We start from the raw sequence: 57,671 nt of genomic DNA on the forward strand, positions 1-57,671 counted from the left end.
TCCGCGCTGTCGATGCCCACGCCGGTCACGTTCGCCCCGCACTGCTACTGATGACGGCGTGCCTTTGAGACCGGTCTTCACTGGGCTCTGAGACGGCGCCCGGCGTCCGACCGATCGGCGAGAGCCTCCCTGCAGAAAGCCCATAGTATCGGCCCCGGGCAGGTCGGGGAGGCGCTCGTCGATCGCGTCGTGCGGATTGAGGAGGGGGCGCCGGCGGAACGCCGGCGGCCCCTTTCTCTTCTCCGCCTCTGCCGAGCTCCCGGCTCGAGGGCTCTAGCCAGGTCAACTTGTCTGGAGGAACAATGATGCAACCGAGTTCGTCGCAACGGAACCCCTCGCGCCGGCCCCTGTGGATCGCCGCCGGATTGCTCCTGGCCGCCCTCGCCGGCGTCGCCCTCTTCCTCGCCTTCCGCTCCGGGGACGAGCAGACCGCCGGGGCGATGGGCCCGGCCGCCGGGGCCGAGAAGCACGTCCGCTACCGCAACAGGGCGCTCGTGCGCGGCGCGGCGCCGGCGGCGAAGGAGGAGGCGAAGCCCACCATCAGCGGCCTCGTCTATGGCACGGACGGGAACACCCTCTCCGGCGCGACCGTCGTCGCCATGACCTTCGAGGTGGCCGGCAACGTGCTCTCGACCGCGGGCTCCGTGAAGAGCGACGATGGAGGGCGGTTCGAGCTCACACTCCCGGACGGCACCTATCAGCTGAGCGCGAGCGTCGATGGATACGGGACCACGTCGACAACGGCGCGCCCCGGCGAGGCGGTGAGCCTCGTGCTGCCGAAGAGCGGCGTCATCGAGGGGCGCGTGCTGGACGAGCGGGGCGAGCCCGTGCGCCGCTTCTCGATCGACATCCTCTCGGCCGTGACGGCGGAGACGCCCGCGACGCCGCCCCTGTTCTCTCGGACGTTCGAGAGCCCGGACGGCTCGTTCCGCGTCGATCAGCTGCCCTCGTGGGACGTCGTCGTCAGGGCGACGGCGGCGGAGTTCGCGCCCGCGTTCTCCACGAACGTCAACGTGCGCGCCGGAGACGTCGAGAAGATGGATCTGACCCTCTCGAAGGGATGTACCTTGACCGGACAGGCGGTGGACTCGTCCGGCGCTCCGCTGCCCGGGGTGTACGTGGACGCCGAGTCGCTCTTCGCCGTCGGCGAGCTGAGCAGCCTGTCCATGGAGGCCGCCGCGCAGGCGCAGACCGAGGACGACGGCTCCTTCAGCCTGCCGCACGTGCCGAAGGGCACGGTCGTCGTCCGCGGCTACGACGGCAGCAACGCCGTGAGCTCGACCGAGATCGAGGTCGCGGGCTGCGAGGGCCTGAAGCCGGTGAAGCTCGTGATGTCGCCCGGCGGCAGCCTCTCCGGCGTGGCGCGAGACGCCGAGGGCAAGCCCATCGCCGGCGCCCGGCTCACGCTCATGCACCGCCCGATCGGCTTCGTGAACACGGTGAGCGACGAGGACGGCACCTTCCACTTCGACCAGGTCCCGCCCGGCGAGCTGCGCGTCATGATGCGGCGAGGCGAGGAGGTGATGCTCGCGGCGGTCGGCATCGAGGACGGGAAGACAACGCAGCACGACATCGCCTTTGCGCCCCGGGGCACCGGGGAGATCCGCGGCCGCGTCACGGTGGCCGGCAAGCCGCTCCCGGGGGCTCGCCTCATGATGGCCACCCAGATCGGGGACGACGGCGCGATCGGCATGTTCTACCCCGTCACCGCGGAGGACGGCTCGTTCCGCGCGTCCGGGCTCCCGGCCGGCGGCTACATCATCAACGTCGAGTCGACGAGCATCGGGACCGGCGTGCAAGTGAAGGCGGGCGAGGTCAAGACGGCGGATCTCCAGGTGATCGACCTGCCCAGCATGAAGGGCCAGGAGGCCGAGCTCCCGCAGCGGTAGCGAGCTCCGCGCCAGCGCGATCTCCCGGCTGTCCGGAGGCGGAGCCTCCTGGACGGCCGGTCCGCGTTTTCACGTCACTCCGCCGGGGCGATGGTCAGCGTGAACGGCCCCGAGGTGGCGGCGTTGTAGCTGTCGACGAAGATGTCGAACGACTGGCCTGCCGTCGCCGTCACCGTGATCGACTCGGCCCACCCGGACTCGAAGGGATCATCCGCGCAGGCGAGCTCGCTGCCCTGGTCTGCGCAGTCGCTGCGCGCGTAGAGGACGACATCGGCGTAACCCTCCGGCGTCGCCGTGATCGTCAGTTTGCCGCTCTCCTCCGGGGTATACCTGTACACGAGCTCCCCGCCTTCGCCGCCGCACGACGCCGTGACGCCCTGCGTGCCCTGGGAGGTGTCGCCCACCGTCGTTGCCTCCGCGAGCGTGGCCGCGGCCGCGCACAGGGGCTCCAGGTTCACCTTGCACTCGTCGCTGCACACGTTGTCGTCCACGGCGTCTCCGTCGTCGCACTCCTCCGTGCCGACGCGCGCTTCGTCCCCGCAGATCTCCTCCGCGAAGGACACGTCGAGCGTGTACGACGCGTCCATCCCGTTCTTGCCCTCGATGAAGATGAAATAGGTCTGACCGGGCTCGGTGAGCAGCTCCAGCGGGGCGTCTTCCGGTGTGAACGCAGTGACGCAGCCGAGCAGCGTCGTCTCGTCGTCGCAGCTCGCCCGGATGTACCAGTCGAAGTCGGCTTCCGGCGCCGTCGCCGTCGCGGCGATCTGGACCGCGCCCTTCGCCGGCGCGACGAACCGGAAGACCCGCTCTCGCATGCCCGTGCCCGTGACGGACGTGATGATACCGGGGCAGAGCGCCGCGAACAGGTTGGTGCCGGCCTCCGTCGTGCCGGTGAACCTGCCGCCCTCGGAGACGTCGGTGGCCTCCGCGCACGCCGCGGCGACGCTCTCGACGCACGCTGCCTTCGTCGAGCAGTCGCGCTCCTCGCAGTCCTGCAGGCCGTCCTTGTCCTCGTCCTCGCCGCTGTCGCAGATCTCACCCGACGAGACGCAGAACGCCGAGTCCTCGTCGCAGGCGCCCTTGCACTGCGCGTCGTCGTCGCAGCCGCCAAAGCACATCGTCCACCCGTCGTCGGTCACGTCGACGCACGCCTGTCCCGCCCTCCCGCAGTCGGACGCCTCTTCACAGGACTTGAGGCAGAGCGAGAAGCTGCCCTGCGGCAGGCACTCGGAGCCCTCACCGCAGGGCAAGAGGTCCGTGTCGCAGAGCCTTGTGCAGTAGCCGCCCGCCCAGCCGAAGTCCTCCTCGGTCAAGCAGAGCCCGCCGAGGCAGTCCTCGTTGACCGCGCAGGCCTCGCCGTCCGCCTTCCCGTCCGGCGCGATGCCCTCGCCGTCGTCACCGCCCTGGCCGCCCTGGCCGCCTGCGCTGGACGCCGCTCCCAACGGTGAGATCTGGTCGTCGTCGCCGCAGGCGGCGAGCGCGAGAGACATCGCTGTGACCGCTGACAGGGGAAGAGCAAGTCGCATGGTGTTCTCCTGAAAGAGAGGTACAGCGCTCGACAACGGAACGCAGCAAAACTTGCGACAACAGCGAAAAGAGCCCGGATTCACTGGAATTGTTACGTCCGGGGCGAAATGTGGTGGTAAGAAAAGAACCCTTACAATCTTTCAATGCTGAGACCGTGAAGTTTCAAAAACGAAACCTGTAGGGGATGTCCCTGACGCATGGCCGCAATTCGGGGTACTTCCTAGGGGTCGTCCGGATGGCACGCTCAGTGCTTCATGGGAGGCAGCGCCGCCGGCGTGGCCTTCGCCCCCCTGAGGCCCCGGCGGCGCTGTCTTTTTGTCGGTCGTCGTCTCGTCGATAGCCGTCGCCACGCCTGAGCCCACTGGCTCGCTCCGCCACGCCGGGCGCGATGGACACGCGGCACGCGGGGGATCGACGCCGGATCGAGCGCCGATCTCCGTGGCGTTGTATGGTCCCGCCGCCCCATGGCGACGAAGCTCATCGCTCCCTCGAGTCACCCCGCGAATCAGAAGTTCGAGTGCCGCGACTGCCCAGCTCGGTGCTGCCGGATGCCGTGGAACATCCGCTTCAGCGGCGACGAAGCCAGGCGGTACCTCGCCGAGCCCTGGGTGCGGGAGCGCGTCGGGGAAGAGGGGGCCCTCGTCCTCGGGCGCGGCGTGCTGCCCGTGCGGGAGCGGGATCGCCAGCTCCAGTGCGTCTTCCTCGACGACGACATGCTCTGCAGCATGCAGAAGCGGTTCGGCCACGAGTACATCCCGAAGTCGTGCCAGGCGTTCCCGTTCGGGTTCGTCCGCGACGAGAAGGATGCCGTCGTCGCGCAGCTCTCCCAGCTGTGCCCGTCGATCCGCGACAACTACGGCAAGCCCGTGGATCGCCAGCTCAAGGCGAAGCTCCAGCAGCGAGGCGACACGGAGCGGATGTCGACGGCGCTGGCGACGCTGAGCGGCGTGATCCTCCCCCAGCCGCTTTATCTGCGCGCCGCGAGGCACTGGGAAGAGCAGCTCGCGACCGGCGCGTCGCCGGCGTCGACGCTGGCCCGGCTCTACGACTGGACGGCGGCCTTCGAGCGCGCTCTCCCCCAGGGCCAGGGGCGCGCGACGGACGCCTCGGTCGACGCCGCCCTCGGGCAGGCCGGCAAGGAGGAGCCCGAGCCGCTCGCGCCCCGCAAGAAGCCCTCTTTCTATGCGCGGGTGCTGTTCGCCTATCTCCTCGGCAACCTCTGCTATCCGTCGCGGGTCCGCGAGCCCCACCGGGTCGAGAAGGCCTCGTGGACGGAGCTCCAGGCGCTGCGCAGCTTCGGGAACAAGGCCGCCTGGATGCTCGGGAGAGGCACCGTCGATATGATGTTCGTCCCGAGGCCGTTCAAGCTCCAGCGGGTGAGCACGGTCGATCGCTTCCTCGCCGGCGACGAGGGGGCCGCCGTGAAGGACTACCTGCGCCTCGTGCTCCAGCGCCGGCACATCTTCTCGGCGCCGAGGCACCTCCTGGCGGCCGTGCTCGACCTCTCGCTGGCCACCGTCGTGATCTCCCGCTTCGCCCGCTGCCGCGCCGCGGCGGATGGCAGGGTCAAGGTCTCCCTGGAGGACGTGCGGGAAGGGATCAGCGTCGCCGAGCTCGTCCTCCTGAGCCACGCGGCCCTCTCGGAGCAAGGCACGCTCATGAAGAACCTGCGCTGGCTCCTGCTCACGAAGCGCGAGAGCTTCCGGGCCCTCCTTGCGACCGAGGCATAGGCCCCTCGCCCGCCTGGTTGGGTCGGCCACCGCGACTGGCTCTTAGCACCTCGCGTCAACGTCAGGCCGGGCTCGCCTAACCGCCGACCGCGACTATTCTCGCGCCCACCGGGCCCAGCTGGCCCATGGAGGCACGCGCATGATCGTCATGAAGTTCGGCGGCAGCTCGGTCGAGAGCCGCGCGCAGATCGAGAAGGTTCTTCACATCGTCAGAGCTCGCCTGGCCCGCCGCCCCGTCGTGGTGAGCTCCGCTCACAAGGGCATGACCGACGCGCTGATCAACGCCGCCAAGGCCGCCGCCACGGGGCGGTTCGATCCCTCCGTCCCGGTGAACAAGCAGCGCGCGGTCGCCGAGTCGCTCGGCTGCGCGCCCGACCTCCTCGCGCCCTTCTACGAGGAGATCGCCGATCTCCTGCGCGGCATCAGCCTCGTCAAGGAGCTCAGCCCGAGGAGCCTCGACTACATCGCGAGCTTCGGAGAGCGCATGGCCGTGCGCTGCATCGCGGACTTCTTCGCGAGGAGCGGCGTGCCGGCCCGCGCCTACGACGTCTGGGACCTCGGCTTCATCACCGACGCGAACTTCGGCCGCGCGCGCCCGCTGCCCGGCTTCGACGCCCGGATCAAGGCCATGTTCGCCGAGCGCGTCCCCGAGGGGGTCGTGCCGATCGTCACCGGCTTCGTCGGCCGCAACGAGGCGGGCGAGATCACGACCGTCGGCCGCAACGGGAGCGACCTCACGGCCACGCTGGTCGCGGCGGGGCTCGGCGCCGAGGAGGCGCAGATCTGGAGCGACACCGACGGCGTGATGACCGCCGACCCGAGCGTCGTGAAGACGGCCCGGAACATCCCCACGATGCGCTTCGAAGAGGCGGCGGAGCTCGCGTTCTTCGGCTCCCGCGTCCTGCACCCCTCCACGCTCCTGCCCGCCATGGAGAAGGGCATCCCGGTGCGGGTGCTCAACACGAACCGGCCGGATCACCCCGGCACGGTCATCGACTTCGACACCGACGCCGCGTCCCCGGCCGTGACCTGCATCGCGTACCGCGAGCGGCAGGTCGTGCTCAAGATCAGCTCGACCCGGATGTTCGGCGAGGTCGGCTTCCTCGCGCAGGTGCTGGCCGTGCTGGCCCGGCACGAGGTCGTGATCGACGTGATCACCACGTCCGAGGTCTCGATCTCGATGACCACCGACGACCTCGGGAAGCTCAGCCGCGCGCTCCCCGAGCTCGAGCAGTTCGGCGCCTGCGAGGTCCTGCCCAACCGGACGACCCTCGTGATCGTCGGCCAGGGCATGCCCAGGCAGAAGGGCGTCGCCGCGCAGGTGCTCGACGCGATGGCCCAGGCCGGCGTCAACGTCGAGATGCTGAGCTACGCCACGGGCAGCGTGAACCTGTCGATGGTCATCGAGGACGCGCACGTCGCCTCCGCGGTCGGCGTCCTGCACCACTCCCTCTTCGAGAAGGCGCGGTGACGCCTCGTGGCGCGCCGAACAGACTGAAACTCAAGAAACAGCAGAGATTTCACAGGGAGGCGAGGAGACGGGGAGATTTTTCTTTCTCTTCCTCCTCGCCTCCCCGTCTCCCTGTTGTTTCCTCTCGGATCCTTGACGTGATCGGCGTTCCTGCCGGGTGACGCGACGTTGACAAGCGTGACGCGACGCGGGCGCCGCAGTAGGCGTAGGCCTCGGTCGGACCAGGCGTCCGGCCCCGGGGAGACCATGACGGCGGCACACCTCGACGGCAGCGCGACGATCCCGCGCGAGAGCACGACGGACATCCTGCGGCGGATCGAGGCCGCGCACGGCACGTACGCCACGCGCCCCGCGCTCGCCTTCGACGCGGACGGCACCCTCTGGGAAGGGGACGTGGGCGTCGACCTCTTCGAGGCGTTCCTCGCGGGGCGCTTCGCGCGCCCCGAGGCGGAGGCGGCGCTGCGCCGCGAGGCCGAGGCGTTCGGCGTCGCCGCGGAGGGCGGCGCGCACGAGCTGGCGGGCGCGCTCTACGCGGCGTTCAACGCCGAGCGCTACCCGGAGGACAGGGCCTTCGCGATGATGGCCTGGGCCTTCGCGGGGTGGCGCGAGGACGAGCTCGCGGCGCTCGTCGACCGCGTGCTCGAGGAGAAGGGCCACGCCGGGCGGATCCGGCCCGCGCTGCTGCCGATCCTCGACTGGGCGCGCTCGCGCGGCGTCCCGGTGTACGTCGTCTCGGCGTCGCCGCGCGCCGTGATCGAGCGCGCCGTCGCGCGCCTCGGCGTCCCAGCCGAGCGCATCGCCGCGATGACCCCGGCCGTCCGCGAGGGCCGGCTCGCCCCCGAGCTCGGCGCGCCCGCGACCTACGGCGAGGGGAAGACCCGCGCCCTCGAGCGCATCTTCCCCGATCTCGCGGTGCTCGCGGCCTTCGGCGACAGCGCCTACGACGCCGCCCTGCTCCGGATCGCCCGGGTGCCCGTCGCGGTCTCCCCGAGCCCCAAGCTGCTCGCGGTCGCCGAGACGATCCCCGGGCTCGTCCTGCTCGCCACCTGAGCGTTTGCCATGGCCACCCTCTCGCTCCGAGGCCTGACCCGAAGGTTCCCGAGCGCCGAGCGCGCTGCGCTTGCCGGCCTGGATCTCGACGTCGACGACGGTGAGCTGCTCGTCCTCGTCGGCCCCTCGGGCTGCGGCAAATCAACGGCGCTCCGGCTGATCGCGGGCCTCGACAGCCCCGACGGCGGCACGGTGTCGATCGGCGGGCGCGACGTGAGCCGCGTCGCGCCGGAGGACCGCGACGTGGCCATGGTCTTCCAGGGCTACGCGCTCTACCCGCACATGACCGCGCGCGACATCATGGGCTTCCCGCTCAGGATGCGCGGGGTCGCGCGGGAGGAGCGGGCGCGCCGCGTCGAGGAGGCGGCGGCGCTGCTCGCCATCGGCCACTTGCTGGAGCGGCGCCCCGGCGAGCTCTCGGGAGGCGAGCGCCAGCGCGTCGCCATGGGGCGCGCTATCGTGCGCGCCCCCGCGGCGTTCCTCTTCGACGAGCCGCTCTCGAACCTCGACGCCGCGCTGCGCGCCGAGCTCCGGGTCGAGCTCGCGGCGCTCGTGCGCCGCCTGGGCACGACGTCGGTCTACGTGACCCACGACCAGGTCGAGGCCATGACCATGGGCGACCGCATCGCCGTGCTCCGCGCCGGCGAGCTCCAGCAGGTCGGCCCGCCGCGCGCCATCTACGAGGCGCCGGCGAACACCTTCGTGGCCGGGTTCCTGGGCACGCCGGCGATCAACCTCCTCCCGCTCGAGCGCTCCGGCGAGCGCTACGAGGGCGCGGCGCTCTCGCTGCCCGCCCCGCCGGGGGTGGCGCTCCCCGACCGGGCCATCGCCGGCGTGCGGCCCGAGCACCTGCGCGTCGCGCCGGGGCGCGGATCGGACGGCGACGCGGGGGCGCAGGGCGAGGTGGAGGTCGAGGCGCGCGTCGTCGTGGCCGAGCCGCTCGGCGCCGAGACGTTCCTGTACCTCGACGCGGGCGGGACACGGCTGCGGGCGCGGGCGCACGGCTTCGCGACGCCCGCGCCGGGCGAGGCGGTGCGCGCGCGGCTCGATCCGCGCGACGTGCTCTGGTTCGACGCGGCCTCCGGCGCGCGGATCGCCCCGCCGCGGGCGGCGTCATGAACGGGGAAGGCCGCGCCGTGCGCTCGCGGCGCGACGCGCTCCGGGCGCTCGCCGCGTCGCTCGCCGCGGCCGCGGCGGGATCGATCGGCTGCGCGCGGCGCGGGCCCGACGGACGTATCGAGGGCTCGCTGTGGTTCGCCTACGGCGGCAAGAACCGCGAGGTGCTCCTGTCGCTCGTCGATCAGTTCCACCGCGAGCAGGGCCGCTACCGCATCGACGCCGTGTACCAGGGCGACTACTTCGAGGCGCTCGCCAAGCTGCGGACCGCGCTCGCGGCGGGCGCGGCGCCCGCGCTGACGCACGTGGTCGGCGAGGTGGTGCCCTACCTGGCCGAGGCGGGCGTGCTCGAGCCGCTCGATCGGTTCCTCGCCGGCGCCCCGGGCGGCGACCTCGACGTGGTCGATGCGCTCGGCCAGTCGGGGACGTTCGTGGGCGGCGGCGAGCGCCCGCTCGTGTGCCTGCCGTTCAACCGATCGACGCCGATCGCCTACTACAACCGGGATGTGTTTCGCGAGCTCGGGCTGTCGCCGCCGACGACCTGGGACGAGCTCCGCGCGACGGCCGCGCGGCTCGTCGTGCGCGACGGCGAGAGCACGCGGCGGTGGGGCTTCGAGTGCCCTGTCGACTGGTGGTTCTGGGCGGCGCTCGTCGGGCAAGCGGGCGGCGACGTCGTGGCCCCGGACGGCACGGCCACGCTCGGCGGGGAGGCGGGCGTGCGCGCCCTCCGGTTCTGGCAGACCCTCGTGCACGAGGACCGCACGATGAAGCCGCCGCCCGGGCGCGATTACAACGCGTGGCAGGTGACGAACACCGACTTCCTGGCGGGCCGGGTCGCGATGATCTGGACCTCGACAGCGTTCCTTCGATACCTGGAGGACAACGCGAGCCAGGCGGGCGCGGGGAAGTTCGAGGTCGGCGCCGCCCCGCTGCCGCGCGACGTGCGCGCCTCGGTGCCCACGGGCGGGACGATGTTCGTGATGCCGCGGGGCGCCGCGCCGGCGGCGCAGGAGGCGGCGTTCGCGTTCCTGCGCTGGATGATGCAGCCGGAGCAGGCGAACTCGTTCGCGACGCGGACGGGCTACATCCCCGTCTCGCGCCGCGGCCTCGAGGTGCTCCGGCAGGGCGGCTACTACGCCGCGCACCCGAACGACCGCGTCGCGGTGGACCAGCTCGCGCACGCCGCGCCCTGGCCCTGGTCTCCGGACCTGTTCCGCGTCCAGCGCGAGGCGGTGCAGCCCCGGCTCGAAGAGGCGGTGCTCGCCCCGCGCGACGCCGCCGAGACCCTCTCCGAGGCCGTCCGCGCGGCGCGCGAGCGATGAAGCCCAAACACCCCCTCTCGCCCTACCTGCTCCTGCTGCCCACCGCCGCTTTCCTGGCGGTGTTCTTCCTGGTCCCGCTCCTGCTCGCGGCCAAGAACAGCTTTTTTGCGTGGGACCTGCTCACGCCCCCGCGGTACGTCGGGCTCCGGAACTACGAGGTCCTCGTCGAGAGCGGCGAGCTCGCCGGCACGCTGCTCCGCACGCTCGGCTACAGCGCCGTCGTGGTGGCGCTCTCCGGCGCCCTGGGGCTCGCGCTCGCGGTGGCGCTCGATCGCCCTGGGCCGGTCTATGCGTTCGTGCGTGGCGCTGTGTTCAGCGCCTATGTCGTGTCGTGGGTCGCTGTGGCGCTCCTCTGGATGTGGATCCTCGACGCCGAGGGGCTCTTCACCGTCGCGCTCCGCTGGCTCGGCCTGCCGACCATGAGCTGGCTCGGCGATCCCCGCTCGGCGCTGCTCGCGCTGGCCGCGGTGAGCGTCTGGAAGATCACCGGTTATGCCATGGTCATCTTCCTGGCCGGCCTCCAGGACATCCCCCGCGCGCTCCACGAGGCGGCCGCGCTCGACGGCGCCGGCCCGTGGCGGCGGTTCCGCCACGTGACATGGCCGCTGCTCCGCCCGAGCGCCGCCTTCGTGGCGACGACGAGCCTCATCCTCTCCTTTCAGGCGTTCGACGTGATCCGCGTGATGACGCAGGGAGGGCCGGTCAAGGCGACGACCCTCTTCGTCTACGCGATCTACGAGCACGTCTTCGTGAACCTGCGGGTCGGCCGGGCCAGCGCTATGATCGTGATCTTCTTCGTCTTTTTGCTCCTGTTGACGGTCCTGCAGCTCTGGGCGCTCCGCGCGGGCGCGCCGCGCCAGGGGAGGCGGCCGTCGTGACGGCGGGGAAGAGCGGCGGTGCCGGCGCGGGGCTCTTCAACGCGCACTCGACCTCGCGCTCGCGCCGCCTCGTCTCGGACGCCGTGCTCGTCGTGGTGGCCATCGTGTGGCTCGGGCCGTATGCGTGGATGACGATCACCTCGCTGAAGACGCTGCCCGAGATCACCCGCGCTCCGGCTTACCCCTTGCCGCAGGCCTTCCAGCTCGGCGCGTACCGCGAGGTGCTCCAGGCGGTGCCGGTGATGCGGTATTTCGTCAACACCGTGTTCATGGCGACGGCCATCGCGCTGTTGCAGATCGCCCTCGCGCTCCCGGCCGGTTATGCGCTCGCGAAGCTCAGGTTCGTGGGGCGGAGCGCCGCGTTCGTCATCGTGCTCTCGTGCCTTCTCATCCCGGCGCAGGTCACGTTCGTGCCGGTCTTCACGATGCTCGGCTCGGTCGGCCTCGTGAACACGTTCGGGGCGCTGATCCTGCCCTTCGGGGTGAGCGCGCTCGGCACGTTCCTCGTGCGCCAGGCGCTGCTCTCGGTCCCTGACGAGATCATCGAGGCGGCGAGGATGGATGGGGCCGGCGAGCTCAGGATCGTCTACCTGATCCTCGGCCCGATGCTGCGGCCGACGCTCTCGGCGCTGTTCCTGTTCAGCTTCGTCTTTCACTACAACGATTACTTCTGGCCGCTCGTCATGACGACCGACGACCAGGTACGCACGCTGCCGCTCGCGATCGCCCTCCTCCGGGAGCAGGGGACAGGGGTCCGCTGGCACCTCGTGATGGCCGGCAACGTGATCCTGAGCCTGCCTGTGCTCCTCGTGTTCGCGGCGGCGCAGCGGCAGATCCTGCGGGCGGTGACGGCGCGGATCTGAGCGGCGCGGGCGCCCGGGCAGGCCCGGCGCCGGAGGACAGCGATCGAGCGGTTTACCGGGCCGGCGTGTGCATCGACGTGGCAGTGAGCGTCGGGCGCGATCGAGCCCTGCCATCGTCGCTGTCGCCGCCCCCTGCGCTTCGCTCCGGCGGCGGTCGACTGGAGGGCACAGCGCGCCGCCGCGCCTTCGGCAGAAGAGAGCGCTGCGCGGTTTGTTCTCGTCCGGACGCCCTCTTTTCTGGCCCGGTCGTCGCACTGGCTCGCGCCGGCCACGGCAGCGCCGGCCACGGCAGCGCCGGCCAGGCGCTGCGGAAGGAGAGCCACGATGACCACCACCGAGCCAATGATGCAGAAGCAGATGGTCCAGAAGGAAGAGGGCAAGATCACGACGAAGATCGAGGAGAGGACCGGCAGGATTCCGTCCGGCACTTATCTCGGGCTGGCGATCGGCTCGATGGTTGTCTCGGCCGGCTGCATGCTGGCCGGCAAGAAGCAGGTCGCGAACTTCATCGGCCAGTGGGCGCCATCTCTGCTCGTGATTGGCCTGTACAACAAGCTGGTCAAGATCGAGCACGAGCTGGGATACGGCAATTACCGCTGACTGCCTTCCTCCCGAGCTCGGGCCTCCCGAGCTCGGGCCTCCATCCAGCCGGCTGCTCGGCGCCCTCCGTGGCGCCGTCGCGACCTCAGGGTCGAGCGCCCCCCCGGCGTGCGCGGCGCGTGACGCCCTTCGTGCCTCGCACGAGAACACCCGTTCCCGCTCCCATCTCCGGACGGCGCGCCGCCCGCGGGGATCGCCGCCGTCCAAATCTCGACATCTGCCTGGAATCCTTCTTGCTGAGCTCGCGCGCGCGGCGAACGGAGGAACCCATGCGTCTGCGCCTTTCTCGTTCTCTTGTCGTGGCAGTGCTCTTGTCCACGGGCGTTTTCACGTCAGCTCTCACGGCGTGCGGCCCGGGAGATCCCGACCCGGTGGCCGGGGCCCATGTCGGTGACCCTGATCAGGAGATCACGGTGACGGAGGTACCACCGCCGGCCATCAGCGGCGGAACGCTGATCGTCGCCAGCGACGGTCGCACGGCGGTGGCGGCGGACGCCGACCGCGATCGCGTCTGGATCGTCGATCTCGAGGGCGGCGAGCCGGCGGCGGTCCTGCTGGAGCGCGGCGACGAGCCCGGGCGCCTCGTCGAGGACGCGAGCGGCCGGGTTCACGTGGCGCTCCGGCGCGCCGGCGCGGTGGTGACCCTCGATGTCGAGGCGCGGTCGGTCATCGCGCGCAGAGAGGTCTGCCGCGCGCCGCGCGGGGTCGCCTACGACGCCGCGAGCGACGCCATCCACGTCGCCTGCGCCGGCGGCGAGCTCGTGACGCTCCCGGCCTCCGGCGGCCCCGCCGTCCGGAAGCTCCGCCTCGCCCCCGACCTGCGCGACGTCGTGGTCGAGGGCGACCGGCTCCTTGTCAGCCGCTTCAGGTCCGCGGAGACGCTGGTCGTGGGCCCCGACGGCGCGGTGCTCTCGCGCCGCACGCTCCCCGTCTTCTACTCGAACGGGTTCGCCAACTCGGAGTATGCGCCGTCCGTGGCCTGGCGCATGGCGCCGCTCGCGGGCGGAGGTGCGCTGATGGTGCACCAGCGCGCGATGTCGTCGAAGGTCACCCTCAGCCCGGGCGGCTATTACCAGTCTGCCGACTGCGACGGGAACATCGTGCACGCCGCGGTCAGCAGGATCGACCCGGCGGACGTTCCTGACACATCGATCCCCTCGCTGCCCGCGGCCGCGATCCCGAATGTCTCGCTGCCTGTCGACATCGCGGTCACGCCCGACGGCGCGCGGATGGCCATCGTCGCGGCCGGCAGACGCAGCGTCGTGAGCGCGACCGTCGACAACCTGGAGCGCGACGCCGAGATGAACGGCTGCAGCCCGGAGGTCACCGCGAACGCGCTGAGCGGGCAGCCTGTCGCCGTGGCCTTCGACGGCCAGGACAAGATCGTCGTGCAGCTGCGGGAGCCGGCGGCCCTGGAGGTGCTCGGCGGGCGCATCATCGCGCTTCCGGGCGAAAGCGTGAAAGACACCGGACACGAGATGTTCCACCGCCCGCCGAACGCCGTGAGCGCCGTGGCGTGCGCGTCGTGCCACCCCGAAGGGCACGAGGACGGGCGGACGTGGGACTTCGATCCCGTGGGCCTGCGGCGGACGCAGGCGCTGGGCGGTGGCATCCTGAAGACAGCGCCCCTCCACTGGAGCGGCGATCTGCAGGATCTCGCGGGCCTGATGGGAGAGGTGTTCGTCTCCCGCATGGGCGGCCAGCAGCCCGGCGCCCGGCGGCTCGACCTGATGGCCCGTTACCTCGACAGCCTGCCCGCCTTCCCGGCGTCGCCGCCCGAGGACGACGCCGCCGTGGCGCGGGGCGAGGTGCTCTTCCATGACAAGAAGGTGGCCTGCGCGGACTGCCACGGTGGCCCGATGCTCACCAACAACCGGAACGAGGACGTGGGCAAGGGCGAGCGGTTGCAGGTGCCCTCGCTCCTCGGCATCTCCGGGCGCGCGCCGTTCATGCACGACGGCTGCGCGGCGACGCTCCGCGATCGCTTCGATCCGCTGTGCGGAGGCGACAAGCACGGTGACGTCTCCGGCCTGACCTCAGCGCAGCTCGACGATCTGGTCGCGTACCTCGAGTCCCTCTGAGCCTCCGGCACGCCGCGCTCCTCGCGCGGTACGACCGAGGCGTTCCTCGACATCCGGGGCCGATTGCCACGATACGAGCCCCCATCACCCGGCAACCGGCGGAGCGGGGAAACCGCGTGTGACGGGGCGCCCGGCCCGGACGCGCCGCCGTCGACCGGCGCCGCGCTCTCCGACGGCACAGCCGTTGCTCGTCCATCACCACCGACGCAACCGACGCAACCGACGCAACCGACGCAACCGACATCGCGGCTCGATGGACCCGGGCCACACGCACGGTCTGTCTTTCCCGCACGTCCGCACGTTCACACGATCTCGCGATTCTCACGCTCTCACGACGGGGCGAGCCGGCGTTTCCGACGAAGCTGCCGACCCGCGAGGTGGAGCAGGCGCAAGGAGGGCACCATGCCTAGGGGCGACAAATCCAGCTACACGACCAAGCAGAAGAGGCAGGCCGAGCATATCGAAGAGGGGTACGAGAAGCGCGGGGTCTCCGAGGAAGAGGCCGAGCGGCGGGCCTGGGCGACCGTCAACAAGATGACCGGCGGGGGGAAGAAGTCGGGATCGGGGGTTGGCAAGCCCGTGAACAAGGAGCCGGCGAAAAAGGGGGGCCGCAAGGGAGGCGCCGCGTCCAAGGCGCGACCGGCCGCCGCGAGGAGCGCGGCGGCGAAGAAGGCGGCGGCGACCCGCAAGCGGAACGCCGCGGCGAGCGCCGGACGGACCACGGCCGCGAAGAAGGCGCCGGCGAGGGCGAAGAAGAGCGCCGCGTCCAGCGCTCGCTCGCGGAGCTCCTCGGCCACGTCGACGAGCGGCCGCTCCCGCGCGGCGCAGGGCACGGCCCGCCGCGGCGGGGCGGGGGCCTCACGCAAGACGACCTCCGGGGCGAAGACCGGAGCGCGGCGCGCCGCGAGCGGGGCCTCACGCAAGACGACCTCGGGGGCGAAGGCCGGAGCGCGGCGCACCGCGAGCGGGTCCTGACGCCCCGGCGAGAAGAGGAGAGGGGGCGACCATGCAGGAACTTCAGAGCAACGGAGCGACGAATGGGGAAGACGGCCTGCTGGGCGACGAGTCCGGGCCGCAGGTAGAGAGCCGGAGAGGGCGCGAGTTCCTCACGACCCTTGTCCGGGAGCTGTTTCAGACGGAGCGCTCGGCGATGATCCATCCGCGGATCGAGGCGGAGCGCCTCGGCGATGTGCCGCCGGCGCACGCCATGCGGGCGGTCTCGACCCACGCGGAGGCCGCGCTGTCGGAGATCCGCCCGCTCCTCCGCGAGCGCGGGCTGCCCATCGGCGCGGGCGGCCGCATGGTGGGCGAGGCCTTCTCGGCCTTGCGCGATCACCTCGCCGATCACCTGCTCAGCACCGAGAGGTCCTACCGCGGCACGCTCCTCGGGATGCGGCACGGCGTCGACCTCGTCGAGCTGCTCCAGTACGTCGCGACCGTGGAGGGGGAGGCGCCCCTCGCCGCGTGGTGCGCGCGCTGGCTCTCGATGCGCAGGCCTCTTGTCGAGGCGGTCGCCGACGAGCTCGCGTGGTTCGCGGCGCGCCCGATGCGCGCGACGCGGGCGGCGAAGGACGACCTCGCCGCCCACCTCCTCCGGGGCCTCGTGAACGGCGTGGAGCTCGCGGCGCAGCGGCTCCGCCGCCTCGTCACGTTCGCGGGTTGACGCCCGCCGGCCGCGCGCGGAGACAGCCCGGCGCAGGGCTGCGCGCGGCGCCGCGCGCGGCGTCGAAGCCGAGGAGGATGCGCAGTGGAGCAGGGGATTCCGACGTGGGGCACGCCGATCGAGCTCCTGAAGAGCCACGGGCCCGGCGTCGCGAGCGCGCTGTTCATCGCGATCGTCGGGTGGACGGCCGCGGCCTGGGCCGCGCGGAGCGTGCGGTCGATCGGCAAGCAGTGGACGCAGATCGACGCGACCCTCGTCCCCTTGCTGGCTAGCGTAAGTCGGCTCACTGTCTTGACGGTCACCGCCATGGCCGTGCTCGAGCGCTTCGGCGTCGACACGAAGAGCCTGTTCGCCGTGCTCGGCGCCGCGGGTCTGACCATCGGCCTCGCCCTCAAGGACACGCTGTCGGACGTGGCCGCCGGGCTGGTCTTGCTCGTGCTCCGTCCGTTCGACGTCGGCGATGCGATCGAGGTCGACGGGACCTCCGGCGTCGTCGACGCCATCGACGTGTTCCAGACCAAGCTGACGAGCTTCGACGGCGTCCCGATCACGCTGCCGAACTCCAAGGTCCGGTCCGCGAAGATCCAGAACTTCACCCGGGCGCAGCGCCGGCGCATGGACCTCACGATCGGCGTCAGCGCCACCGCCGACATCGCTCACGCCGTCGCCACGCTGCGGGACGTCCTCTCGAACGAGCCGCGCGTGCTGCCGGCGCCGGCGCCGTCGGTCGACGTTATCGAGCTCGCGGACGAGAAGGTCAACCTGCTCGTCCGCGCCTGGACCCTCCCCGCCGACTTCTTCCCGGTGCGGCTCGAGCTCACGCGCCACTTCAAGGAGCGGCTCGACACGGAGGGGATCGTCGTCCCGATGTCCCAGCGCGAGCCGCATATCCCCCTTCGCGAGCCAGAGCGGCGCTCTACCCCGCTCCTCTGAGGCGGCGCGCGCGCTCGAGAGGCCCCGGAGGCGACCCCGCCGCGCCGCCCCTCGCCCCTGCCCGAGGTCAGGGCGTGCCCATCAGGAGATAGTACCAGGTGCCCACCTCGATGGCGTTCGGGTGCGTGCCGCTCACCCGGGTCAGCGTGCTCGTGAAGATCTTCTTGTTGAACGCAAGGCCGTTGCTCGGCGCCTGCGTCTTCACGTACCAGGCGGCCGCCATCAGGGCCGATGTCTGGTTGTCCTTCTCGAACAGGACTCCCATCTTCACCTGGCTGTCGTCGGGGCTCGGCAACCGGTAGAGGTACCCGGTGCGGGTCCCCGGGACGGTGCGCGTCCCCTGCGTCCAGTCGCCCTGGGTCGGGTTCCGGGGGGCCGTGAACTGGTTGCTCGCGCTCACGACGTCCAGGAACGCATCGAGCGCCGGCGCCGTGAAGCTCGGGATCACCTCGGACGTGAAGGTCAATGTGTTCGCGAAGGTGATGTTGCTCGCCCACCGCCAGTACTCGGTCTGCGCCTGGAAGGTGAGCTGGCCATTGGAAACACCGTTGCTCCCGAGGGTCACGATCCGGACGAGATCCGCGTTCGAGAAGATCCTGAGCCTCACGTCCGGCGGGATCTGGGCGATCACACCGGAGCCCGGTTTGGCCTTCGCCGGGCTGCGCGTCGAGATGGAAGCGCCAGCGGCGGGCGCACCGAACGTTGAGTCTGCATCGTTGCTCATGGTTGCGCTCTCTCCTGGGATGACGATCACGACAGCGTCGATCGCAGCGCGCGGGCCCTGCCCAGCCCGCGCTCCGGCGGCGGCGCTGTCGCGCGTGCGTGTTCACGACGCGCGACCCGCGCGGCCTCGCCCGGCGTCGACGAAAGGAAACCTGGATCCTCCCGGCCGCGGCGTCGATGACAGGCGGTCACGCGCGACGGCCGGTGGGCTCCGGCCGCGACCCGATGTTCAGTACCGGACCACCTCGACCGCCTCGGTGCCGAGCCGGATCTGCCGCGACGTCGTCCGGCGCTCGACGAGCGAGCCGGCGTCGAGCACGCCCGCGCGCGCGAGCTGCTGGCGGGCGCGGAAGACGTTGACGTTGAGGTGATGGAGGTCGAGCCGCAGCTTGCCGAGCAGGTCATCGACGTAGCGCCACCCGCGCTCGGCGGGGGGCAGCCCGGTCTCCCGGTCGCGCAGCCGGGAGCGCGCCAGCATGAGGAGCAGCTCGTGGTGGGCGCGCGCGGCGAGCTGGATGACCTTTTCCCCCTGCACCAGGGCGACGGCGATGTGCTCCTCGTCGTGGCTCACCTCGAAGCGCAGGACGGTGAGGCCGAGGAGCTTGGGGCTCGCCGCGCTCGACGCGGTCGTGGGCACGACGGCGTCGAGCGCCTGCGGCGGGACGCGCAGGACCCAGGCGCCGCCGGCCTCGATGCGCTCCTGATCCACGGCCGGGCGCGTGCTCCCGTCGATCTCGATCTGCCAGACGCCGTGCTGGTCCTCGAAGAGCGTCACCCGGGGGTCGGCGGCGTCCGGCAGCGCGAGCAGGCCCTCCTCCGCCGGGCGCACCTCGCCGGTGAGCTCGGCCCGCGCGCTCGTGACGGGCGCGCCGGCCTCCTCCACGGTCCAGCGCTCGGCGTCGCCGCCGAACACGAGCTCCGTCCCCGCGTCGAGCGCGACGGCGAGGCGGGGCCCTCGCCCGAGGCGCTGCGCCGCGGGCTCGACGTCTTCGTCCGCGTCTGCGAGGCGGTCGCGTACGCGCACGGCCAGGGCGTCCTCCACCGCGATCTCAAGCCTGACAACGTCATGATCGGCGAGTTCGGCGAGGTCCTCGTGATGGACTGGGGCATCGCCCGCGCGACCGCGCGCGGGGCGCTGGCGGGCGCGCTCCCGGACAGCGGCCACCACACGCACGTGGGCCTGGTCCTGGGGACGCCGGTCTACATGCCCCCGGAGCAGGCGCGCGGCGAGGCCGAGCAGCTCGGGCCCCCCAGCGACGTGTACGCCCTCGGGGCCGTCCTGTACGAGCTCCTCTGCGGCGAGCCCCCGTTCCGCGGGACGGCGCTGGCCGTCCTTGCGCAGGTGGCCCAGCGGCCGCCGGAGCGCCTCGCCGTCCGGTGCCCTGACCAGATCCCTCGGGATCTCATCGCGATCTGCGAGCGGGCGATGGCGCGCGAGCCGCCTTCGCGTTACGCGAGCGCCGAGGTGCTCGCCGCGGAGATCCGCGGCTTCCTCGACGGCGCCCGCCGTCGCGAGCGGGCGCGCGCCCTGGTCGAGGAGTCGCGCGCGCTGGCGCCGCAGATCGAGGGCCTGCGGGCGCGCGCCCGGGCCCTCCGGGCCGAGGCGAAGGCGGTGCTCGGGCGCCTCGACTCGTTCGCGCCCGCCGCCGAGAAGGCGCAGGGCTGGGCGCTCGAGGACGAGGCGCGCGCGCTCGACCGGGCCGCCGCCCTGGACGAGGCGACCTGGCACCAGAAGCTCCGCGCCGCGCTCAACGAGGCCCCGGACTTCGACGAAGCGCACGCGGCGCTCGCCGACGCCCACCTGGCCGATCTGCGGGCCGCAGAGGAGGCCCGCGACCCCGAGGCCGCGGCGCGCGCCGAGGCGTTCCTCAGGGCGCACGCGCGCGAGCGGCACGCGGTCTTGCTCCGCGGCACCGGGGCCCTCTCGCTGCGGACCGATCCCGAGGGGGCGCAGGTCTGGCTGCTCCGCTATGTCGAGCAGGGGCGCCGGCTTCGCGCCGAGCCCCAGGGCTTCCTCGGTCACACGCCGCTCTGCGAGGTCCCGCTGGCGCGCGGCAGCTACCTGCTCTCGATCCGCGCGCCCGGGTACCGCGAGGCGTCGTACCCCGTGAAGATCGGCCGCGGCGAGCACTGGGACGGCGTGCGTCCGGGCGGCGCGGAGCCGTTCGTCGTGCCCCTCCTGCCCTCGGAGACGCTCGGCGAAGAGGACGTCTATGTGCCGGCGGGCTTCTTCTCGGCCGGCGGAGACCCGCAGGCCGGCGACGGCCTGCCGGCGTGCCGGATCTGGGTCGACGGCTTCGTGGTGCGGCGGCACCCGGTGACGCAGGCCGAGTACCTCGCCTTCCTGAACGATCTGCTCGCGCGCGGGCGCGAGGCGGAGGCCGCGGCGGCGTGCCCGCGCGCGGCCCGCGCGATCGCCGGCGACGTGGACATCCCGCTGTTCGCGCGCGACGGGGACGGGCGCTTCGTGCTCGGCCCGCAGGCGCGCGCGGAGCAGGCGCGGCACCCGGTCGCCTCGGTGGACTGGCGCAGCGCCGTCGCCTACGCGTCCTGGCTGGAGGCGCGCACCGGCGCGTCGTGGCGCCTCGTCGGCGAGCTCGAGCGCGAGAAGGCCGCGCGCGGCGTCGACGGGCGCTTCTTCCCCTGGGGAGACGAGCCCGAGCCGACGTGGGCCTGCATGGTGGGGGGCCGCCCTGGCCCCGCGAGCCCGGCGCCGGTGGACGACCATCCGACGGACGAGGGCCCCCACGGCGCCCGGGGCCTCGCGGGCAACATCCGCGACTGGTGCGCCGAGCTGTGGATGCCCGACGGCCCCACGGTGGTCGACCGCATCGCGCGCCTCCAGCCAGCGGACGCGGCGGCTCCGGGGCTCCGCTCGATCCGCGGGGGCGCGTGGAGCTCCGGGCCCCCCGCGGTGTGCCGCGCGGCAGGCCGCTTCGCCGCGCGCCCGGAGGATCGCTTCAGCGCCGTGGGCTTCCGTCTTGCCCGGCCAGCCGTCGCCGGCGGGTAGCCGGCGGTCGCCGGCGCGCAGGGGGATGCGGTCGGACCCGGCGATCGGCCGTGTTGGACTGCTGAGCCCGCATCGCAGCGCTGGCGCCGGGGAACGGCCTGGTATCAGACGGGGACAGACGGCGACAAACGGCGACAGACGGCGGATGTCGCGTTTGCACTCGAGCGCTAAGGTCGTGGGGACAGCCTGTGTCCACGAGGTCCATGGAGAACACGGATTCGCGTCAAGAAACGGCGGAGCTCTCCGAGGCGGCCTCGCCCGCGGCGGCAGAGCCGGCGGCGGCGCCCCCGCAGCGCGGCGAGGCGGGGGGTGCGCGGCTCGATGAGGAGCGCCCTGCGCCGCACGAGTCCCCCGCGGACCGCGCGCTGGTCGACGCCTTCTTCCAGGCCACGACCGCGGGGCTGGCGGTGATCGACCGCGATCTCCGCGTGGTGCGGCTCAACCAGGCGCTGGCCGACATCAACGGGATCCCCCTCGAGGCGCACCTCGGCAGGACGATCCCCGAGCTGCTCCCGGAGATGAGCGACGCGATCGTCCCCAATCTCCGGCGCGTCCTGGAGACGGGCGAGGCGTTCACCGCCGAGGTGACGGGGACGACGCGGGCGTCGGAGCGACCGCGCTCCTGGCTGGTCAATTACGCGCCTGTGCGGGCGAAGGACGGGCCCGTCATGGGTGTGGGGGCGATCGTCCTCGACATCACCGAGCGCAAGCAGACGGAGGACAGGCTCCAGGAAGAAGGGGAGACGCTCGAGCTGCTCAATCGCGCCGGCAAGCAGCTCGCCGCCGAGCTGGATCTGGAGAAGCTCGTGCAGGCGGTGACCGACGCGGCCACCCGCCTGAGCGGCGCCCAGTTCGGCGCGTTCTTTTACAATGTCACGAACGCCGAGGGGAAGAGCTACATGCTCTACACCATCTCCGGCGTGCCCCGAGACCACTTCTCCGGGTTCCCGATGCCGCGCAACACGGCCGTGTTCGCGCCGACCTTCAACGGCGAGGGCGTGGTGCGGCTCGACGATGTCACGAAGGACCCGCGCTACGGGAACAACCCCCCTTACCATGGGATGCCGAAGGGCCACTTGCCTGTCGTCAGCTACCTTGCCGTGCCGGTGGCCTCCCGTTCGGGGCATGTCATCGGCGGGCTTTTCTTCGGGCACTCCGAGCGGGGTGTCTTCACCGAGCGGGCCGAGAAGCTGGTGGTCGGCCTCGCGGCTCAGGCTGCCATCGCGATGGATAACGCGCACCTGTTCCGGAAGGCGCAGCAGCTCATCCAGGCGCTCGAGCGGAGCAACAACGAGCTCGACCGCTTCGCCTACGTGGCGAGCCACGACCTGAAGGCGCCGCTCCGCGCCATCGCGAACCTCTCGCAGTGGATCGAGGACGATCTCGTGGACAAGGCGACGCCCGAGACGCGCCAGTACATGGAGCTCCTCCGCTCGCGCGTGGTCCGGCTGGAGGCGCTCATCGACGGGATCCTGCGCTACTCGCGCGCTGGGCGCCTCCGCGACAAGCCCGAGATCGTGGACGTCCAGAAGCTCCTCGAGGACGTCGTCGCTCTGCTCACGGTCCCTGCGGGCGCGTCGATCGAGGTCGCGACGGGCATGCCGACGCTGCTCGCCGAGCGGATCCCGCTGGAGCAGGTGTTCCTGAACCTGATCGGCAATGCGCTGAAGTATGCCGAACGCCCCGACGCGCGCGTCGATGTACGGGGGCGGGTGCTGGGCGATGTCTGGGAGTTCTCGGTGAAGGACAACGGGCCTGGGATCGACCCGCGATACCACGGGAAGGTATGGGAGATCTTCCAGACCCTGAACGCGCGCGACAACATCGAGGGGACGGGCATCGGCCTCGCGATCGTCCAGAAGATCGTGCTGAGCAAGGGGGGGCGTGTGTGGGTCGAGTCCGAGCAGGGCGCCGGCGCCACGTTCTTCTTCACCTGGCCTCGGATGGAGACGGACGGCGGGCTCGGCATGCGCTGAGGCGCGCCGGCTGTGGCGCAGCGCCGGCTGTGGCGCGGCGCGAGGCGAGCGTGGCAATCCGCCACGCTCCGCGCCGCCTGACGGAGCCGGAGCGTCGGGGCTGCTCGCCACGGGGCGGTGGCGCGCGATCTGCTTTCTCGCCGTCGGGTGGGCATGGGCCCTTGCCCCATGCCGGGAGCGCGACGGTGAAGCATCGATCCATGGCGGTCCTCCTGAACTGCTCTTCCCGGTCGAACCGCGCGGCGGCGCAGCGCGCGCGGCTCGGGGAGCTCCTGAAAGAGAGCGGCCTCGCCGCGGAGGTGCTGTGCGCCGAGAAGGGGCAGCAGCTCGGGGAGCTCGCCCGCCGTGTGGCGCGGGGGCCTTGCGACCTCGTCGTGGCCGGCGGCGGCGACGGGACGGTGAACACCGTCGCTGCCGCGCTCGCCGGCACGGACAAGACGATGGGTGTCCTTCCGCTCGGCACGGTGAACCATTTTGCCAAGCACCTCGGCGTTCCGCTGGCTCTAGAGGGCGCCGTGCGCACGCTGGTCGAGGGGCGGCGCGTCCGGGTCGATGTCGGCGAGGTCAACGGCCGAGTCTTCGTGAACAACTCGACGCTGGGCATTTACCCGGGCATCGTGCGCGCCCGCGAGGCGCTCCGGAAGCGGCGTGGGCTCAACAAGTGGATAGCCCTGGCGCTGTCGACCGTCTCGGGGATCCGGCGGCACGAGCGCGTCCGTCTCCGGCTCGTCCTGGATGGGCAGGAGGTCGAGCTGGAGACGCCGTTCGTGTTCGTCGCGAACAACGACTTCAAGCTTGGCGACGTCGACATCGGCCGCCAGCGCCCGCCGTGTTCGGGTGAGCTCGGCGTCTGCGTGGCGCACGCGGAGAGCCGCCTCTCCACGCTCAAGCTCATCGCCAGCGCGGCCGTCGGGCGCATCCATCAATCGAGCGATTTCAGCATCCTACGAACGACGGAGCTCCGGGTGGAGGCGCCCCACCGCAGCCTCCATGTGGCCGCGGACGGCGAGGTCCTCAGGATGACGGCGCCGCTCTGCTATCGCGTGCGGCCTGCAGCGCTGCGCGTCATCGTGCCGCTGTCGTCCGAGCTCCGCGTGGGCTCGCGGCGGCAGGAGGATCGAGCGGGCCGTGTCGCGGCGCTGGGGGGGTGAGGCGCCGTGCGCACGCTCGTGCACCTGTCGGATCTGCACTTCGGCCGTGTCGACAAGGCCATCCTCCGTCCGCTGATCGACGGGATAGGGGGGCTCGAGCCGCACGTGGTCGTGATCTCCGGCGATCTGACCCAGCGGGCGCGCGAGGCCGAGTTCGCCGAGGCGCGCGCCTTCCTCGACGCGCTGCCCTCGCCGCAGATCGTGGTGCCTGGCAACCACGATGTCCCGCTCTACAACCTGTTCGACCGGTTCTTTCGCCCGCTCGACAGGTACCGGAGCCACATCACGGACGACCTCTCGCCGTTCCACCTCGACGCGGAGATCGCCGTCCTGGGCATCAACACCGCGCGCTCGCTGACCATCAAGGATGGGCGCATCAACGCGCGGCAGGTCGAGGGGATCAAGGCGAGGATGTGCGATCTCGGGCCCGAGGTCACGAAGATCGTGGTGACGCATCACCCGTTCGATCTGCCCGAGAGCTCGCCCCACGCGATCGTCGGGCGTGCGAGGCAGGCGATGGCGGCGATCGCGGGTTGTGGCGTCGACGTCATCTTGTCGGGGCACCTGCACCTCAGCCACACGGGGCACTCCGCGGAGCGCTTCGACGCAGGCGGCCACTCCTCGCTGATCGTCCAGGCCGGGACCGCGACCTCCACGCGCGGCCGGGGCGAGCAGAACGCCTTCAATGCGATCCGCGTCGATGGAAGGAAGATCCATATCGAGCGGTATTTCTGGCAGCCGGAAGGCGGCCTCTTCGGGATCGCGAGCACCGAGCATTTCGAGGAGACGTCGCGCGGCTGGGTGCAGGCGGCGTAGGCAAAAGAGAGTCTTCTCCTTGCGCCTTTGCGCCTTTGCGCGCGGCGGCCACGCCGCTCGCTTGAATCTCGCGCACTGCGCGCCGCGGTGTAGCATGGGGTCACGTTGGCCCCGCCCCGCATGAAGAACTCGCCCCGTGAACGCTGTGGCATGCCGTCCGGAGCGCTGCCGCGCCCAGGGAATGCCAGGATCGCGCTGATCGCCCTCGTCGTCGCGGGAGCAGTCGGCCTGACGTCCTGGTGGATCGCGCGGCCTGCGGGCGGCCCCGAGGGCTCGCGGCCCGGCCCGACCGCGGAGGCGATGGCCAAGATGCGTCCGGACATCGAGGCCATGCTTCGCTCCTTCGAGCCGCCGCCGCCCGAGCCTCCCCAGCGCGCGCTCCCCGAGCGCCCCCTCGCGCTCCCGGCTCCGCCCGAGCCGCCCGCGCAGCGCGATGGCCACGATCTCCGCAAGATCGAGCCCGTGCGGCTCTTCATGGAAGCGCGGAGGGCTGCCGCGCACGGCGATTACCAGGCAGCGGCGCAGATCCAGCACTGGGCCGTGGCTGGCGGGGTGGACGGGAAATACGACCTGGCGTGTTATTACGCCCGCGCCGGGCAGCTCGACGCCTCCTTCCACTGGCTGGAGCGCGCTGCGGTCGAGGAGGGCGTCGACCCGGACTGGGCAGCCCGGGACTCCGATCTGGAGGTGCTGCGCAGCGATGCGCGATGGGCGATGGTCTATCCCTACCTGGCGCGGGCCGGGCGCTACTGGGGACAGTCCGGGATCAAGAAGACGCTCCTGGTGCTCCCGAACGGCTATCGCACCGGCAAGCCGATCCCGGTCGTGATGGGCATGCACGGTCTCGGGTCGCAGCCGGAGGATTTCGTGGACGAGAGCGTCCAGCGGGCCGCCGACGCGCTCTCGGTCGCTTTCGTCTCCGTGAGCGGCACCCTGCCGCGCGGACCACGCAAGTTCGTATGGTCCGAGTCGACCGCGCGCGACCGCGCGCGGCTGGACGAGGCGCTCGCCGAGGTGCGCGACCGGGTGACCGTTGTCCCCGGCCAGGTGATCCTAATCGGCTTCTCGCAGGGCGGTCAGATGGCCGCCGAGATCGCGGCCCGGGATCCGCGCCACTACGCCGGTGCCGTCGTCATGTCTCCCGGGTCTGTCACCGAGCTCTCGCTCGACGGCGTGCCGCGCTCACCCGAACTCGCCCAGCGCCGCTGTGTCGTGGTGGTCGGCGCCGGCGAGTCACCGGGCAATGTCCGGCTCGCCGAGCGCGACGCCACGCGGCTGCGCGCGCTCGGCGCCGAGGTCTTCCACAAGCCCTACGCGGAGCAGCAACAACACTCCTTCCCGCCGGACTTTCACACTGCGCTCCCGATCTGGATTCGATACATCCTCGGTACGGGCCCGATGCCCCGGTAGCCCGCCGGCTGTGCTGGGCGCGGATGCAGCGCGAGCGGTAGGCGCCCAGAGAGCGGATTCTCCGCGCCGCGTGGCCGATGGGCCGATGTCTGTCTGGTCTGTCTGTTGGATCAGTCGAGTGAGCGGTAGGCGCCCGGAGAGGGGGTTCTCCGCGCGGGGTGGGGGATGGGCCGATGTTTGAGCCTGGGTCATCCCTCCTCCGGCGGAGCCGGAGGAGGGATGACCCAGGCGAGTTCGGCGGGGCCCCCACCCCGCGCGGAGAACCCCCTCTCCGGGCGCCGGGCGACCCGGCAAGACCTCACGTCCGCCGGGACAATAGCCGCCCGGATCCTGTCACCCCATCACGCCAATCTGCCAAGCTCCCGGAACCGCCCGCGCAGGTCGTTGTAGAGCCCCCAGTACACCGCGTGGATCTCCCGGTACCGCGCCGAGCGCTCCGCGTCCGGCGCGACCCGGGACACGACATGGACGAACGCGTCCGCCGCCTCCTCGACCGACGGGAACAGCCCCGCGCCCGCCGCGCCGAGCAGCGCCGCGCCGTAGGCCGGACCCTCGGTCGACGTCGTGATCGCCACCGGCGCCTCGAAGACGTCGGCCATCAGCTGGCGCCAGAACGGGCTCCGCGCCCCGCCGCCGGTCAGGCGGATTTCGTCGATCGAGACCGCCGCCGCGCCGTTCGTCTGGCCCACGCCGACGTGGACATCGGCTGCCAGCGCCCGCCGTGCTCGGGCGAGCTCGGCGTGTGCGTGGCGCACGCGGAGAGCCGCCTCTCCACGCTCAAGCTCATCGCCAGCGCGGTCGCCGGGCGCATCCATCAATCTCGAGCGAAACTTCTGGCAGCCGGACAGCAGCGTATTCGGGATCGCGCGCGTGGAGCATTTCGAGGAGACGGCGCGGGGCTGGGTGCGAGCGGCGTAGGGGCGGCGCGAGCGGCCCTTGCGCCGCCCAGCCCGACGAGCTGTCAACAAAATTGTACAGGTTTCCACTGTATTGGACAATCCAGGACAGGCAAGCGCGCCATGCCAGGGCGCCGGCCCACGACCACGCCTGCTCGACGTTGGTGCGATAGTTGCAGAATCACAGTCGTGGTTCGGAGCATCCCCTCCGGCGGGGAAGACGGCGCCATCGGCGACTGACCCGGGAGCCGCCTTGATTGCGCTGCCGCTCGAACGGCGCGATCGATGCCATCGACAAGCGCGACGTCGTCTTCACTATCGTCTTCTCTACCGCGCGGTGTGTTCCGTTGGCTCCGAGCTTCAGAAAAAATCTCCGAACGTGGCAAATTTAGGTCCGTACCCCCAATGCATATGTCGAACTTCCCGCCGCTCTGATTCAATGATCCTTCTACGCATTTACTCTTGCCAGCTGGCGGTACATGGACGTATACACTCGCACTAGTTCGCGTCTGCTCGGTGCGTCTGGTTTGAGCTCGAGTGCTGCCGATCGAGGGGGTGTTCCTGTGAGCTCCGAGCAGGTGTTGCGGGAGCATGAAGGCAGGGATCGCGCCGGTGAGGTGCGAGCCGGCGTTGGTGCCACGTCGAGCCAGCGTGATCTGGCGAGCTATCTATCTTCGGTTCGTGAGCTGGTGCTCGCTGAAATGGATCGATATATACCAACGCGATCGCCGTTCTATGACCTGATGCGCAAGTATCCGCTCCGCCGTGCGAAGGCGCTGCGCCCGGCGCTGGTCATCGCGACGTGCGGCGCGCTCGGCGGCGCTACCGAAATGGCATTGCCGACCGCAGCGGCGATTGAGCTGTACCATAACGCCTTCCTCATTCACGATGACGTGGAGGACGGCTCGCTCCGTCGTCGCGACGAGCCCACGCTCCACGTCGAGCACGGCGTCCCCGTCGCGGTCAACGTGGGTGACGGCATGTTGGCGCTGGCGCTGGCGCCTTTGCTCGAGAACACCCGGCTGCTCGGGCTGGGGCCGGCGCTGCGCATCCTTCAACTCGTCACGCGTATGGCTCGCGAGTCGGCCGAGGGGCAGGCGATGGAGCTCGCGTGGGTGCGTGAGCTCAGGTGGGACCTGCACGAGGCTGACTACGTGCGAATGGTTCACAAGAAGACGAGTTATTACAGCTTTATTGCGCCCATGCTCGCCGGCGGCATCGCGGCGCGTGCACCCGACGAGGTGTTGCGTCGGCTGTTCGTGTTCGCCGCCCGTCTCGGCTCTGCCTTCCAGATTCAGGACGACTTGCTCAACCTCGCCGCCGAGCCGGGGGCATATGGCAAGGAGATCGGCGGCGACCTGTGGGAAGGAAAGCATACGCTGATCCTGCTGCACGTGCTGCGCGCGGCCTCCCCCGAGGCGCGGAACGAGGTCCATGACATCCTCCGCAAGGACCGCCCACGCTCCGCCGAGGCGGACGCGGCGGCACGCGCGTTCGCGGGGCTGCTGGCGAGGCTCGAGGAGCGGGGAGACATTACCCGCTCGGCGCGGCTCGAGATCGAGCGGGCGCGCGCCGACGTCGACGGGATCGATCGCCCGGCTCGGACCAGCGCCGATGTCGCGCGGCTGTTCCACTGGATACAGGTCCACGCGAGCGACCGTCATGCCCGCGATGTGGCCGTCCGCCGAGCCCTCGCCGCGGGGCGCACGCTCGTTGAACTGGAGCGCTGGATGCGGCCATCCGAGCATCGCGGCGTCCTCCGGGCCCTCGTCAATTACGTCGTCGAGCGAGACCGATAAACCCTGGCCATCCGGGATCGGAAAGGGATCGACATGCACGAGATGAATTTCTTCGACGCGCTCCGTCAGTTCGGCATCGACGCATGCGTCGAGCACCTCGCCTACCGGCACCGCATCAACCAGGAGCGCGAGCGCATGTTCGGCCACTCCGGGCCGAGAGACGCGCCGCGCTGCGATCCTGAGGTGCAGCCGGGAGGCGCTCGTTCCTGCCCTCCATCACCGAACCTCGGCGACCTGCTGCAGGACGTGGCGTTGCTCGGCCTTTACAACATGCGCGAGCTCACGCGCCTGCACACCCGGTACGCCGATTTCTTGATCGATGCGTTGTACGGTCGTTTCGGATCCCGGCGCGCGCCTCCATCCCACCCCGAGCCAGGGCTCCTCCTCCTGCGTGGCCAGGCAGGTGGTATGGCCGAAGCCTGCTTCTTGGTGGTCAACGCGCAGGAACAGGCGGCGATTGTGTCGTTCTCGGTCTCGGAGCTCCGAGAGGCTGGCACGGGACGCGCGCTCCAGAAGCAGCTGTCGTTCGACCCGGAGAGCCCTCGAATGAGCCCTGGCCAGGAGGTCGTCGTCCGGGCGCGTGTCGCCCTCGACAAGGATTTCCGCGCTGGCGGCCGTTATGTCGGCCACGTCGACGCCGTCATGAACGCCGCCATCGTGCGCTCATTCGTGCTCTATATCGAGGTCGAGCCGGAGCGGCAGGAGCGATGACCCCGGATCCTTCGACGCCCGTCATGAGGCTCACGTTCGCTGGCCAGGAAGCTGACGAGATGATCGCTCTCCTCGGTCGTCTCCAGCGGCTCATTCTGAAGTACCCGTTCGCGGCGCAGGCGCTGTTCAGCGCGCTCGTCGCCGAGGGGCGCCGCTTCGCGCAGACGAAGGAGGGAGAGCGTCTCCGTGCCGAGATCGCGCAGTCGGAGCTGCTCGAGCGTTGCCAGACCGTATTCCAGTTCGTCACCCACAATGTGCTCGAGGAACGCGCGCCCGACGGGCTCCCTTCTGCGCTCCTCGACGCGTTCATCGACGTCGCGCGCCGTGCGGATCTCGAATCGCTGCTGCGCCGTTTTCTGGCGAATGAGGAGCCATGACCTTCTTTCATCCACGAAGCGAGTTCGAGGAATATAATGTCTTCCTCCACCTCGTGCTGGGTCTCGTATCTGCAGCCGGGCGCTTCGACGCGCTCCTGTCGCGCTACGGTCGAACGCGCCGGGGACTCGGACATCGGCCTGTTGGAGTGGACGGACCGGGAGGGCAGCGTGGCGGCGAGGACGAGCAGGTGGTGTTCCTCGTCCTCGGCGTTGCCTCCTTGCGCGCGCGCTTCGGTCGCTACGTCGAGGGCATGCGGTCTCCGGGCGGTCGCGCCGCGTTCCGGCGCCCTCTGGAGGCGGCGTGGCCTCGTGATCTCGGCAATCTGCTCCGGTGATCGGGTGATCGCGATGGGGAGAGGCGCTTCAGCGATGGACGTGGGGGAGGATTATTTCCGGCGATCGTCGTCGGCGCGGAGCCTCCCTGGATATCGAGAGTGGCAGCATTTCGTGATCGTTGGCGGCGGCGTCGACGCGCTCGTCAACTTCAGCGTCACCTGCGATGCGGGCACGCCGGTCGGCCGGGTGCTCGTCGTCGTCCGTGCCGACGGGCAGGTGTGGGAAGGCGCTCTGCAGCGGATCCCCGGTGACGGCCTCGACGTGCGCGCCGGCAAGCTCGGTGCGCGCTTCGGAGACAGCTGGATCGCCTACGAGAACGGCGCTTACGAGATTCATGCCCGCGTCCGGCGCGGGCCCGCCGTCGACCTCCGCATCGAGCCCCGGTGCGAGCCGTTCGTCGCCCACAACCTAGAGGCCGGCGATGGCGGCCTTCGCAGCTGGCTCGTGTTACCGCGCCTGGTGGCCGACGGGGAGATTCGTATTGGCAGCCGCGTGATCTCGCTCCGCGGCGCCATGGGTTACCATGATCACAACTGGGGTGCCTGGAGCGGAGAGGTCGTGTGGCAGTGGGGCTTCGGCCTGCCGGAGCGTGACGAGGCGAGCCCGTGGACCGTCGTCTTCGGCCGGCTCATCGACGAGCGCCGCGCCTGCGTCCTCATGCAGTCGCTCTTCCTCTGGGAGGGGCACGCGCTCCGGCGCATGTTCCGCGATCGCCAGATCGACGTGATCGCGGAGGGCGGCCTGCGCGGCGATTGCCTCCTCAAGATCCCGCACGTCATGCGCCTCGTCGACCCGGGCGACCTCGCCGCCGTCCCTCGTCGCCTCGTGATTGGCGCTCGCGCCGGCGGCGATCGGATCGAGGCCCGCTTCGACGCCGAGAGCGCCGCCCAGGTGCTCCTGCCCCGCGCCCGCGATCTTCGCACCACCGAGATCGACGAGACGGCGGGCTCGCTCGTGGTCACGGGGACGGTCCATGGCCGCCCGGTCGAGCTACGCGGCCGCGGCATTTTCGAGTTTGTTCATGCGCGGTTCTGATCTGCGGACTCTGATTGCGGACTCTCTCGCGGCGCTCCACGTGGAGTGCCCGGCGGCCCACCTGCGCATGTGCGCCGCCGTGGGCCGTCGCGTGGCACGTTTGACCATCGATGGCGAGGTGATCACGCTTCACGGCAGCGGGAATGATTGCGAAGTAGCAGGCGAATGCCCGGCGGACCGCGCCGCGGTCCGCGTGGTGGCCAGCCGGCGCGCGTTGCTCGATCTCATGGATGGCCGAGAGAGCCTCGAGGAGGCCGTTCTTGGAGATCGTGTAGAGGTCTGGGGCGCGGCCGACGATCTGCTCGCGCTCCACGAGGGGCTGCGGTGGTACGTGCTCGGGGGCGTGCGCGCGCCCTCGTTCGAGCGGTTCGCAGAGGCGTTTCGAGGCGAGGAGGAGCGGTATGGCGAACGGTAATGGCAAGGGTTGGCCTCCGACGGTGACGATCTTCGGCGCCGGCATCGCTGGTCTCACGGCGGCGCACGAGCTCTCGGAGCGGGGGTTCATCGTCTTTGTCTACGAGGCGGAGCCAGATCCACGATCGGAGGCCAACGATTGCCAGGTCGGTGGAATGGCGAGGAGCCAGTGGAGGCGCATCGATGTCTCCGAGGCTCCCGAGCCCGAAAGCGCGGATTTGCCACCTCCTCCCATGAAGCGGCTCGAGCCCGTCGTGATGCTGCGTGAGCGCATCCAATTCGACGAGAACAGCGCCGCTCTCTCGGACGAGGCCAAGGCGGAGCTGAGCAAAGTCGTCGAGAAGCTGAATAAATACCCGGAGATCAAGTCCGTCTACGTCGACGGCGTCCGCGAAGCTCGCGAGGAGGAGCGGGTTGCGCTGGAGCGTGCCGAAGCGGTGCGCGAACAGCTGACCCAGAGGGGAGTGGACCGCTCACGGCTCACGGCGCGCGCCCTCGGATCCGCCTTGATGGAAGATCGTGCCCTTAGGCCGGAGAAGCAGCGTTGCGTCATCTTCGAGTTGGCAGCAAGGTCCGTGCCGGGTGAGCATGGATACCGATTTTTCCCGTCGTTTTATAAACACCTCTTCGACAGCATGCGGAGAACGCCGATCCTCGAAGAGACGCGCGCGCCGGATCTCCTCTTCGCTCGCAAGCGGGAGTTTCTCGAGCGAATGGCCGATAAGAATTCAGAAGCGCTCGCGAAGCTGGGCCTCTCCGACGAGAAGCTGGTCGAGCTCGGGCTTCTCAGTCGCGCGTCGGAAAACGTCGAGGGTCGCGTCTACCGAATGACGGAGCGAACCGCATATGACAACTTGGTCCCGCTTGCCAGCCACGAGATCGACCGCGCAGACGGGCTTCCTCCCGAGCATCTGCCGAGGCAGCGGCCGTCATCCGTCACCGAGCTGATGCGCATGATGCGTGCGCTCTTCTGCGACATGCGCTTCTCTCCGCGCGACGTCGGGCTCTTCGGGGTCAAGGTCCTCAAGTACGCTACGTCATGCGACGCGCGCCGCCGCGAGTACGAATCGATGACATGGCTCGAGTTCATCGAATCGCACCGGTACAGCTCTGAGTTTCAGCAGGCTATGGAGCGCTGGCCGCAGGCGCTCGTGGCCATGCGGGCATCTCAGTGCGATGCGCGCACTTACGGGAACACGACGCTTCAACTCCTCCTCGACATGGCGCGTGTGTCGTTCACCGATGGTACCCTGAACGGACCGACCAGCGAGGCATGGTTGGACCCCTGGCGGCGGTACCTCGAGCGAGTTCAAGGCGTCAGGTTCGTACGCGGCGAGCTCAAGAGTATCAAGTACGACTGGGAGGGGAGCTACCTCAAGGCAGTTGTGGAGGGGGCAAATGTCCCCGTTCCCCGCGGATACGTCGTCGTTGCGCTTCCTATCGAGCATATACCGAAAATCCTCACCGAGGATCTCGTAGCAGATCTCGATGAGTGGAATAGAAGGCGCTCAGGGCAGGCTGCATGGGACAACACGCTGCGAGCGGCTCGTGACTTCGCGCTCATGGCGGCCAGCGCGAGCGACCCGTCCGATAGCCTACCGACTCGCGCGCTGGCCGACTTCAGTGGAATCCAGTTCTTTTTCGAAGGAGACATCCACTTCGTGGACGGGCATACTTACTTTCCGGATTCGGAGTGGGGACTCTCGGCGATCGCGCAGGCGCATTTCCGGAAGGATCGCCTGAACTGGCGCACGAGTTACCGCGGGGTCCTGTCCGTCGACATCGGGCAGTGGCACGAGCTGGGATCGAACCGCAAGACCGCGTGGCAGTCGACGCCCGACGAGATCGCGAAGGAGGTACTCCGCCAGATCCGTGTAGGCATCGAGGGGGGCGGAAGGCGCGTCCCAGAGCCGGTGGCTTATCATATCGACGAAGGGATCGAATTCTTTCCTGCTGGTGGTGTGAGAATGAACACATCACGGTTTCTGGTGAATCCGCCGGGAACTTGGGCGTCTCGACCCGGTGAGCCAGGCAGCTATGATCTCATGTTCGGTAGCCTCGTGCTCGCGGGCACCTACATGAAGACGTTCACGAGGCTCACCACCATGGAGGCCGCGAACGAGTCGGCTCGACACGCCGTGAACGCGATACTCCGGAGCCTGCCCGAGGAGCAGCGGCAGTTTATTGGCAATTTCGTCTCGGTGTGGCCCATCGAGGAGCGCGAGTTCGATGATATCGATTTTTTGAAGAAGCTCGACGAGAAGCTCGTCGAGCGAGGGCTCCCGCACTTCGTGGATATCCAAGAGCTCGACATGATTCCAGATGCTTGGCTTCCGCAGTACCCTTGGCCACCACGTGTCAAGGAAACAGGGAAGGAGATAGCGTATGGCAAATGAGGCGAAAATCGTCGCGGTGCTCGAACCCGTGCCGGCAGAGGTGACGGCGCTCGTGGGCGGAGCGTTAAGACGCGCGGGGACGAACGAGGAGGGCCAGCTCGTGCTGGAGGTGAACGAGGACTTTCCGTTCACGAACGAGAAGCCGGATCACGTGGATGAGATCTACGGGATAATGGCTGCAAGATTTCCGCAGAGAATATCAGACGGGAGGGCTAATAGCGGTCGGTGCTGGTGGATCACTCTCAGCACCCCCAACGGCCCCATCCGGTATTATAAGTGCGACGTCCACCGTGTGGAGTGATGAGCCCCGCCATCCTCTCCGGGCAGATGATCCCCTCCTCCCGCATGGCCGCCTCGCTCTCCCGCACCCACTCCGTCCGCCCGGCAGTCTCGCCTAGCCGCCGCTCGGCGGCGCGCGCGTAGAGCATCATCTCGGCGCGCACGAACCCCCGCCACGCCCGCTCCCAGTACATCGACGCGTCCTCTCGGCGCTCGCAGCGCCCGGCCTCGAGCGCATCCGCGAGCGGGGCGGCGATGGGCAGCCCGGTGCGACGCACATTTCGGATGGCGTCGTCGACCTCGCGCTCGAGCTTCCGTGGTGTCCACGCGCGCAGGTCGCTCGGCGGCGTGCCGGCGGAGAGGGCGGCGAGGGCGGCGCGGCCGCGGAGGTGGGCCATCTCGCAGCGGATGTTCGCGACGCTCAGATAGGCGCTCTTCGCGAAGGCCGGCCAGCCCGCGGTGAGGCGCCGCCACGCGGGCCAGACGTCGCCGCGGTAGAGGAGCGCCTGCGTCGAGGCGAGGAGGTGGTGGTAGTGCTGCAGGTTGAATCCATCCGTGGTCCAGCGCTGGATGGCCTCGTCGGCCTGCGCGAGGGCGACGTCGGGCTGGTCCTGCGCGAGCCACGCGAGCGACGGCAATCCGAGGACATAGACGTTGGTGGCGAAGCGGTCGCCGCGCGCGGCGGCGCGGTCGAGGCCCGCCCGCGTGAGCTGCACGAGCCGCCGGATCGCGCCCCGGTTCGCGAGGCCGGCGAGCACGTACACCTGGGTGACGGCGATCTCCCAGTCCGCGCCGCGGCACCGGTCGCGGAAGATGTCGATGGCCTTGCTCCCGGCGTCGACCAGCGCCGACCACGCGCAGCGCTGCCAGTGCACGGTCGACCGGCAGGCGAAGACCCAGGCTCGATCGTAATCGAGGCCTGTGCTCTCGGCGAGCCGGGCCGACATCTGGAGGAGCCTGTCGGCGCGGCGCTGGAAGAAGGCGCCGCCGATCTGCGCCTCGAAGGACGCCTCCCACCCGAGCGCGCGGAGCACGCGGGACGGCTCGCCAGCGTCGAGCGCGCCGAAGAGGTGGATCATGCTGAGCGCGTCCGCTGGCACATAATCGACCATGGTCACGCTCGTCCCCGCTCCCCAGATCGCGTCGAGCCGGGCGAGGACCTCGGGCGGGATCTCAGGCGCCTCACGGCGGCGAAAGTCGAGGCCGCGGACGAGGAGGCGCCCGCGGCTGAAGAGCGCGGCGCGCAGGGAGGCCTCGGGCGTCCTCGGAACGTCGATGTGGAATTCGTCGAGCACGTCGCGCATCACGCGTCGGCCCTCGGCCAGCTCGCCGCTGCGGAGGAAGTTCTCCGCGGCTCGGCGGCGAAGGGCGAGGATCTCGAGCGCTCCAGGCTGCGATGCGGCGAGGATGCGCGCGGCCTCGGCATAGCTCTGACCGGCCTCGATCCCACGCCCGGCGTTGGCGAGCGCCTCCGCGAGCTCGGCGTGGAGCGACCAGCTCGCCGCGGCGCCGCGCAGGCGCACGGCGATCCTGTAGAGATCGGCCGCCCGATCGAAGGCGAGGGTGCGCGCAGCAGCCTGGCCGGCCTCGACGGCGAACGTGGCCGCGAGCTCCTCCTCGCCGGCCTGCAGGTAGTGCTCCGTGAGCATCAGCGGGTCGGGCCGCTGGCTGCCTCGCACCGCGTCGGCGATGCGACGGTGATAAGAGCGCCGCTCGGCGGCGGGGAGCGCGGCGATCACGGCCTCTCGGATGCGATCGTGGTACGGGGCGATCGCGGGAACGTCGCTGATCGTGGTGTCGCGGAGGAGGCAATCCTCGATGAGCGGATACAGGAGCGGCCGCCCCGCCTCGCCGAGCCCGGCCGCCCCGAGCGCCAGGCGCTGATCGATCGGGCCGCCTGCGATCGACACGAGCTCGAGCAGGCGCCGGCGCGGCTCGGACAGCCGGTCGACACGCTCGATGATGACGGCCTCGATCCCGAGGCGAGGCGGCTCATCGGCCGCGAGCGGACGGCCGCCGACCGCGCGCGCTAGCTCGCCCGCGAAGAGCGGGAAGCCGCCCGACTCCACGGCGATGGCGCGTACGATCGCCTCGCGCGCGGGAGAGCCCGCCGGGATCAGCGTGTGCGCGAGCTCGCGCGCGTCGGCCTCCGCCAGCGGCGGCAGCTCGATGCGCGCGACCGCCGCGCTCTCGGGCGCTCCGAGCGCGGCGAACCGCTGGAGGACCGGCCGCCTCTCGAGCTCGTCGTCTCGATAGACGAGCACGAGCATGAGGCCCGGCGTCTCCAGCGGCTGGAGCAGCGCCTGGAGGAGGAGCACGCTGTCGGCGTCGCCCCAGTGCACATCGTCTATCGCGAGGATGACCGGCCGCTCACGGGCGAGCGCGCCGATGAGCTCCCTCAGCGCCAGCGCTCCTTGCTGGCGGATCTCGTGGGGCTCGACCGCCGAGGCGTCGCGTGGCGCCGCGGCGAAGGCAGGCACGCGTTCGAGCACGGGAAAGAGCTGGATGAGCGCGTCGGTGTGCTCGGGTACGAGCCGCCGCTGCGTGACCTCGTCGAGCCGCACGAGGTGGCGCGTGAGGTCGTCGATGATGCCGTCGAGCGCCCTGAAGGCCACCGACTCGAGGGGGTGGCAGCGCGCGCGGAGCACGAGCGCCTGCGCGCGCTGCTCGACGGCCGCGAGGAAGGTCCGCGCGAGCTCTGATTTGCCGATCCCCGAGGGACCGCTCACGTACGCGACCGCGGCGGCGCCCGAGCAGGCGCTGCGGTGGAGCGCGGCGAGCTTGTCGATCTCGGCGTGACGCCCGACGAACGGCGTCCGGGCGGCATGGGGTCGCGCGCTCGTGACCGACGGCGGCGCGCCAGCGCCGGTGGTCCGCGCGAGCGCGTCCCGGATCTCGGCTGCGCCCGGGCGCCGAGCCGGGTCCGGGTGCATCAGCGCGCACACCAGCGCGTCGAGCGCCTGCGGTATCCCCGGCACGCGCGCGCTCGGCGGCGTCGCGAGCGGGCGCCCCTTGGAGCGCACGAAATCGAACCGTGCCTCGGCGAACGGCGACGCGCCCGTGAGCACCTCGAAGAGGACGACACCGACGCTGTACCAGTCGACGGCCGGGAGAGGCGCGGCGCCCCAGAGCGCCTCCGGCGCCATGTAGGCCGGCGATCCGGCGACCTCGTCGCCGACGTCGAACGGCCCCGGCTCGCGGTGCGTCGCGAGGCCGAAGTCGAGGAGCACGAGCCGGCCGTCGCGCTCGACAAGCATGTTCGACGGCTTGATATCCCGGTGCAGCTTGCCGGAATCGTGGAGAGCCTCGATCCCTGAGGTGAGCTGCAGGAAGAGATCGCCGATCCGTCGAAGCCGCTCCGGTGGGAGCGGGCCTGCGCCGCCGGTCCACCCAGCGCAGCGGAGCAGGTCCACGCCGCGCACGAGCTCCATGGTGAACCACCCGCCCTCGGGCGACGTGAAGAGCTCATAAAGGCGAACGAGGTTCCGGTGGTCGATCCCGCGGACGATCCGGAACTCCTGTTTGAGCTGGAAGAAGCCTTCCGCGCTCACGTTATCGAGCGTCTTGAGCGCGACCTCCTGGCCGAGCTCCTCGTCGAGCGCGGCATAGACGACGCCCATGCTCCCCCGTCCGAGGCACTCGCGAATCCGGAAGCGGGCCCCCAACCCCGGAGGGCCGGAGGCGTGTTGCGGCGCTTCATCGGCGCGAGGCTCAGGGTTCATGGCGGAGAATCCAGCCGAGCTCGGCCTCGGCGATGCGGGGGATCACGGTGCGGAGCGCGACGTCTCGCAGGGTGCAGAACGCTGGATCCGCGGGAGCGCTCTGCACCGCGACGGCCCAGGACAGGTTGGTGATTCGCGCCGTGCGCCGCACGCGCTCGCGCTCGTAAGCGCGGAGCGCAGGCGCGACGCCGGCGCCGGACGCGAGGTGGTCGGACAGGCTCACCGCGTCCTCGATGGCCTGGCACGCGCCCTGACCGAGATCGGGCGTCGTCGGGTGCGCCGCGTCGCCGGCCAGGGTGACCCGACCGTGACCCCAGTAGGGCAGCGGCTCCCGATCCTGAACCCGGACCCGGATCAGCGAGGCGTCGTCGGTCGCGTCGATCAAGTCGGCCACGGGCGTGTGCGCCGAGCGAAAGAGGTCAATCAAATCGCGCTTGCTCGACGCGGGCTGACCCCCGTCCAGCGCGGCGTCGCTCACGGTGGCATACCAGTAGACCCGGCCGTTCCGGATGGGGGCGGCCCAGAACCGCAGCCCTCGACCGACGGTCGCGACCGCCCTTCCCGGAACGACGCTCGCGTGTGAATAGGGCGCGATACCGACCCACGCGTCCTGGTACGCCGATCGAAGCGGCTCTTCCCCGAACATCCGCGCGCGGATCGCGGAATGGATCCCATCGGCGGCGATCAGGGAGGAAGCCTCGATGCTCGTCCCGCTCGCGAATTCGACGCGCACGCCGCGCCCGTGCTCGGTGAACCCCGTGCACCGCTCGCCGAGCTGCACCACGCCTCGATCGAGGGCGCCGGCGAGCACGCCCATCAGATCGGAGCGCGCGATCACGATCGACGGCGCGCCGCAACGCCGCCCCATTGCGCCGACCGGGAGCTGCCAGATCGGCGCGCCGTGCCAGGTCCGGAACTCGGTCGCCTCGATCGGAGCCCCCGCCGCGATGACGGCCTCATCAAGCCCGAGGCGCCGGAGCGCGACGATGCCGTTGGCCCAGACGAGCAGCCCGCCGCCGCCCGTTCGCAGCGAGGCCGCGCGCTCGACGATGGCGAAAGGGATACCGCGCCGCTTCAGGGCGAGCGCGGCCGAGAGGCCCGCGATCCCGGCACCAACGATGAGTACGGGCCGATCGACGTCCACGCCGCGGGGGCGCTCGATCGCGCTCTGCATGTTCCCATCCTAGCAGAGTCCGCTCGCACGGCAGAGGCCGCCAGGCCGGACCCGCTTGGCGGGTGGGGAGCCCGTGTCGTGGCCGGACCTCGCGAGCGCGCCGGGAGGGGCCCAGCGCGGCCCGGTCCGGCTCACCTCGTGCGGCGCTCGATCCCGAACGCGCGGATCAGGTTGTACACGTGAGATCGCGTCACATCGAGGACCGCCGCCGTCTCGGTGATATTCCACGCGGTCCGATCGAGCGCGCTCAGGACGAGCTGCGCCTGGAAGCGCCTCGTGGCTTGCTGGAACGTCAGCTGCTCCGTGGCCGGGCATTCCACGGCGTCGTCATCCGGAAACAGGTGGACCCGCTCGAACTGCGCCAGCCCCTCCATCGACGCGAGGAGAACCGCCCGCTGGACGGCGTTCGTGAGCTCGCGGATGTTGCCGGGCCACTCCGCAGCTTGCGCCGCGCGTAGCGCGCTCTGAGAGGGCATCACCGCGGATCGTTGCTGTGACTCGCACAGGCGATCACAGAAATACCTCACGAGGAGAGGGATGTCCTCGCGCCGCTCTGCGAGCGGCGGGACGCGAATGGGGAGGACCTGCAGCCTGTAGAAGAGATCTTCGCGGAACTCGCGCCGTGTCACCGCCGATTTGAGATCGACGTTCGTCGCCGCCACGACGCGCACGTCCGCGCGCACGGGCTTCGCGCTGCCGAGCGGATAGAACTCCTTCGAGTCGAGCAGCTTCAGGAGCTTCGCCTGAGACGCGAGCGGTATCTCGCCGATCTCGTCGAGGAAGAGCGTCCCCCCTTGCGCGGCGGTGAGCTTCCCGTCCACGCGCCGGTTGGCGGTCGAGTGTGCGCCTGGCAGGGCGCCGAACAGCTCGCTCTCGAGCAGCGCCTCGGTGAGGTTGGCGCAGTTCAGCTCGACGAACGGCCCGGCGGCCCGCGGCCCGTTGTCGTGCAGGATCCGCGCGATCTGCGTCTTGCCCGTGCCGGACGGCCCGGAGAGCAGCACCCCGGCATCGACGGGCGCCGCCACCGCGACCTGCTTGAGCACCTTTGCCAGCGCGGCGCTGCGGCCCACGAGCCCATCGAGGCGGAGCTTCTGGCGGAACGGCAGCGTCGGATCCGCCTCGTCGCGATCGCGCCTCCGGATGAGGAGCCGGTCGGCGAACGCCGCGAGGTGCCCGGCGAAGGTCTCCGCGTGGATCTGGTCCTCCTCGGAGAACGGCCCCGACTCCAGACGATCTTGGAGGTAGATGACGCCGAGCGGAGGGGATGCGCCGATCGGCGCACACAGCACGGCCTCGATCCGGTTCCGTCGCACGCTGCCGCGGTCGCGGAAGCGCGGGTCGAGCAGCGCAGACGCCGTGCATATGGTCTTCCCGGTGGCCAGCGCCTCGGCGATCACGCCCGCCGAGAACGCGGCGCGGATCTCGGCGACGTCCTCCTCGGAGCAACCTCGGGCGATCCAGAAGCGCACCCCCCCCTGTCCCTCCTGGTCGTCGTGGAGCTCGAGGTACCCTCGACGTGCGCCGGCGACGTCGACGATCAGCGCCAGCGCCTCCTCCAGGAACGGCTCGATCTCGTCCTTGCGCCCGAGGTCAAGGAGCTGACGGTAGAGGTCGAGCTCGCGCCGGAGCCTGGCCACCTCCACATCGACTGGCGGGACGATTCCGGTCTGAACGGCGGCGGAATCCTGCATGCGGGGAGGATATCGGAGTCGGCAGCGTGCTGTGAAGTGCCGCGTCCAGCCGGGTGGACACCCAAATCGAGGCGCGTTGCCGCGCGTCGCCCGGAAGAACGCCCGACCAGCGCGAGGCGGGTGTCCAGTGGACTGGACGTCACGCCCCGGCGTGCGAGGCGCGGCGCGAGGCTCCGCGTCGGCCGTGCGAACCGAACGACGCTCACCGTGGCTACCCGATGCCTTGATCGAGCAGGCGTCGCGAGCTGTGGCATGTGCGCTGCTTGAGCGACAGCGACGAGGAGGACCTTCATGGCACCATCGCCTTGCGACCAACCCATTCCGCCCTTGACCCCACCCTGGAGCGGCATTCACACGATCGTGCGTTGTTGCTGGAAATCGCAGCATCCGAGGATCGAGATCCGATATGTCACCGTCAGCGGGGCTAGCGCGCTCCGAGAGCCTGTGCTGATCGCGAATGGAGAGAGCGTCGCGATCCCGCCGACCCATGTGCCCTACGGAGCGACGGCTGTCTGGGCCGTGGGCGTCTTCGTGAACGATGTCACGAACAGCTCGCTCGAGGGGCTCCAGGTGGTGGTGGAGTTCTGCAATGACGACAGGAGCAAAGGCAAGCGAGAGGTGATCGCGGCCGGCAAGACAATACCTGCCAACACGCTCGAATCCCTTTCCAAAGAGATTCCGTCGCCGGAGAGGCGCCATGATTGACGGGCGCAAAGCTGTATTCGCCGCCGTGTTCGTCGCGGGCCTGCTCGGAACGCAGCGCGCTGGCGCGGAGGACCCGGCCCTCCTCGAGGGCGGGGCGGTGACGCCGACCCCGGCGGTAGGTGGGGAGATCGACGGGGTGCTCGCCGCGACGGATGTCGAGCGCGCCGTCGCCAGGATCGTCGTTACGCCAGACAAGACCACCGCCCACGTCTCTGTCGCGCCGCTGCTGACGCTCGGCGATTACGTGCCCGTCCTCTCGGAGACGCGCGTCGGAGTCGGCGCCGACTCCACGGGCGGCTCGAACCTGGGCCTTTCGATCGGCTACAACGAGCCCCGGACCAGGCTCGACGGCTACGCGAAGGACCCGAAATTCTGCGAGTCGACTGGCCCGCTACCAGCACCAGACCCGGATCTGCTGAACGACGTCAAGGGGAAGAATCAGGCGATCTGCGCCACGGCGCAGGCCGTATGCGGACCGGGTGGCGGGGTGGCTTGCCGCGCCACTACCGAGATCTGTCGAGAGGAAATTCCCGGGGTTCCCCCCAATATTCTCCTCACACGCCTCTTGCAGAAGGCCTCGGCGATCGGGGAGCCGGCGCCGTTCTCCGCAGCGGCGCCCGTCCCTCCGAGCCCTCCCGCGGCGCCTGCCGGCGCGCCGGACGCGGCGTACGCGGCGGCGCTGAGCCGCTACCTGACGCAGCTGACAGAGTACCAGCAGAAGCTCGCTGCCCACGAGGCGGAAGTCTGGGCTCATCAGCAGCGCCGCATCGACTTCAGCACCCTTCAGCGCCATCTGGCGAGCGGCTTGCTGCTCAACGAGAAGGTCACGGTGCAAGGCAACTCGGCGCTGAATCAGCGCGAGACCGATCGGCTCGGCGAACGGCAAACCTGCCGCATGGAGCGGGCCTACAGCATGGCATCGACCGTTGTCCTGTCCGGATCCGTGGGCTTCTTCCCCCTCTTCTTCGGCCCGGACATCGCGCCCGAGGAGGGCGATCCGCTCCGTGACGGGAGCCCCAACGTCGTGAAGCGGCTCGACCTCTCGCTCGGGTATCGTTTTCATTTCCAGAGGACCATCGCGGCGCAGCTCCACGGCGGTTACCGCGCGGAGCGCGCTGACTCCGTGGGAGATAGCGAGCTTCTCCCGCGTGCGGTCCTCGGCGCAGGGCTCGGGGTGTTCGTCCCTTTCGCTGGGGCGAAGTCGGCCGCGAGCGGCTTCCAGCCGGGCGTGGGGCTCGGCCTGTCAGGCACGGTCTGGTTCTGCGGCGCTGACGGCGGCTGCCTCACGCCCGTCGGCAGCCCCGATCCCGCCTATGGAGACAACAAGGGGCAGCTCCCGCTGTCCCGACGCGCGGAGGTGACTGGATTCGTCGAGTGGCGGATCGAGGAGGCGCTCCAGTTTCGTGGCGGCGTCAGCTGGCGTACCGACACCGTGAAAGGGCACATCGAGCGGACGGATCCGGCGCTGCGCAACGCCACCCTCACACGGCTCTCGCCCATCGTCGCCGTGGGCTCGAGCTTCTGGGGAATCTAGACTGCCGCCTTACGCCCCGAGGTCACACGCACCGGCGCCCGCTCTCGGGGTCGATCACCTCCGCGCGGAGCGCGTCGCTCGCTCGTGGACGTGGACCAGCTGAATGGTGGTTCCGCCTCAGCTCCGGTGCCGTATCGCGCTGCGGCGCGCGCTCCGAGCGACGGCGCGCCGCGCGCGCGTGACGGATGACCTCGGCGACATCGATGAGGCCCGACACGCTGAGGACGAGCTCGAACCGCGCATGGAGGTACACATGTTGAATCATCATGAGCTGTTGAAGATCCTTCGCTCGCTTCTTTGTTTTCTCGTCGTCGTCTCGACGGCATCGACGGCGCTCGGGCAACCGTCAGCAGACGGCTCTCCCGATGGTCAGCCCGCGAACGCGACCCCGTCGGCGTGCCCGGACAACGCGCAGCTCATGGGCGGGCTTCAGAAGGAGATCGAGTCCCTCAAGATGGAGATAGGACGACTGAACAACGTGGTCGCGTCGAAAGACGACCGCATCGCCACGCTGGAGCGGGATATCACCATCAAGGACGGCAACATAGGCGCCTTGAAGCACGATCTGAGGACGAAAGATGCGGAGATATCGAACGCCACCGGAGAGCTGAGCTCCGCGAGGGAGCAGCTGAGCCAGACGCAGCAGAAGATGGTTGCCCTCACCGCCGAGTACAAGAAGAAGGTCGACGAGCGGAACCTAATTCAATATCGGTACTTCAACGACAAGAAGCTCACCGAAGCAGAGAAACAGCGGCTCCTCGAGAACATCCGGAGGCTCAGCCAAGAAATCAACGAGAGCGAGGCGGAGCTGGGGACCAAATCCAAGGTCGTAGAGGAAGCGACCAGGGTCATCGAGGCCAAGGATCAGCAGCTGAAGCGGGTGACGGATGACAAGGTAGAGCAAGAGAAGAAGCTGACGCAGCTCTCGTCCGAGAAGATCAACCTCGAGAAGCAGCTGCGGCGCGCGGCACTCCAGTACTCGATCCCGACGCTGTGCGTCGCGATCTTGTTCTGCGTCCTCCTCGCCGTCGCCATCGCGCGCTCGTCCAGCGAGCTCAAGCTGGAGAAGGCTCGCCTGCTGGCGGAGTACGAGGCCATCGCGAGGAAAGCGCGCGACGTCATGACGTTGAACGCGATCGACAGCCTGCTGATCCGCGAGCTTTCGACCACGAAGGCGCTGGTGGATCAGGCGCGAGGTGTGCTGAAGACCTGTGTGTATGGCAGCATCGCTGGCGCCCTGCTCATCCTGCTCTGCGCGATGATCAGCATCGCGGCGATCGACGCGAACGCTGAAGAGTGGGTCAGGCTTGTGGGAGGCACGCTCCTCCAGGTGTTCATCACGCTGTTCACTCCCGTCGGGCTCCTCGTCTCGGCGACCGTCGCTGCGCAGAACAAGTTCAAGGACGCCGTCGGCTTCTGCCTGGCGGCGGATCTTATTTACCGCAAGCCGTCGTCGGCTCCGGTAACGAAGGCCGCATGACAGCATGCCTGACGTTCACGTGGCCACGGCGCGCCCGCAGCTCGGGCGCTGCATAGCGCGCGCTTGAGCGGCCTGTGGAGCTGCGAGCCCCCTCGCAGCTATCCCTTCGATGCGCGGCTAGTACAGCGTTCCCCAACTTCGTCCCTGGATCGGCGATGTGCCAGCCCCGCTACGAGCTGAGCCGGCCAAAGCGAGTTCGTCGCTGGAGGTCGACGCAACGCCGGCGGCGCAACACCAGCGCAGGGGCAGCTACTCGATAGGCGCGAGCGTCCAGGGGAAGTCGGTCATCATCAACTTGAGCAAGTCCTGCCACAGGCCACGGAAGCCGGTCTTTTCCCACTTGCCGGTGTGGGTTGCGATCTCGAGCGTCCAGAGGTGGACGGTGTCACGGCGCAGCCTGGCGTGCGCGATCGGGTCGGCTTCAGGACCCGACTCGATGATCACCAACTGCCCGTACTTCCGGGCCCTCAGGTGGGGCAGTCCGTGCGCTTCGAGGTAGGAGCGGACCGCGGCGGCGTGCTCCGGGGCGGCGTGCGGCTTGGACATCGGCCCGCACGGAAGCTCAGGCTGCGTACGATGGCAAGGTCGCCCTCCACTGGCCGCGGAACTTCCAGCGGAAGGGCCGGGCTTGGTGCTCGTTCCAGTGGCGCACGAAGCCGAGCACGCACCGGCTCAGCTCCTCGGTGGAGGCGAAGGAGGCGTGCTTGAGCACCCGACGGCTCAGGATGCTGAACCACAGCTCGATCTGATTGACCCACGACGCGTGGATGGGCGTGTAGACGAAGTGGAAGCGCCCGCCGTACCGTGCGTTGAACTCGTTCCACCTGGCGCCGTGGTGGATGTTGAGGTTGTCCCAGATGATGTAGACCTCGCCCGTGGGATAGCGCTTCGCCACCTCGTCCATGAACGCGAGCAGATCGGCGGCGGTGCGTGTCGGTCCACAGCGCGACACCACCTCGCCCGTCTTGACGTTGAAGGCGCCGATCAGCGTGAGCGTGCCGTGGCGTCGGTACTCGAACTCCCGGCGCGCGGCTTTTCGGCTGCGGCACGGCTGCATGGGGAACCGATGCTCCAGCGCCTGCATGCCGGTCTTCTCATCGACGCACAGCACGGTCGCGCCTGCGGGAGGCTCCAGGTACAGCTTGCAGATCACCTCGACCTTGGACCGGAAGTCCGGGTCCGGGCTGTGCAGCCACAGCCGGACCCGATGCGGTCGGAGGCTGGCTCCCCGCAGCACGCGCCAGACCTCGGTGCGGCTCAGCTCCACCTTGGTTTCGAGCTTCAGGGCCTTGGCCAGCTGGTCCAGGGTCCAGACCTGCTCGAACGGGACCTTGTGCTCATCGGGGCGGCAGCAGGCCAGCTTGATGAGCTCGTAGTGCACCGCGGTCGCCACGCGCGGCGGTCGGCCCATGCGCGGCTTGTCCTGCAGCACCGCCTCGTCCGCGATCGCTGCGACCCGGTTGCGCCACTTACGCACCGTCTTGATGTCGCAGCCTAAGGTACGCTGGATGTGCTCGTTGCTCCATCCCTCGTCGGCCAGGAGCGCGATCCGGGCACGCTGTGCATCGCGCTGCGAGGTCTTGGGCGAGCGCGCCGTCTGCTGCAGCTTCTGGCGCAGCGGCGCGGGCAGCAGGACGGGTTTTGCGCGAGCTCGGGGCACCTCGCGCGTGGGACCTGCCCCCGAGCCGAGGGCTTCAAAAACGCACGCGATCGCAGGTGACCCGGCAACCTCGCCTCGCAGATCTCAATGCGCTGCACGTGCTCGCCACGCTCTGGCTGCACGGCCCCGATGGGCTCGGCTGGCTCACCTCGGATCCAGGGATGAACTTGGGGAACGCTGTACTAGATGATTGGTGTCGCTCTTGGGGGGACGGATCGCCTAGGAGGTGTCTCCTGTCATATGTCTTGCCGAGCCGCCAGCGCTCAGCAAGGGTGCCCTCCGCGCGGGGCGGGCGACGGGCGGAGGTCTGAGCCCAATGGCCATCTCTCCTCCGGCTTTGCCGGAGGAGAGATGGCTCAGGCGAGTTCGGCGGGGCCTCCACCCCGCGCGGCGAACGCCCTCCCTCGGCGTCGGGCGATCCGGAAAGGCCTAACTCGCATGCACCAAGGGCAGGGGTCGTGGACAACCCACCACAAGCGCCGTCCCGCGCCGGTCCGGAGAGAACCCCATCACCCCATCACGCCAGCCTGCCAAGCTCCCGGAACCGCCCGCGCAGGTCGTTGTAGAGCCCGCGGTACACCGCGTGGATCTCCCGGTACCGCGCCGAGCGCGCCGCGTCCGGCGCGACCCGGGACACGACATGGACGAACGCGTCCGCCGCCTCCTCGACCGACGGGAACAGCCCCGCGCCCGCCGCGCCGAGCAGCGCCGCGCCGTAGGCCGGACCCTCGGTCGACGTCGTGATCGCCACCGGCGCCTCGAAGACATCGGCCATCAGCTGGCGCCAGAACGGGCTCCGCGCCCCGCCGCCGGTCAGGCGGATCTCGTCGATCGAGACCGCCGCCGCGCCGTTCGTCTGGCCCACGCCGCGCATCAGATCCAGCGAGTCCGCGAGCCCGAACGTGATGCCCTCCAGCACCGCGCGCGAGAGATCGGCCTTCGTCGTGCGGGCGCTCAGCCCCACGAACGCGCCGCGCGCCGCCGCGTCGTTGTGCGGCGTGCGCTCGCCCATCAGGTACGGCAGGAAGACGACCCCGCCCGCGCCCGGGCGCGCCGTCGACGCCGTGTCCGAGATGATCTCGTACGGATCGACCTTGCGGAGCTCGGCCGCCATGCGCTCCCCGTCGCCGAGGACGTCGCGGTACCAGCGGAGCGCGCCGCCGGCGGCGAGCATCACCCCCATCAGGTAGAAGCGGCCCGGGACCGCGTGACAGAAGCTGTGGAGCCGCATCTCCGGCTCCACGATCCACGAGTCGGTGTGCGCCAGGATCACGCCGCTCGTGCCGACCGAGGCCATCGCCCGGCCGGGGCGCACGATGCCGAGCCCCACCGCGCCCGCCGCGTTGTCCGCGGCGCCCCGCACGACGGGGATGCCCGCCGGGAGCCCCGTCGCGGCCGCGACCTCAGCCTTCAGCTGGCCGAGCGGCGCGTTCGAGGGCGCCGATCGCGGGAACACCGCGCGCGGGACGCCGACCGCCGAGAGGAGCTCGGCGCTGAACGAGCGATCCCCGGGCGAGAACGCCAGCGTGCCGCTCGCGTCGCTGTCGTCCGTCCCGAGCTCGCCCGTCAGCCGCAAGCCCACGAAATCCTTCGGCATGAGCACCGCGCGGACGCGCGCGAACGCCTCGGGCTCGTTCGCCCGCAGCCAGAGCAGCTTCGGCAGCGTGAACCCCTCGAGCGCGCGGTTGCCGACGAGGCGCGCGAGCCCCGCGTCGCCGACCTTCGGGTTCGCGCGGATGGCCTCACACTCGGCCGTTGTGCGCGTGTCGCACCACAGGATCGCAGGCCGGATGACCGCCTGCGCCTCGTCCAGCAAGACCGCCGAGTGCATCTGCCCCGTCAGCCCGATCGCGCGCACGTCGTCGCGGCGCGTGCCGAGGGCGCGGGCGAGCTCGCCGAGGGCGCTCAGCGCCGCCGCGGCGAAGTCCTCGGGATCCTGCTCGGCCCACCCGGCGTGCGGCGTGGAGAGCGGATATTCGCGGTGCGCCGACGCGACCGCCGCGCCGCGCTCCGTTTCGACTGCGATGGCCTTGAGGCCGCTGGTCCCGACGTCGATTCCGATCACGATGGCCATGGAAAGCGTCCTTTTTGCAGTTTCGTCTACTTCGGTGATCTTCGTAACGACTCTTAACTAATCGAGAAAATCGTAAGCTTTGTAAGCGCGCAAGCCGCGCGGCTAGAACACGACCTGGAGCTTCATGGGCGCGGTGCCCTTCTTCATCATCTCGAGGCCGCGCTGGAGCTCCTCGACCGGCATCGCCTCGGAGAGGAGCTTCCTCACGTCGATCGCGCCCCGCTCCATCAGCTTGAACGCCCGGTCGTACGTCCGCCTGATCGCGAAGCTGCCGATGATCTCGAGATCGCGCCGGTAGATCTCGAACGGCGAGATCTCGACCTTGTCGTGCGGCCCACACACGCCGAACACGAGGTACCGGCCGCCGTTCTTGACGTACTGGACCGAGTCGCCGAGCACCCGGGCGATGCCCGTCGCGTCGATCACGACGTCGAAGCCGTAGGGCGCGATCTTCTTGAGCTTGGCCTGGAGCGCGTTGTCCGCGAGCACCACCTCGGTGGCGCCGTGCTGGCGGGCGAGGTCGAGCTTCGACTCGACGACGTCGACAACGGTGACCGCGGCGGCGCCGTTCGCGAGGCTCGCCTGGAGGTGGAGCTGGCCGATCGGGCCGGCGCCGAGGACGAGGACCTCCGAGCCGATCTCGATGCGTGCGCGATCCTGCCCGAAGACGACGCACGCGAGCGGCTCGCAGAAGGCGGCCTCGCTGAACGAGACGCGCTCGAAGCGATAACAGTTCTTCGCGGGGACCCGGACGAGCTCGGCGAAGCCGCCGTCGCGCGTCACGCCCACCGCGTTCCACTTCAGGCAGTGGTTCTGCCGGTTGATCATGCAGAAGTGGCACTCTTCGCAGGTCACCGTCGGGTCGACCATCACCCGATCGCCGGGCCGGAGGCCCTCGACCTCGTCGCCCACCGCCGCCACCTCGCCGGCGAGCTCGTGCCCGGGGATCAGCGGGAAGGTCGGGAAGAAATCGCCCTCCCAGATGTGCACGTCGGTCCCGCAGATGCCGCACGCCTTCGCGCGGACGAGGACGTCGCGCGGGCCGATCTGCGGCGGGGCGACGTCATGGCGAACGGCGATCTTCTTCACGGCTTCGAGCACGGCAGCCTTCATGCGAGACCCTCCTTGGGAAGGTCGCATAGGCGGGCCAGCGCCGCGCGTCGAGGGCCGCCGGCTGCGCCCGCTCCGCCTCGCGGCGCCGGGGACCGCCCCGCACGGCGTCGGTCGACGTCGCGCACGTCGCGCACGTCGCGCAGGGCGGCCTGACGCGGGATGTCAGGACTTCGTGGCCGGCTTGGACGGGGAGATCGTGCGCCAGAGGAACGCGTAGACGTCCATCAGATCGCGCGGGGCGAGGCCGCGCTCGCGCAGGCGCCGCTCGAGCTCGCGCGCCAGCGATTGCATCCGGGCATACCCCTCGGCGCTCGGCGCGCGATCGTAGGCGAGATTGAAGCCGAGCACGGCGGCCTGCTTCTCGTAGAAGGAGGGCTTCACGAAGACGTGCTCGCCCGGGTAGACGAGCGCGCCGAGGATCGTGACGAGCGGCCACGTGACGACCTTGGCCGCGGCGAGCACGCCGGCCAGCCGGTCGAAGCGCGCGGCGTAATCGCCCGCGCCATAGAGGAGATCCACGACCGCCTCGGCGTAGGCGCGGTGGTGCTCGGCCGGCATCTTGTTGAAGGGGATCAGATCGCCGAGGGGGTGCAGGAGGCCGGTCGCGGCCTTGTGGACCTTGGTGATCCGCTCCATGAAATCGTTCAGGTTGCCCGCCGCGAGCAGCGCCTCGAGCTCGCCCTTGGCGAGGAGCGCGCGCGCGGTCTCGATGGCGCCCTGCTTGAAGGCCTTGCTCTTCTTCTTCGCCCCGCTCGCCGGTCCCTCGGCCCCCTCGCCCCCGGCGGCGCCTCGTTCCTCGGCGATGAACTGCGGACCCCCGAACCCACCCTCGAACTGCGACTCGAAGCTCGCGACCTGCTCGTCGAAGCTCGTGACCGGCGGCGCGACGACGCGGGCGCGCTGCTTCTTGGCGGCGGCCGACGGCCGGTCACGGAGACCGCGGATCCTGGCCTCGAGCGCGCTCGCCTCGTCGTCGCCGAGCTGCACCGGCTCGAGCTTCGACCAGAAAGCCTTGGCGATGGAGTGATTGAGGCCATCCTCGAAATCGTAGAAGCGCTTTTCGTCGCGCTCCTCGACGAGGTATCCGAGTCCCCATTGGGGACACCCCGGGTGCTTGACGATGATCGGGGCCGAGGGTTCCGTTGAACGAGAGGTCGCCATAGGCGGCGCAGCCTACTCGATCTTGGGACGACCGCATCCGCCCCGGAGGCCCTTCTGGACCCGTGTTCAGGTGCGCCGCGCCGGCCGATGCGGGCAGGCCGGCGCTTCGGGTCTCAGTTGACGTCGCGCGCCGCCGAGGCGAGCGCGAGCTGCTGGAGCGCGAGCGCCTCGGTCACGCGGCGAACCCGCGCGACGACGTCGAGGGTCTCCAGCACCGCCTGCCGCTCCCGCGCGTCGAGGATGAGGTGGTGGGCGCAGAGATCCGCGACGAGCGACGTGGCCGCGTCGCGCGGCAGCCGGAACTCGAAATTGCTGTCCCTATCGCGGACGAGCGCCGCGAACGAGGCCGCGGTGGAGATGAGCGCGGCGTGGTCCTGGGCCGAGACCTCCCCGGGCTCGTCCTCGAGGACCGTCGCCGCGGCCGTGCGGTACGGCGGCACGAACGGGCGCTCCGCCAGGCGGACCCGGGCGCGGCCCCGCAGCATGATGTTGTAGCGGCCCCCGGGCAGCTCGGCGTGATCGATGATCTCGCCGGCGCCGGCCACCTGCGCGATGGCCGGGTGGCCGTGCGCGTCGACCGCGCGGGGGTCCGTGATGAGGACGACGGAGAGGATACGGTGCGTCCCGAGGGCGTCGCGCACGAGCGCCCGGTAGCGCGGCTCGAAGATGTGGAGCGGCAGCAGGGCGCCGGGGAAGAGCACCGTCTGCGGCAGCGGGAACAGCGGCAGCTCGGGCAATGCCGCACTGAGGTCGCCCGGGCGCGGAGGCGTCGTGTCCACGGGCCGCAGGGTAGCACGCGGGGGGTCGGGTGTGGCGGCGCCACGCACATGCACATCGGGCTCGGCGGTCCGCCGTCGCCGGCGCGCATTCTGCGGAGGCGAGCGCGGCGCGCCGTCAGCCGAACATCTCGGCCGTCAGCCGAACATCTCGATGGCCGAGCCGGTGACGGCGTCGGGGGCGTCGAGCGCGGCGTACACGAGGAGCCGCGCCACCTCGTCGGCGCTCATCTGCGGGGGGAACCCGCTCCCGACGAGCATGTCGGTGTCGACCGAGCCGGGGAGCACGGCGACGGACTGGAGCCCCGTCCCGCGCAGCTCCTCGGCCAGGCTCTTCGAGAGGCCGATGAGGCCCCACTTGGACGCGGCGTACGAGGCGTTGCCGGGGCACGCGAGGGTCGAGGAGATGCTGCCGACGTGGACGAGGCGGCCGCGCCCCTGCTTCAGCATGGCCGGGAGGAACGCGCGCGAGATGAGGAAGGGGCCGCGGAGGTTGACCGCGATCACCTCGTCCCAGGCGGCGGGCGCGGTCTCGTGGACCTTCGCGCCGCGGCTCACGATGCCGGCGTTGTTCACGACGACGCGGGGCGCGCCGAGCCACGCCACCACCTCGGCGGAGGCGCGCGCCACCTGCTCCTCGGAGGCGACGTCGCAGGGGACCGGGAGCGCGGCGACGTCGAGGCGGCGGACCTCGTCGGTGACCTCGTCGAGGCGCGGGCTCGGCGGGCCGAGCAGCGCGACGGAGAGGCCGCGGCGCGCGAGCGCGAGCGCCGTCGCCCGGCCGATCCCGCGGCTCGGCCCGGTGACGACCGCGACGTCGGTCACGCCCTCCCCCCGGAGAGCGCGGCGAGGGCGAGATCGCGCTCGGGGCCTGGCTCGGCGAGCTCGCCCGCGGCGGCGACGGTCTCGATGAGGGCGCCCGCCTTGCGCTCGCCGCGGGCGATGAGGCACGTGTGCGTCAGCGTGAGCTTGCACAGCGCGCCGCGCGCGCCGAGCTCGCGGACCAGGAGCTCGACGAGCTGCCCGCCGATGCGCTCCTGCAGGGTCAGCCGCCGCGCGAGCGCGTCGAGGACGTGCGCGAGCGTCCCGATGCCGGCGACCCGCGCGCCCGGCAGGTAGACGATGATGCCGGTGCCGTGCCCCGGCAGCAGGTGGTGCGGGCACATCGTGGTCACCGCGAGGTCGCGGGCGATGACGAGGCCGCGCTCGAAGGGGCCTGTCTCCATGGCGCCCTCGCGGAGCACCGCGGCCGCGTCGATGGCCTCGCCCTCGATCAGGTCGTCGGCCCACGCGTCGGCGACCCGCTCACCCGTGCCCGCGAGGTCCCCCTCGACGTCGCGCCCGAGGGCGCGCAGGAACTCCTCGATCGCCCACGCCGCTCTCTTCCTATCGATCACAGGGGCCTCGTCAGTTGAGCAGCTGCCGGCGCCTCTCGGCGGTGATCGGCTTGCGCCCGGCGTAGCCGGCCTCGAGCCCGTGGTAGTGCTCCACGGCCGGCTCGCCGTAGCGCCAGCAGAGCCAGACGAGGGCGCCGTCGAGGCGCCCGTAGAAGTCGCAGAGGCCGATCCGCTGGTCCTTCACGACGACCCCGAGCTCCTCGATCTCCTGCCACCCGGACTCGTACGCGGCGATCTTCTCCGAGAGCTCGCGCTCGCGGGCCCGCGCCTGCTCGCTGCCGTTGCGCGCCATCTCGATGAGCTGATCCGGCGTCGCCGCCGGGCTCTGCACGGCCTGCACGAGCTCCTGCCAGCAGCGCTCGATATCGCTCGCCAGGGCGAGCTGCCGGCCGATCATCGACGAGAGCCGCGGGACGAGCGCGTTCGCTTCTTCGATCGTCCAGATGCGGGAAGTGCTCACGGGACCTCACCTGAAGGGCGGCGCGACGACCCGGTCATGCAGGGCCGGTAAGCGGAGGAGAGTGCGGTGTCAAGGGCTTCTACGGAAGGAGCCGCCGTGCGCGCTGCGTGCTGCGTGCGGCGCGCGCCCGCCGCACGCGGCGAGGGCGCGCTCGGTCGGGCGTGCGGGCGTGCGGCCGGTGCAGGTGCGTCCTCGCGAACGACAGCCAGCGTGGCCGCGATCACCTGCGTCGCGCCCTTCCTCTCCACTCGGCAATGTGTTGCGCGCGGCGTTCGGCAGGCGATAAGCTCGCGCGGCGATCCTGTCGGATCGCGAGGCCGCCGCATGCGACTCCGGACGATGTCGGGCATCAAGCTGTCGAATTGGCTCCTTGGCGGCTGGAGCGGGCTCGTCCTCCTCTACCTGTATCTGCCGATCCTGATCCTCGTCGCCTACTCGTTCAACGACTCGCGGATGAGCGTGGTGTGGGAGGGGTTCACCTTCAAATGGTATCGGCAGCTCTTCGATGAGCTCGTCGCCCACCTGGGCGACGAGCGGCGGTCGCCGCTCATCGAGTCGCTGAGCAACAGCGTGATCATCGCCGCGATCACGACGGCGTTCTCGGTCGCCCTCGGCACGGCGGGCGCCTTCCTGCTCTACCGGTACAGGTTCCCCGCGCTCCGGTCGATCACGACGCTGATCTTCATTCCCATGATCATCCCGGAGATCATCATGGGGATCAGCCTGCTCATCTTCTTCAAGACGGTGGAGCTCGATCTCGGCTTCACGACGGTCATCATCTCGCACGTCACCTTCTGTTTCCCGTTCGTGCTGATCGCCGTCCAGGCGCGGCTCGCGGGGCTCGATCCGTCGCTCGAGGAGGCCGCCCTGGACCTCGGGGCGACGCCGCTCAAGGCGTTCTTCCTGATCCTGGTGCCTTACCTTCTGCCCGCGATCATCTCCGGTGCGCTGATGTCGTTCACGCTGTCGATGGACGAGCTCATCGTCACCTACTTCACCCGCGGGCCCAAGTCCGAGACCTTGCCGATCAAGGTGTTCGGCATGGCGAAGGTCGGTCTGAACCCGATGCTGAACACGATCTCGACGGTGTTCATCGTGGCGACCGCGATGCTCGTCGTGATCGCCGAGTCGCTGAAGGGCACCGCGAGGCGGCTCCCGGACGAGGGTTGAAGGGGAGCGGCGCGCGGCGCGAACGCGGGGGCCTGCGCCGGCGCAGGCGAGACAAGGAAAGGCCAATGAAACGCATCTCAGCGCTCTTGATACTGATGTTCGTCCCGCTCCTCTGCCTCCTCGGCTGCGGGAAGAAGGAGAGCCCGGCGCCGCAGCAGGCGGCCGCCTCCGGGAGCGCCCCGGCGCCCGAGCCGAAGCCCGGCGACGAGCTCAACCTCTTCGGGTGGTCCGAGTACGTCCCGCAGGAGGTCCTGGACGGCTTCACGAAGGAGACGGGGATCAAGGTCAACTACGAGACCTTCGCCTCGAACGAGGAGATGCTGTCGAAGCTCCTCGCGGGGGGCACCCGGTACGATCTCATCCAGCCGTCGGAGTACGCGGTCGAGGCGCTCATCCGGCAGAAGAAGCTGCAGCTGCTCGATCCGTCGCGGATACCGAACCTGAAGAACATCGCGCCCGCGTTCAGGAACCAGCCGCACGACCCGGAGCTCAAGTACTCGGTCCCGTGGATGGGCACGGTCGTTGGCATCGTCGTCAACACCCAGAAGGTGAAGGAGCCCGTGAAGGGCTTCAAGGACGTGTTCCAGCCGAAGTACAAGGGGCGCATCGTGGCCCTGAACGACAACCGGGAGATGGTCTCCTGGGTCATGGTGACGATGGGGATGAACGCCAACGACGTGACGCCGGAGAACCTCGCGAAGATCAAGCCGACCCTGGCGGAGTGGATCAAGCTCGTGAAGGTGTTCGACTCCGACAGCCCGAAGACGGCGCTGCTCAACGGCGACGTCGACATCGGCGTCGTCTGGAGCGGGGAGGCGGCGCTGCTCTACCAGGAGGACAAGGACAAGTTCCAGTTCGTCCTGCCGCAGGAGGGAACACACAAGGCGATCGACAGCCTGGTGATCCCCGACAGCGCCCAGAACAAGATCGGCGCGGAGATGTTCATGAACTACATCCTCCGCCCCGAGGTCAGCAAGCTCATCTCGGACAAGTTCCCTTACACGAACCCCAACGCGGAGGCGCGCAAGCTGCTCACGCCCGAGCAGCTCGCGAACCCGGCGAGCTACCCGCCGATCGCGGGGATGGAGACGTTCCATGACATCGGCAAGGTGGCCGCGGACGTGGACAAGCTGGTGACCGACCTCAAGGCGTCGCAGTGAGCGGCGGGGCGTCATGAACACGGCCACAGGCCAGGTCGTCGAGTTCCAGGGCGCCCGGCGGAGGCCGGGCGTCCGCGGGTGGCTGCTGCTCGCCCCGCTCTTGCTCTGGCTCGTCGCCTTCGTCGTGGCGCCCACCGCGATCATGTTCGTCTACAGCTTCTGCGAGCGAGATGAGCTCGGGCAGGTGGTCTTCGAGCTCTCGCTGTCGAGCTACGCCCGGGTCTTCGACCCGACCTACCTCAAGATCCTGCTGAGCTCGATCAAGTACGCCGCCATCACCACGGCGATCTGCCTCGTCGCGGGTTATCCGGTGGCGTACTTCATCGGGCGGGCGAGGGAGGGCGTCCGGAACCGGCTGCTCATGCTGGTGATGGTGCCCTTCTGGACGAGCTTCCTCATCCGGACCTATGCGTGGATGTCGATCCTCAAGTCGGAGGGGCTCCTCAACGGGCTCCTCCTCTACCTGCGGATCATCTCGACCCCCCTCGACATCATGTACACGCCGACGGCGGTGGTCATCGGCCTCGTGTACTCGTATCTGCCGTTCATGATCCTGCCCATCTACGGGAGCGTCGAGAAGCTCGACAACGCCCTGATCGAGGCGGCGTTCGATCTCGGCGCGGGGCCCGTGTCCGCGTTCTCGCACGTCATCGTCCCGCTCACCCGCCCGGGCATCCTCGCGGGCGTCCTGCTCGTGTTCATCCCGGCGCTCGGGATGTTCGCGATCACGGATCTCATGGGGGGATCGCGCGTGCCGATGATCGGCAACGTCATCCAGAACCAGTTCGGTCAGGCGCGCGACTGGCCCTTCGGCGCCGCGCTCGGCATGGCGCTCCTGCTCCTGTTCTCGCTCTTCTTCCTGCTCGGCCTGCGCAAGGAGCCGGAGGCCTGATGCGGCGCAGTCCCGCGGGGTGGCCCAGCGCCGCTCGTCTTCGCCTCTTCCCCCTCTTCCGCCTCTCCCGCCGCCCCCGCGCGCTTTGCCGGCCCTCCGAGGTGAATCGATGGATGTGATGGTCGAGCTCCGCGCGGTCACCAAGCGATTCGGCGCCTTCCACGCCGTGAGCGAGGTCGACCTCCAGATCAGGGCGGGCGAGTTCATCACCCTCCTCGGCCCCTCGGGGTGCGGCAAGACGACGCTGCTCCGGATGATCTCGGGCTTCGAGACGCCGTCGAGCGGCGCCGTCTTGCTGGAGGGGAAGGACGTCACGCACGAGCCGCCGTACCGCCGGGACGTGAACCAGGTGTTCCAGAGCTACGCGCTGTTCCCTCACATGACGGTGCAGGAGAACATCGGCTTCGGGCTGCGGATGAAGAAGGTGCCCCGGGCGGAGATCGACGAGCGGGTCCGGGCCGCTGTCGCGATGGTGTCGCTCGGGGGCATGGAGCAGCGCAAGCCGTCGCAGCTGTCCGGCGGGCAGCGGCAGCGGGTCGCGCTGGCGCGGGCCATCGTGTGCCGCCCGAAGGTCCTGCTGCTGGACGAGCCCCTCTCGGCGCTGGACGCGAAGCTCCGGCACGCCATGCAGGTGGAGCTCAAGGCGCTGCAAAAGCAGCTCGGGATCACCTTCGTGTTCGTGACCCACGACCAGGAAGAGGCGCTCACCATGAGCGACCGCATCGCCGTGATCAACAAGGGCCGGATCGAGCAGCTCGGCGACGCATCGCAGATCTACCACCGCCCCAAGACGACGTTCGTCGCGAACTTCATCGGCCAGGCCAACATCCTCCGCGCGACCGTCCTCTCGCGGAGCGGCGAGCGGGCGCGGGTCCAGCTCGACGGGGGGCTCGAGCTGCTCGTCAACGCCAACGCCGAGCACCTGGCGGGCGGGGCCGGGAGCACCCTTGTCTCCATCCGGCCGGAGAAGATCGCCCTCCGCAAGGAGCCGCAGGGCGCGCCGGAGAACCGCTTCGAGGCGCGCGTCGAGGACGAGCTGTTCAAGGGCGC

The 57,671-nt window shown here is 70.2% G+C and carries 50 protein-coding genes and 1 pseudogene (2 of these 51 cut by a window edge); 34 read left to right on the forward strand and 17 right to left on the reverse strand.

Translation table 11 applies throughout. The features are described 5' to 3' along the window. Positions 1–51, forward strand: the 3' end of a protein-coding gene (locus WMF45_RS51030) for a hypothetical protein (RefSeq protein ID WP_437714753.1). Its footprint begins 453 nt before the window's first position; only the last 51 of its 504 coding nucleotides appear in the window; the start codon falls outside the window, past its left edge; the stop codon is at positions 49–51. A 251-nt stretch (positions 52–302) separates the two neighbouring features. Continuing rightward, positions 303–1,889 (forward strand): MSCRAMM family protein, encoded by a 1,587-nt coding sequence (locus WMF45_RS51035; RefSeq protein ID WP_437714755.1) that lies wholly within the window; start codon positions 303–305, stop codon positions 1,887–1,889. Positions 1,890–1,963: 74 nt separating this feature from the next. On the opposite strand, the gene WMF45_RS51040 is transcribed toward WMF45_RS51035, so the two are convergent. Continuing rightward, positions 1,964–3,415 carry a hypothetical protein gene (locus WMF45_RS51040; protein WP_437714757.1) on the reverse strand — a complete coding sequence of 484 codons (1,452 nt, stop codon included), beginning with the start codon at positions 3,413–3,415 and terminating at the stop codon, positions 1,964–1,966. 549 nt (positions 3,416–3,964) lie between these two features. On the opposite strand from WMF45_RS51040, the gene WMF45_RS51045 reads away from it, so the two are divergent. The 12 genes and pseudogenes from WMF45_RS51045 to WMF45_RS51100 all read left to right on the forward strand — a co-directional run bounded on the left by WMF45_RS51045 (position 3,965) and on the right by WMF45_RS51100 (position 17,123). Next, positions 3,965–5,146 (forward strand): YkgJ family cysteine cluster protein, encoded by a 1,182-nt coding sequence (locus tag WMF45_RS51045; RefSeq protein WP_437714759.1) that lies wholly within the window; start codon positions 3,965–3,967, stop codon positions 5,144–5,146. A gap of 139 nt (positions 5,147–5,285) precedes the next feature. After that, the gene (locus WMF45_RS51050) at positions 5,286–6,617 is read left to right on the forward strand and encodes an aspartate kinase (protein ID WP_437714761.1); all 1,332 of its coding nucleotides are present in this window, start codon (positions 5,286–5,288) and stop codon (positions 6,615–6,617) included. 246 nt (positions 6,618–6,863) lie between these two features. Beyond that, complete coding sequence (locus WMF45_RS51055; protein ID WP_437714763.1) at positions 6,864–7,667, forward strand: HAD family hydrolase; 804 nt, start codon at positions 6,864–6,866, stop codon at positions 7,665–7,667. Positions 7,668–7,676: 9 nt separating this feature from the next. Then, positions 7,677–8,786: an ABC transporter ATP-binding protein gene (locus WMF45_RS51060; RefSeq protein ID WP_437714764.1), complete on the forward strand. Its 1,110-nt coding sequence runs from the start codon at positions 7,677–7,679 to the stop codon at positions 8,784–8,786. A gap of 17 nt (positions 8,787–8,803) precedes the next feature. Continuing rightward, the gene (locus WMF45_RS51065) at positions 8,804–10,105 is read left to right on the forward strand and encodes an ABC transporter substrate-binding protein (RefSeq protein ID WP_437714766.1); all 1,302 of its coding nucleotides are present in this window, start codon (positions 8,804–8,806) and stop codon (positions 10,103–10,105) included. After that, a complete protein-coding gene (locus WMF45_RS51070; RefSeq protein WP_437714768.1) occupies positions 10,102–10,983 on the forward strand; it encodes a carbohydrate ABC transporter permease in 882 nt (293 codons plus the stop codon). The genes WMF45_RS51065 and WMF45_RS51070 overlap by 4 nt, the downstream gene beginning before the upstream one ends. Then, the gene (locus WMF45_RS51075) at positions 10,980–11,846 is read left to right on the forward strand and encodes a carbohydrate ABC transporter permease (protein ID WP_437714770.1); all 867 of its coding nucleotides are present in this window, start codon (positions 10,980–10,982) and stop codon (positions 11,844–11,846) included. Before WMF45_RS51070 ends, WMF45_RS51075 begins: the two co-directional genes overlap by 4 nt. 324 nt (positions 11,847–12,170) lie before the next feature. Then, positions 12,171–12,446, forward strand: coding sequence for a hypothetical protein (locus WMF45_RS51080; RefSeq protein ID WP_437714772.1), 276 nt, complete (start codon positions 12,171–12,173; stop codon positions 12,444–12,446). A gap of 413 nt (positions 12,447–12,859) precedes the next feature. Next, the gene (locus WMF45_RS51085) at positions 12,860–14,527 is read left to right on the forward strand and encodes a cytochrome-c peroxidase (RefSeq protein ID WP_437714774.1); all 1,668 of its coding nucleotides are present in this window, start codon (positions 12,860–12,862) and stop codon (positions 14,525–14,527) included. Positions 14,528–14,929: 402 nt separating this feature from the next. Then, positions 14,930–15,232, forward strand: a pseudogene (locus tag WMF45_RS51090) (hypothetical protein); the annotation flags it as partial. Between the two features lie 301 nt (positions 15,233–15,533). Further along, positions 15,534–16,190: a hypothetical protein gene (locus tag WMF45_RS51095; RefSeq protein WP_437714776.1), complete on the forward strand. Its 657-nt coding sequence runs from the start codon at positions 15,534–15,536 to the stop codon at positions 16,188–16,190. An 84-nt stretch (positions 16,191–16,274) separates the two neighbouring features. Then, positions 16,275–17,123: a mechanosensitive ion channel family protein gene (locus tag WMF45_RS51100; RefSeq protein ID WP_437714778.1), complete on the forward strand. Its 849-nt coding sequence runs from the start codon at positions 16,275–16,277 to the stop codon at positions 17,121–17,123. 67 nt (positions 17,124–17,190) lie between these two features. On the opposite strand, the gene WMF45_RS51105 is transcribed toward WMF45_RS51100, so the two are convergent. Together WMF45_RS51105 and WMF45_RS51110 are read right to left on the reverse strand one after the other, a co-directional pair. Next, entirely contained in the window at positions 17,191–17,847 is a 657-nt protein-coding gene (locus WMF45_RS51105; protein ID WP_437714780.1) for a hypothetical protein, read from the reverse strand. 228 nt (positions 17,848–18,075) lie between these two features. Continuing rightward, a complete protein-coding gene (locus WMF45_RS51110) occupies positions 18,076–18,870 on the reverse strand; it encodes a hypothetical protein (protein WP_437719693.1) in 795 nt (264 codons plus the stop codon). Between WMF45_RS51110 and WMF45_RS51115 the strand changes: the two genes are divergently transcribed. From WMF45_RS51115 to WMF45_RS51135, 5 genes are all read left to right on the forward strand, one after another. Beyond that, a complete protein-coding gene (locus WMF45_RS51115; RefSeq protein ID WP_437719674.1) occupies positions 18,814–20,856 on the forward strand; it encodes an SUMF1/EgtB/PvdO family nonheme iron enzyme in 2,043 nt (680 codons plus the stop codon). The genes WMF45_RS51110 and WMF45_RS51115 overlap by 57 nt on opposite strands. Before the next feature lie 203 nt (positions 20,857–21,059). Then, positions 21,060–22,832: a sensor histidine kinase gene (locus tag WMF45_RS51120; protein ID WP_437714781.1), complete on the forward strand. Its 1,773-nt coding sequence runs from the start codon at positions 21,060–21,062 to the stop codon at positions 22,830–22,832. Positions 22,833–23,017: 185 nt separating this feature from the next. Continuing rightward, entirely contained in the window at positions 23,018–23,983 is a 966-nt protein-coding gene (locus WMF45_RS51125; protein ID WP_437714783.1) for a diacylglycerol/lipid kinase family protein, read from the forward strand. Positions 23,984–23,989: 6 nt separating this feature from the next. Beyond that, positions 23,990–24,799 (forward strand): metallophosphoesterase family protein, encoded by an 810-nt coding sequence (locus WMF45_RS51130; RefSeq protein WP_437714785.1) that lies wholly within the window; start codon positions 23,990–23,992, stop codon positions 24,797–24,799. 150 nt (positions 24,800–24,949) lie between these two features. Continuing rightward, positions 24,950–26,209 carry an alpha/beta hydrolase gene (locus WMF45_RS51135; protein ID WP_437714787.1) on the forward strand — a complete coding sequence of 420 codons (1,260 nt, stop codon included), beginning with the start codon at positions 24,950–24,952 and terminating at the stop codon, positions 26,207–26,209. A 341-nt stretch (positions 26,210–26,550) separates the two neighbouring features. Here WMF45_RS51135 and WMF45_RS51140 read toward each other — a convergent pair whose 3' ends face one another. Continuing rightward, complete coding sequence (locus WMF45_RS51140) at positions 26,551–26,964, reverse strand: FGGY-family carbohydrate kinase (RefSeq protein ID WP_437714789.1); 414 nt, start codon at positions 26,962–26,964, stop codon at positions 26,551–26,553. A gap of 704 nt (positions 26,965–27,668) precedes the next feature. Between WMF45_RS51140 and WMF45_RS51145 the strand changes: the two genes are divergently transcribed. Genes WMF45_RS51145 through WMF45_RS51180 form a run of 8 tightly spaced genes read left to right on the forward strand, consistent with a single transcriptional unit; the run spans position 27,669 to position 34,474 of the window. Next, positions 27,669–28,904 (forward strand): polyprenyl synthetase family protein, encoded by a 1,236-nt coding sequence (locus tag WMF45_RS51145; RefSeq protein ID WP_437714791.1) that lies wholly within the window; start codon positions 27,669–27,671, stop codon positions 28,902–28,904. Between the two features lie 33 nt (positions 28,905–28,937). Further along, on the forward strand, positions 28,938–29,615 hold the full coding sequence (locus WMF45_RS51150; protein WP_437714793.1) for a hypothetical protein: 678 nt from the start codon (positions 28,938–28,940) through the stop codon (positions 29,613–29,615). Positions 29,616–29,674: 59 nt separating this feature from the next. Further along, positions 29,675–29,992: a hypothetical protein gene (locus WMF45_RS51155; protein WP_437714795.1), complete on the forward strand. Its 318-nt coding sequence runs from the start codon at positions 29,675–29,677 to the stop codon at positions 29,990–29,992. Then, positions 29,989–30,327 (forward strand): hypothetical protein, encoded by a 339-nt coding sequence (locus WMF45_RS51160; RefSeq protein ID WP_437714796.1) that lies wholly within the window; start codon positions 29,989–29,991, stop codon positions 30,325–30,327. The genes WMF45_RS51155 and WMF45_RS51160 overlap by 4 nt, the downstream gene beginning before the upstream one ends. Positions 30,328–30,361: 34 nt before the next feature. Next, a complete protein-coding gene (locus WMF45_RS51165) occupies positions 30,362–31,363 on the forward strand; it encodes a hypothetical protein (RefSeq protein WP_437714798.1) in 1,002 nt (333 codons plus the stop codon). Beyond that, entirely contained in the window at positions 31,350–31,778 is a 429-nt protein-coding gene (locus WMF45_RS51170; RefSeq protein ID WP_437714800.1) for a hypothetical protein, read from the forward strand. The genes WMF45_RS51165 and WMF45_RS51170 overlap by 14 nt, the downstream gene beginning before the upstream one ends. Continuing rightward, on the forward strand, positions 31,765–34,173 hold the full coding sequence (locus WMF45_RS51175; protein ID WP_437714801.1) for an FAD-dependent oxidoreductase: 2,409 nt from the start codon (positions 31,765–31,767) through the stop codon (positions 34,171–34,173). Before WMF45_RS51170 ends, WMF45_RS51175 begins: the two co-directional genes overlap by 14 nt. Further along, on the forward strand, positions 34,163–34,474 hold the full coding sequence (locus tag WMF45_RS51180) for a hypothetical protein (protein ID WP_437714803.1): 312 nt from the start codon (positions 34,163–34,165) through the stop codon (positions 34,472–34,474). The genes WMF45_RS51175 and WMF45_RS51180 overlap by 11 nt, the downstream gene beginning before the upstream one ends. On the opposite strand, the gene WMF45_RS51185 is transcribed toward WMF45_RS51180, so the two are convergent. The 3 genes from WMF45_RS51185 to WMF45_RS51195 form a co-directional block, all read right to left on the reverse strand. After that, entirely contained in the window at positions 34,416–38,174 is a 3,759-nt protein-coding gene (locus WMF45_RS51185) for a serine/threonine-protein kinase (RefSeq protein ID WP_437714805.1), read from the reverse strand. The two genes, WMF45_RS51180 and WMF45_RS51185, sit on opposite strands and share 59 nt — an antisense overlap. Continuing rightward, positions 38,164–39,348, reverse strand: coding sequence for an FAD-dependent monooxygenase (locus WMF45_RS51190; RefSeq protein WP_437714807.1), 1,185 nt, complete (start codon positions 39,346–39,348; stop codon positions 38,164–38,166). Before WMF45_RS51190 ends, WMF45_RS51185 begins: the two co-directional genes overlap by 11 nt. A gap of 131 nt (positions 39,349–39,479) precedes the next feature. Further along, positions 39,480–41,039, reverse strand: coding sequence for a sigma 54-interacting transcriptional regulator (locus WMF45_RS51195; protein ID WP_437714809.1), 1,560 nt, complete (start codon positions 41,037–41,039; stop codon positions 39,480–39,482). A gap of 444 nt (positions 41,040–41,483) precedes the next feature. Here WMF45_RS51195 and WMF45_RS51200 point away from each other — a divergent pair, with 444 nt between their 5' ends. Beyond that, positions 41,484–41,744 (forward strand): hypothetical protein, encoded by a 261-nt coding sequence (locus WMF45_RS51200; protein WP_437714811.1) that lies wholly within the window; start codon positions 41,484–41,486, stop codon positions 41,742–41,744. Next, a complete protein-coding gene (locus WMF45_RS51205) occupies positions 41,737–43,278 on the forward strand; it encodes a hypothetical protein (RefSeq protein ID WP_437714813.1) in 1,542 nt (513 codons plus the stop codon). Before WMF45_RS51200 ends, WMF45_RS51205 begins: the two co-directional genes overlap by 8 nt. 22 nt (positions 43,279–43,300) lie before the next feature. Here the strand turns inward: WMF45_RS51205 and WMF45_RS51210 are convergent, their stop codons facing one another. Then, positions 43,301–43,546: a hypothetical protein gene (locus WMF45_RS51210; protein WP_437714815.1), complete on the reverse strand. Its 246-nt coding sequence runs from the start codon at positions 43,544–43,546 to the stop codon at positions 43,301–43,303. Between WMF45_RS51210 and WMF45_RS51215 the strand changes: the two genes are divergently transcribed. After that, entirely contained in the window at positions 43,532–44,758 is a 1,227-nt protein-coding gene (locus WMF45_RS51215; protein WP_437714817.1) for a hypothetical protein, read from the forward strand. The genes WMF45_RS51210 and WMF45_RS51215 overlap by 15 nt on opposite strands. A 249-nt stretch (positions 44,759–45,007) precedes the next feature. On the opposite strand, the gene WMF45_RS51220 is transcribed toward WMF45_RS51215, so the two are convergent. From WMF45_RS51220 to WMF45_RS51260, 9 genes are all read right to left on the reverse strand, one after another. After that, on the reverse strand, positions 45,008–45,304 hold the full coding sequence (locus WMF45_RS51220) for a hypothetical protein (RefSeq protein WP_437710166.1): 297 nt from the start codon (positions 45,302–45,304) through the stop codon (positions 45,008–45,010). 16 nt (positions 45,305–45,320) lie between these two features. Beyond that, positions 45,321–46,418 carry an IS630 family transposase gene (locus tag WMF45_RS51225; RefSeq protein WP_437710168.1) on the reverse strand — a complete coding sequence of 366 codons (1,098 nt, stop codon included), beginning with the start codon at positions 46,416–46,418 and terminating at the stop codon, positions 45,321–45,323. A 517-nt stretch (positions 46,419–46,935) separates the two neighbouring features. After that, positions 46,936–48,492 (reverse strand): xylulokinase, encoded by a 1,557-nt coding sequence (gene xylB / locus WMF45_RS51230; RefSeq protein WP_437714819.1) that lies wholly within the window; start codon positions 48,490–48,492, stop codon positions 46,936–46,938. Positions 48,493–48,594: 102 nt separating this feature from the next. After that, on the reverse strand, positions 48,595–49,605 hold the full coding sequence (locus WMF45_RS51235) for a zinc-dependent alcohol dehydrogenase family protein (RefSeq protein WP_437714821.1): 1,011 nt from the start codon (positions 49,603–49,605) through the stop codon (positions 48,595–48,597). Positions 49,606–49,767: 162 nt separating this feature from the next. After that, positions 49,768–50,766, reverse strand: coding sequence for a hypothetical protein (locus tag WMF45_RS51240; protein ID WP_437714823.1), 999 nt, complete (start codon positions 50,764–50,766; stop codon positions 49,768–49,770). Between the two features lie 113 nt (positions 50,767–50,879). Next, positions 50,880–51,545: an LON peptidase substrate-binding domain-containing protein gene (locus tag WMF45_RS51245; RefSeq protein WP_437714825.1), complete on the reverse strand. Its 666-nt coding sequence runs from the start codon at positions 51,543–51,545 to the stop codon at positions 50,880–50,882. Positions 51,546–51,680: 135 nt separating this feature from the next. Then, on the reverse strand, positions 51,681–52,367 hold the full coding sequence (locus tag WMF45_RS51250; RefSeq protein WP_437714827.1) for an SDR family NAD(P)-dependent oxidoreductase: 687 nt from the start codon (positions 52,365–52,367) through the stop codon (positions 51,681–51,683). Beyond that, complete coding sequence (gene folE, locus WMF45_RS51255) at positions 52,364–52,939, reverse strand: GTP cyclohydrolase I (protein WP_437714828.1); 576 nt, start codon at positions 52,937–52,939, stop codon at positions 52,364–52,366. The genes WMF45_RS51250 and folE overlap by 4 nt, the downstream gene beginning before the upstream one ends. A gap of 10 nt (positions 52,940–52,949) precedes the next feature. Then, positions 52,950–53,399: a DUF2203 domain-containing protein gene (locus WMF45_RS51260; protein WP_437548322.1), complete on the reverse strand. Its 450-nt coding sequence runs from the start codon at positions 53,397–53,399 to the stop codon at positions 52,950–52,952. Between the two features lie 324 nt (positions 53,400–53,723). Between WMF45_RS51260 and WMF45_RS51265 the strand changes: the two genes are divergently transcribed. From WMF45_RS51265 to WMF45_RS51280, 4 genes are all read left to right on the forward strand, one after another. Next, a complete protein-coding gene (locus tag WMF45_RS51265) occupies positions 53,724–54,569 on the forward strand; it encodes an ABC transporter permease (protein ID WP_437714830.1) in 846 nt (281 codons plus the stop codon). A gap of 65 nt (positions 54,570–54,634) precedes the next feature. Further along, entirely contained in the window at positions 54,635–55,729 is a 1,095-nt protein-coding gene (locus WMF45_RS51270) for a polyamine ABC transporter substrate-binding protein (RefSeq protein WP_437714832.1), read from the forward strand. A gap of 13 nt (positions 55,730–55,742) precedes the next feature. Then, a complete protein-coding gene (locus WMF45_RS51275; protein WP_437714834.1) occupies positions 55,743–56,621 on the forward strand; it encodes an ABC transporter permease in 879 nt (292 codons plus the stop codon). Between the two features lie 109 nt (positions 56,622–56,730). Further along, positions 56,731–57,671: the 5' portion of an ABC transporter ATP-binding protein gene (locus WMF45_RS51280; protein WP_437714836.1), read on the forward strand. The gene runs 151 nt beyond the window's last position; the window shows 941 of its 1,092 coding nt (coding positions 1–941); the start codon lies at positions 56,731–56,733; its stop codon lies beyond the right edge, outside the window.

The sequence above is a fragment of the Sorangium sp. So ce448 genome (genome assembly GCF_051520915.1).
Taxonomy (GTDB): Bacteria; Myxococcota_A; Polyangia; order Polyangiales; family Polyangiaceae; genus Sorangium; species Sorangium cellulosum_B.

Excerpts from the sequence above, each read along its gene's own strand:
- WMF45_RS51275 (WP_437714834.1), top strand. The coding sequence starts at position 55,743 with ATGAACACGGCCACAGGCCAGGTCGTCGAGTTCCAGGGCGCCCGGCGG.
- WMF45_RS51170 (WP_437714800.1), top strand. The coding sequence starts at position 31,350 with ATGCGCGGTTCTGATCTGCGGACTCTGATTGCGGACTCTCTCGCGGCG.
- WMF45_RS51195 (WP_437714809.1), bottom strand. The coding sequence starts at position 41,039 with ATGCAGGATTCCGCCGCCGTTCAGACCGGAATCGTCCCGCCAGTCGAT.
- WMF45_RS51160 (WP_437714796.1), top strand. The coding sequence starts at position 29,989 with ATGACCTTCTTTCATCCACGAAGCGAGTTCGAGGAATATAATGTCTTC.
- WMF45_RS51235 (WP_437714821.1), bottom strand. The coding sequence starts at position 49,605 with ATGAAGGCTGCCGTGCTCGAAGCCGTGAAGAAGATCGCCGTTCGCCAT.
- WMF45_RS51120 (WP_437714781.1), top strand. The coding sequence starts at position 21,060 with ATGGAGAACACGGATTCGCGTCAAGAAACGGCGGAGCTCTCCGAGGCG.
- WMF45_RS51050 (WP_437714761.1), top strand. The coding sequence starts at position 5,286 with ATGATCGTCATGAAGTTCGGCGGCAGCTCGGTCGAGAGCCGCGCGCAG.
- WMF45_RS51155 (WP_437714795.1), top strand. The coding sequence starts at position 29,675 with ATGATCGCTCTCCTCGGTCGTCTCCAGCGGCTCATTCTGAAGTACCCG.
- WMF45_RS51265 (WP_437714830.1), top strand. The coding sequence starts at position 53,724 with ATGCGACTCCGGACGATGTCGGGCATCAAGCTGTCGAATTGGCTCCTT.
- WMF45_RS51150 (WP_437714793.1), top strand. The coding sequence starts at position 28,938 with ATGCACGAGATGAATTTCTTCGACGCGCTCCGTCAGTTCGGCATCGAC.
- WMF45_RS51135 (WP_437714787.1), top strand. The coding sequence starts at position 24,950 with ATGCCGTCCGGAGCGCTGCCGCGCCCAGGGAATGCCAGGATCGCGCTG.
- WMF45_RS51055 (WP_437714763.1), top strand. The coding sequence starts at position 6,864 with ATGACGGCGGCACACCTCGACGGCAGCGCGACGATCCCGCGCGAGAGC.
- WMF45_RS51060 (WP_437714764.1), top strand. The coding sequence starts at position 7,677 with ATGGCCACCCTCTCGCTCCGAGGCCTGACCCGAAGGTTCCCGAGCGCC.
- WMF45_RS51220 (WP_437710166.1), bottom strand. The coding sequence starts at position 45,304 with ATGTCCAAGCCGCACGCCGCCCCGGAGCACGCCGCCGCGGTCCGCTCC.
- WMF45_RS51190 (WP_437714807.1), bottom strand. The coding sequence starts at position 39,348 with ATGCAGAGCGCGATCGAGCGCCCCCGCGGCGTGGACGTCGATCGGCCC.
- WMF45_RS51210 (WP_437714815.1), bottom strand. The coding sequence starts at position 43,546 with ATGATGATTCAACATGTGTACCTCCATGCGCGGTTCGAGCTCGTCCTC.
- WMF45_RS51070 (WP_437714768.1), top strand. The coding sequence starts at position 10,102 with ATGAAGCCCAAACACCCCCTCTCGCCCTACCTGCTCCTGCTGCCCACC.
- xylB (WP_437714819.1), bottom strand. The coding sequence starts at position 48,492 with ATGGCCATCGTGATCGGAATCGACGTCGGGACCAGCGGCCTCAAGGCC.
- WMF45_RS51045 (WP_437714759.1), top strand. The coding sequence starts at position 3,965 with ATGCCGTGGAACATCCGCTTCAGCGGCGACGAAGCCAGGCGGTACCTC.
- WMF45_RS51035 (WP_437714755.1), top strand. The coding sequence starts at position 303 with ATGATGCAACCGAGTTCGTCGCAACGGAACCCCTCGCGCCGGCCCCTG.
- WMF45_RS51180 (WP_437714803.1), top strand. The coding sequence starts at position 34,163 with ATGGCAAATGAGGCGAAAATCGTCGCGGTGCTCGAACCCGTGCCGGCA.
- WMF45_RS51165 (WP_437714798.1), top strand. The coding sequence starts at position 30,362 with ATGGACGTGGGGGAGGATTATTTCCGGCGATCGTCGTCGGCGCGGAGC.
- WMF45_RS51205 (WP_437714813.1), top strand. The coding sequence starts at position 41,737 with ATGATTGACGGGCGCAAAGCTGTATTCGCCGCCGTGTTCGTCGCGGGC.
- WMF45_RS51185 (WP_437714805.1), bottom strand. The coding sequence starts at position 38,174 with ATGAACCCTGAGCCTCGCGCCGATGAAGCGCCGCAACACGCCTCCGGC.
- WMF45_RS51175 (WP_437714801.1), top strand. The coding sequence starts at position 31,765 with ATGGCGAACGGTAATGGCAAGGGTTGGCCTCCGACGGTGACGATCTTC.
- WMF45_RS51095 (WP_437714776.1), top strand. The coding sequence starts at position 15,534 with ATGCAGGAACTTCAGAGCAACGGAGCGACGAATGGGGAAGACGGCCTG.
- WMF45_RS51240 (WP_437714823.1), bottom strand. The coding sequence starts at position 50,766 with ATGGCGACCTCTCGTTCAACGGAACCCTCGGCCCCGATCATCGTCAAG.
- WMF45_RS51270 (WP_437714832.1), top strand. The coding sequence starts at position 54,635 with ATGAAACGCATCTCAGCGCTCTTGATACTGATGTTCGTCCCGCTCCTC.
- WMF45_RS51215 (WP_437714817.1), top strand. The coding sequence starts at position 43,532 with ATGTTGAATCATCATGAGCTGTTGAAGATCCTTCGCTCGCTTCTTTGT.
- WMF45_RS51040 (WP_437714757.1), bottom strand. The coding sequence starts at position 3,415 with ATGCGACTTGCTCTTCCCCTGTCAGCGGTCACAGCGATGTCTCTCGCG.
- WMF45_RS51080 (WP_437714772.1), top strand. The coding sequence starts at position 12,171 with ATGACCACCACCGAGCCAATGATGCAGAAGCAGATGGTCCAGAAGGAA.
- WMF45_RS51105 (WP_437714780.1), bottom strand. The coding sequence starts at position 17,847 with ATGAGCAACGATGCAGACTCAACGTTCGGTGCGCCCGCCGCTGGCGCT.